At 64.2% G+C, this 55,622-nt stretch carries 52 protein-coding genes, 1 tRNA gene, 1 pseudogene and 1 riboswitch (2 of these 55 only partly in view); of the genes and pseudogenes, 29 read left to right on the forward strand and 25 right to left on the reverse strand.

Features of this window, described 5'->3' with window-relative positions:
* Positions 1–516: the 3' portion of a GNAT family N-acetyltransferase gene (locus tag AC0NIL_RS16690; RefSeq protein ID WP_473573174.1), read on the forward strand. 48 nt of this gene lie to the left of the window's left edge; the window shows 516 of its 564 coding nt (coding positions 49–564); the start codon falls outside the window, past its left edge; it ends in the stop codon at positions 514–516.
* Between the two features lie 4 nt (positions 517–520).
* Here the strand turns inward: AC0NIL_RS16690 and AC0NIL_RS16695 are convergent, their stop codons facing one another.
* Positions 521–1,396 (reverse strand): LysR family transcriptional regulator, encoded by an 876-nt coding sequence (locus AC0NIL_RS16695; protein WP_473573163.1) that lies wholly within the window; start codon positions 1,394–1,396, stop codon positions 521–523.
* Between the two features lie 121 nt (positions 1,397–1,517).
* Between AC0NIL_RS16695 and tmpA the strand changes: the two genes are divergently transcribed.
* Both tmpA and tmpB read left to right on the forward strand, forming a co-directional pair.
* On the forward strand, positions 1,518–2,669 hold the full coding sequence (tmpA, locus tag AC0NIL_RS16700) for a 2-trimethylaminoethylphosphonate dioxygenase (protein WP_337121751.1): 1,152 nt from the start codon (positions 1,518–1,520) through the stop codon (positions 2,667–2,669).
* A complete protein-coding gene (gene tmpB / locus AC0NIL_RS16705; RefSeq protein ID WP_063172442.1) occupies positions 2,666–3,256 on the forward strand; it encodes a (R)-1-hydroxy-2-trimethylaminoethylphosphonate oxygenase in 591 nt (196 codons plus the stop codon). Before tmpA ends, tmpB begins: the two co-directional genes overlap by 4 nt.
* A gap of 71 nt (positions 3,257–3,327) precedes the next feature.
* Here tmpB and AC0NIL_RS16710 read toward each other — a convergent pair whose 3' ends face one another.
* Positions 3,328–5,130, reverse strand: coding sequence for an NAD(P)/FAD-dependent oxidoreductase (locus AC0NIL_RS16710; RefSeq protein WP_063172441.1), 1,803 nt, complete (start codon positions 5,128–5,130; stop codon positions 3,328–3,330).
* Positions 5,131–5,550: 420 nt separating this feature from the next.
* Here AC0NIL_RS16710 and AC0NIL_RS16715 point away from each other — a divergent pair, with 420 nt between their 5' ends.
* From AC0NIL_RS16715 to AC0NIL_RS16760, 10 genes are all read left to right on the forward strand, one after another.
* The gene (locus AC0NIL_RS16715) at positions 5,551–6,705 is read left to right on the forward strand and encodes a DUF6600 domain-containing protein (protein WP_473573161.1); all 1,155 of its coding nucleotides are present in this window, start codon (positions 5,551–5,553) and stop codon (positions 6,703–6,705) included.
* 257 nt (positions 6,706–6,962) lie between these two features.
* The gene (locus AC0NIL_RS16720) at positions 6,963–8,744 is read left to right on the forward strand and encodes an acetolactate synthase 3 large subunit (protein ID WP_473573160.1); all 1,782 of its coding nucleotides are present in this window, start codon (positions 6,963–6,965) and stop codon (positions 8,742–8,744) included.
* An 85-nt stretch (positions 8,745–8,829) separates the two neighbouring features.
* Complete coding sequence (gene ilvN, locus AC0NIL_RS16725) at positions 8,830–9,402, forward strand: acetolactate synthase small subunit (protein WP_013531048.1); 573 nt, start codon at positions 8,830–8,832, stop codon at positions 9,400–9,402.
* A 132-nt stretch (positions 9,403–9,534) separates the two neighbouring features.
* The gene (locus tag AC0NIL_RS16730) at positions 9,535–10,131 is read left to right on the forward strand and encodes a LysE family translocator (protein WP_013531049.1); all 597 of its coding nucleotides are present in this window, start codon (positions 9,535–9,537) and stop codon (positions 10,129–10,131) included.
* A 247-nt stretch (positions 10,132–10,378) separates the two neighbouring features.
* Positions 10,379–11,653 (forward strand): efflux RND transporter periplasmic adaptor subunit, encoded by a 1,275-nt coding sequence (locus AC0NIL_RS16735; protein ID WP_473573158.1) that lies wholly within the window; start codon positions 10,379–10,381, stop codon positions 11,651–11,653.
* Complete coding sequence (locus AC0NIL_RS16740; protein ID WP_027160580.1) at positions 11,650–14,811, forward strand: efflux RND transporter permease subunit; 3,162 nt, start codon at positions 11,650–11,652, stop codon at positions 14,809–14,811. The genes AC0NIL_RS16735 and AC0NIL_RS16740 overlap by 4 nt, the downstream gene beginning before the upstream one ends.
* A 79-nt stretch (positions 14,812–14,890) precedes the next feature.
* A complete protein-coding gene (gene nthA, locus AC0NIL_RS16745; RefSeq protein ID WP_064993775.1) occupies positions 14,891–15,514 on the forward strand; it encodes a nitrile hydratase subunit alpha in 624 nt (207 codons plus the stop codon).
* Complete coding sequence (gene nthB, locus AC0NIL_RS16750) at positions 15,511–16,170, forward strand: nitrile hydratase subunit beta (protein ID WP_275952771.1); 660 nt, start codon at positions 15,511–15,513, stop codon at positions 16,168–16,170. Before nthA ends, nthB begins: the two co-directional genes overlap by 4 nt.
* A gap of 64 nt (positions 16,171–16,234) precedes the next feature.
* Positions 16,235–16,504, forward strand: coding sequence for a nitrile hydratase accessory protein (locus AC0NIL_RS16755; protein WP_474048790.1), 270 nt, complete (start codon positions 16,235–16,237; stop codon positions 16,502–16,504).
* 144 nt (positions 16,505–16,648) lie between these two features.
* Positions 16,649–17,776, forward strand: a complete 1,128-nt coding sequence (locus tag AC0NIL_RS16760; protein WP_063168263.1) for an ATP-dependent DNA helicase — start codon at positions 16,649–16,651, stop codon at positions 17,774–17,776.
* Here the strand turns inward: AC0NIL_RS16760 and AC0NIL_RS16765 are convergent.
* Entirely contained in the window at positions 17,769–18,191 is a 423-nt protein-coding gene (locus AC0NIL_RS16765) for a SpoIIAA family protein (protein WP_013531056.1), read from the reverse strand. The genes AC0NIL_RS16760 and AC0NIL_RS16765 overlap by 8 nt on opposite strands.
* Positions 18,192–18,325: 134 nt before the next feature.
* Between AC0NIL_RS16765 and AC0NIL_RS16770 the strand changes: the two genes are divergently transcribed.
* Together AC0NIL_RS16770 and AC0NIL_RS16775 are read left to right on the forward strand one after the other, a co-directional pair.
* Positions 18,326–19,066: a pyridoxine 5'-phosphate synthase gene (locus AC0NIL_RS16770; RefSeq protein ID WP_224621265.1), complete on the forward strand. Its 741-nt coding sequence runs from the start codon at positions 18,326–18,328 to the stop codon at positions 19,064–19,066.
* Between the two features lie 103 nt (positions 19,067–19,169).
* Positions 19,170–21,089: a potassium transporter Kup gene (locus AC0NIL_RS16775; protein WP_013531058.1), complete on the forward strand. Its 1,920-nt coding sequence runs from the start codon at positions 19,170–19,172 to the stop codon at positions 21,087–21,089.
* Between the two features lie 185 nt (positions 21,090–21,274).
* Here the strand turns inward: AC0NIL_RS16775 and AC0NIL_RS16780 are convergent, their stop codons facing one another.
* The gene (locus AC0NIL_RS16780) at positions 21,275–22,168 is read right to left on the reverse strand and encodes an SDR family oxidoreductase (RefSeq protein ID WP_275952773.1); all 894 of its coding nucleotides are present in this window, start codon (positions 22,166–22,168) and stop codon (positions 21,275–21,277) included.
* A gap of 135 nt (positions 22,169–22,303) precedes the next feature.
* Between AC0NIL_RS16780 and AC0NIL_RS16785 the strand changes: the two genes are divergently transcribed.
* Together AC0NIL_RS16785 and AC0NIL_RS16790 are read left to right on the forward strand one after the other, a co-directional pair.
* Positions 22,304–22,714, forward strand: coding sequence for a winged helix-turn-helix transcriptional regulator (locus AC0NIL_RS16785; RefSeq protein WP_013531060.1), 411 nt, complete (start codon positions 22,304–22,306; stop codon positions 22,712–22,714).
* A 76-nt stretch (positions 22,715–22,790) separates the two neighbouring features.
* Positions 22,791–23,514 (forward strand): annotated as a pseudogene (locus AC0NIL_RS16790) (FAD-dependent oxidoreductase); the annotation flags it as partial.
* Positions 23,515–23,938: 424 nt separating this feature from the next.
* On the opposite strand, the gene AC0NIL_RS16795 reads toward AC0NIL_RS16790, so the two are convergent.
* Positions 23,939–24,460, reverse strand: a complete 522-nt coding sequence (locus tag AC0NIL_RS16795) for a hypothetical protein (RefSeq protein WP_473573155.1) — start codon at positions 24,458–24,460, stop codon at positions 23,939–23,941.
* Positions 24,461–24,514: 54 nt separating this feature from the next.
* On the opposite strand from AC0NIL_RS16795, the gene AC0NIL_RS16800 reads away from it, so the two are divergent.
* Together AC0NIL_RS16800 and ilvC are read left to right on the forward strand one after the other, a co-directional pair.
* Positions 24,515–25,228 (forward strand): TetR/AcrR family transcriptional regulator, encoded by a 714-nt coding sequence (locus tag AC0NIL_RS16800; protein ID WP_244514306.1) that lies wholly within the window; start codon positions 24,515–24,517, stop codon positions 25,226–25,228.
* 100 nt (positions 25,229–25,328) lie between these two features.
* Positions 25,329–26,348 carry a ketol-acid reductoisomerase gene (gene ilvC / locus AC0NIL_RS16805; RefSeq protein WP_013531065.1) on the forward strand — a complete coding sequence of 340 codons (1,020 nt, stop codon included), beginning with the start codon at positions 25,329–25,331 and terminating at the stop codon, positions 26,346–26,348.
* Positions 26,349–26,455: 107 nt separating this feature from the next.
* On the opposite strand, the gene AC0NIL_RS16810 is transcribed toward ilvC, so the two are convergent.
* On the reverse strand, positions 26,456–27,022 hold the full coding sequence (locus AC0NIL_RS16810) for a BA14K family protein (protein ID WP_275952777.1): 567 nt from the start codon (positions 27,020–27,022) through the stop codon (positions 26,456–26,458).
* 189 nt (positions 27,023–27,211) lie between these two features.
* Between AC0NIL_RS16810 and AC0NIL_RS16815 the strand changes: the two genes are divergently transcribed.
* Together AC0NIL_RS16815 and AC0NIL_RS16820 are read left to right on the forward strand one after the other, a co-directional pair.
* Positions 27,212–28,324 carry an endonuclease/exonuclease/phosphatase family protein gene (locus tag AC0NIL_RS16815; protein WP_013531067.1) on the forward strand — a complete coding sequence of 371 codons (1,113 nt, stop codon included), beginning with the start codon at positions 27,212–27,214 and terminating at the stop codon, positions 28,322–28,324.
* Between the two features lie 3 nt (positions 28,325–28,327).
* Positions 28,328–29,044: a hypothetical protein gene (locus tag AC0NIL_RS16820; protein ID WP_013531068.1), complete on the forward strand. Its 717-nt coding sequence runs from the start codon at positions 28,328–28,330 to the stop codon at positions 29,042–29,044.
* Here the strand turns inward: AC0NIL_RS16820 and AC0NIL_RS16825 are convergent.
* From AC0NIL_RS16825 to AC0NIL_RS16840, 4 genes are all read right to left on the reverse strand, one after another.
* Positions 29,041–29,283, reverse strand: coding sequence for a hypothetical protein (locus AC0NIL_RS16825; RefSeq protein WP_127368756.1), 243 nt, complete (start codon positions 29,281–29,283; stop codon positions 29,041–29,043). The two genes, AC0NIL_RS16820 and AC0NIL_RS16825, sit on opposite strands and share 4 nt — an antisense overlap.
* Before the next feature lie 133 nt (positions 29,284–29,416).
* The gene (locus AC0NIL_RS16830) at positions 29,417–30,634 is read right to left on the reverse strand and encodes an ABC transporter permease (protein ID WP_063168255.1); all 1,218 of its coding nucleotides are present in this window, start codon (positions 30,632–30,634) and stop codon (positions 29,417–29,419) included.
* The gene (locus tag AC0NIL_RS16835; protein ID WP_013531071.1) at positions 30,631–31,344 is read right to left on the reverse strand and encodes an ABC transporter ATP-binding protein; all 714 of its coding nucleotides are present in this window, start codon (positions 31,342–31,344) and stop codon (positions 30,631–30,633) included. The genes AC0NIL_RS16830 and AC0NIL_RS16835 overlap by 4 nt, the downstream gene beginning before the upstream one ends.
* 4 nt (positions 31,345–31,348) lie before the next feature.
* Positions 31,349–32,641 carry an efflux RND transporter periplasmic adaptor subunit gene (locus AC0NIL_RS16840; RefSeq protein WP_275952778.1) on the reverse strand — a complete coding sequence of 431 codons (1,293 nt, stop codon included), beginning with the start codon at positions 32,639–32,641 and terminating at the stop codon, positions 31,349–31,351.
* 101 nt (positions 32,642–32,742) lie between these two features.
* Here AC0NIL_RS16840 and AC0NIL_RS16845 point away from each other — a divergent pair, with 101 nt between their 5' ends.
* Together AC0NIL_RS16845 and AC0NIL_RS16850 are read left to right on the forward strand one after the other, a co-directional pair.
* The gene (locus AC0NIL_RS16845) at positions 32,743–33,651 is read left to right on the forward strand and encodes a PhzF family phenazine biosynthesis protein (RefSeq protein WP_027160563.1); all 909 of its coding nucleotides are present in this window, start codon (positions 32,743–32,745) and stop codon (positions 33,649–33,651) included.
* Positions 33,652–33,757: 106 nt separating this feature from the next.
* Positions 33,758–33,833: transfer RNA gene (locus AC0NIL_RS16850), tRNA-Lys, on the forward strand.
* Positions 33,834–34,292: 459 nt separating this feature from the next.
* Here the strand turns inward: AC0NIL_RS16850 and cobT are convergent.
* Genes cobT through cbiE form a run of 7 tightly spaced genes read right to left on the reverse strand, consistent with a single transcriptional unit; the run spans position 34,293 to position 40,634 of the window.
* Positions 34,293–35,303 carry a nicotinate-nucleotide--dimethylbenzimidazole phosphoribosyltransferase gene (gene cobT / locus AC0NIL_RS16855; protein ID WP_473573152.1) on the reverse strand — a complete coding sequence of 337 codons (1,011 nt, stop codon included), beginning with the start codon at positions 35,301–35,303 and terminating at the stop codon, positions 34,293–34,295.
* Positions 35,304–35,355: 52 nt separating this feature from the next.
* Positions 35,356–36,132: an adenosylcobinamide-GDP ribazoletransferase gene (locus AC0NIL_RS16860; RefSeq protein WP_473573151.1), complete on the reverse strand. Its 777-nt coding sequence runs from the start codon at positions 36,130–36,132 to the stop codon at positions 35,356–35,358.
* Positions 36,133–36,135: 3 nt separating this feature from the next.
* The gene (locus AC0NIL_RS16865; RefSeq protein ID WP_063168248.1) at positions 36,136–37,449 is read right to left on the reverse strand and encodes a cobyrinate a,c-diamide synthase; all 1,314 of its coding nucleotides are present in this window, start codon (positions 37,447–37,449) and stop codon (positions 36,136–36,138) included.
* Complete coding sequence (gene cobA, locus AC0NIL_RS16870) at positions 37,446–38,264, reverse strand: uroporphyrinogen-III C-methyltransferase (protein WP_063168247.1); 819 nt, start codon at positions 38,262–38,264, stop codon at positions 37,446–37,448. The genes AC0NIL_RS16865 and cobA overlap by 4 nt, the downstream gene beginning before the upstream one ends.
* A complete protein-coding gene (gene cobM, locus AC0NIL_RS16875) occupies positions 38,261–39,025 on the reverse strand; it encodes a precorrin-4 C(11)-methyltransferase (protein ID WP_024501374.1) in 765 nt (254 codons plus the stop codon). Before cobM ends, cobA begins: the two co-directional genes overlap by 4 nt.
* Positions 39,022–39,408 (reverse strand): cobalamin biosynthesis protein, encoded by a 387-nt coding sequence (locus AC0NIL_RS16880; protein WP_473573150.1) that lies wholly within the window; start codon positions 39,406–39,408, stop codon positions 39,022–39,024. Before AC0NIL_RS16880 ends, cobM begins: the two co-directional genes overlap by 4 nt.
* Positions 39,405–40,634, reverse strand: a complete 1,230-nt coding sequence (gene cbiE, locus AC0NIL_RS16885; RefSeq protein ID WP_473573148.1) for a precorrin-6y C5,15-methyltransferase (decarboxylating) subunit CbiE — start codon at positions 40,632–40,634, stop codon at positions 39,405–39,407. The genes AC0NIL_RS16880 and cbiE overlap by 4 nt, the downstream gene beginning before the upstream one ends.
* Before the next feature lies 1 nt (position 40,635).
* On the opposite strand from cbiE, the gene AC0NIL_RS16890 reads away from it, so the two are divergent.
* Positions 40,636–41,412: a cobalt-precorrin-6A reductase gene (locus AC0NIL_RS16890; RefSeq protein ID WP_064993759.1), complete on the forward strand. Its 777-nt coding sequence runs from the start codon at positions 40,636–40,638 to the stop codon at positions 41,410–41,412.
* On the opposite strand, the gene AC0NIL_RS16895 is transcribed toward AC0NIL_RS16890, so the two are convergent.
* The 8 genes from AC0NIL_RS16895 to AC0NIL_RS16930 form a co-directional block, all read right to left on the reverse strand.
* Positions 41,376–42,140, reverse strand: a complete 765-nt coding sequence (locus AC0NIL_RS16895; protein ID WP_473573146.1) for a precorrin-3B C(17)-methyltransferase — start codon at positions 42,138–42,140, stop codon at positions 41,376–41,378. The two genes, AC0NIL_RS16890 and AC0NIL_RS16895, sit on opposite strands and share 37 nt — an antisense overlap.
* Entirely contained in the window at positions 42,137–42,895 is a 759-nt protein-coding gene (locus AC0NIL_RS16900; protein ID WP_473573144.1) for a precorrin-2 C(20)-methyltransferase, read from the reverse strand. The genes AC0NIL_RS16895 and AC0NIL_RS16900 overlap by 4 nt, the downstream gene beginning before the upstream one ends.
* Entirely contained in the window at positions 42,892–43,524 is a 633-nt protein-coding gene (locus AC0NIL_RS16905; RefSeq protein WP_024501368.1) for a precorrin-8X methylmutase, read from the reverse strand. Before AC0NIL_RS16905 ends, AC0NIL_RS16900 begins: the two co-directional genes overlap by 4 nt.
* Before the next feature lie 2 nt (positions 43,525–43,526).
* Complete coding sequence (gene cobG / locus AC0NIL_RS16910) at positions 43,527–45,020, reverse strand: precorrin-3B synthase (RefSeq protein ID WP_473573142.1); 1,494 nt, start codon at positions 45,018–45,020, stop codon at positions 43,527–43,529.
* Positions 45,017–48,379, reverse strand: a complete 3,363-nt coding sequence (cobN, locus tag AC0NIL_RS16915; protein WP_473573140.1) for a cobaltochelatase subunit CobN — start codon at positions 48,377–48,379, stop codon at positions 45,017–45,019. Before cobN ends, cobG begins: the two co-directional genes overlap by 4 nt.
* An 18-nt stretch (positions 48,380–48,397) precedes the next feature.
* Positions 48,398–49,450, reverse strand: coding sequence for a cobalamin biosynthesis protein CobW (gene cobW, locus AC0NIL_RS16920; RefSeq protein WP_473573138.1), 1,053 nt, complete (start codon positions 49,448–49,450; stop codon positions 48,398–48,400).
* Positions 49,451–49,452: 2 nt separating this feature from the next.
* Positions 49,453–49,881: a DUF1636 family protein gene (locus AC0NIL_RS16925; RefSeq protein WP_013531088.1), complete on the reverse strand. Its 429-nt coding sequence runs from the start codon at positions 49,879–49,881 to the stop codon at positions 49,453–49,455.
* Between the two features lie 39 nt (positions 49,882–49,920).
* Positions 49,921–50,124: riboswitch (cobalamin riboswitch) on the reverse strand.
* A 30-nt stretch (positions 50,125–50,154) separates the two neighbouring features.
* A complete protein-coding gene (locus tag AC0NIL_RS16930; RefSeq protein WP_275952788.1) occupies positions 50,155–51,354 on the reverse strand; it encodes a winged helix-turn-helix domain-containing protein in 1,200 nt (399 codons plus the stop codon).
* 331 nt (positions 51,355–51,685) lie between these two features.
* Here AC0NIL_RS16930 and AC0NIL_RS16935 point away from each other — a divergent pair, with 331 nt between their 5' ends.
* The 5 genes in view from AC0NIL_RS16935 to AC0NIL_RS16955 are tightly spaced (at most 4 nt apart) and all read left to right on the forward strand, a layout consistent with a single transcriptional unit that may run on beyond the window.
* Positions 51,686–52,051, forward strand: a complete 366-nt coding sequence (locus AC0NIL_RS16935; RefSeq protein WP_010910112.1) for an NADH-quinone oxidoreductase subunit A — start codon at positions 51,686–51,688, stop codon at positions 52,049–52,051.
* Positions 52,042–52,623, forward strand: a complete 582-nt coding sequence (locus tag AC0NIL_RS16940; protein WP_013531090.1) for a NuoB/complex I 20 kDa subunit family protein — start codon at positions 52,042–52,044, stop codon at positions 52,621–52,623. Before AC0NIL_RS16935 ends, AC0NIL_RS16940 begins: the two co-directional genes overlap by 10 nt.
* A gap of 4 nt (positions 52,624–52,627) precedes the next feature.
* The gene (locus AC0NIL_RS16945; protein ID WP_275952790.1) at positions 52,628–53,230 is read left to right on the forward strand and encodes an NADH-quinone oxidoreductase subunit C; all 603 of its coding nucleotides are present in this window, start codon (positions 52,628–52,630) and stop codon (positions 53,228–53,230) included.
* On the forward strand, positions 53,231–54,421 hold the full coding sequence (locus tag AC0NIL_RS16950) for an NADH-quinone oxidoreductase subunit D (protein WP_024501361.1): 1,191 nt from the start codon (positions 53,231–53,233) through the stop codon (positions 54,419–54,421).
* Positions 54,422–55,622, forward strand: the 5' portion of a protein-coding gene (locus AC0NIL_RS16955) for an NADH-quinone oxidoreductase subunit E (RefSeq protein WP_013531093.1). It continues 80 nt past the right edge of the window; 1,201 of the gene's 1,281 nt are visible here — the first part of the coding sequence; its start codon is at positions 54,422–54,424; the stop codon falls past the right edge of the window.

Below are 55,622 nucleotides of genomic sequence, written 5' to 3' on the forward strand. Positions count from 1 at the left end.
GACGGGCTGGCCGAATTGCTGGTCGCAACGGTGGCGGCAGGCGGTTCGGTCAGCTTCATGCATCCGTTGGCGCCGCAGGCGGCGAGGGGTTTCTGGGAGAAATCGCTGGCCGCGGCGGCAAGGGGTTTCTGGGAGAAATCGCTGGCCGCGGCGGCAAGGGGCGAAAGAGCGGTGCTTGGCGCCTGGGACGGCAAAAACCTGGTCGGCACCGTGACCTTGCTGCTCGACTGTCCGCCCAACCAGCCGCACCGGGCCGAGATCGCCAAGCTGATGACACGCACCGACTACCGGGGCAGGGGCGTGGGAACGCGCCTGATGCGGGCCGCCGAGAGGCTTGCGGTGGAGAAGGGCCGCACGCTGCTGGTTCTGGACACGGCAACCGAGGAGGGCGCCTCAGGCCTCTATGAGCGGTTGGGCTTCACGCTGGCCGGTGAGATACCGGACTATGCCCTGAAGCCGCATGGCGGGCTGACCGGCACGCTGATCTACTGGAAGCGAATCGGGCAAATCTCGTAACCGGTCAAGCCGGCGCGGAGAGGCGCGACAGCAACCACTGGCGGAAATCCTGCTCGGCGCCGGTCAGGCGCGCTGTCGACGCCTTGGTCAGAAAATGGCCCGATGTGCTGGAGAGTTCGAAGTCGGAAAGCCTGACCAGCGTCTTGCTGTCGAGCGCCGCATCGACCAGCGGCCGCGAGCCCAAAAGCACGCCGGCGCCGGCCTTGGCCGCTTCCATGGCGGCAACGAAGCTGTCGAAGCGGTGCGATCGCCTGGGATGGCCGGCCAGCCTGGCGGCAGCGAACCATTCCGCCCACATCTCGCGCGCGCCGGCAACCAGAAGCAGCGGCAAGGAGGTCCAGTCTGCGTCGCCCACCAGACCCGGAGCCGCCACCGGCACAAGCCGCTCGGCGGTCAGCCTGTCGGCTTCGCGGCCGGGGAAGGATCCGTTGCCGAAACGGATATCGAGCACCGAGCCCGGCAGGTCGTAATCGGTAGGGCGATGGATCGTCACCAGGTCGAGCTGGATGCGCGGCAGTGCCTTCGCGAGATCGGGCAGCGCCGGAACCAGCATCAGCAAGGCAAAGGAAATCGGCGCCCGGATGGTCACGGTCTGGACGGCGCGCGGCTCGAACAGTTCCGCGGTGCTGTTGCCGATGGCGGCGAAGGCCGACTGGATGTGGGGGAGGTAGGCTGCCCCCTCCGGCGACAGGGCGACGCCGCGCGCCAGCCGCGAAAACAAACGTGTCTTTAGCCGCTCCTCGAGAAAGCGGATGTGTTGGCTGACGGCCGCCTGGGTGAGGCCAAGCTCGGCTGCCGCCGCGGTGAAATTCGACAGCCGCGCCGCAGCCTCGAAACTGCGCAGCCAGTCGAGCGGCGGCAGGGGTGTGGTTCGAGACATTAGTATATCGTGGTCATTGGCCAAAAAAGGATAATTTGAATTATGCCTCTCGCGCGATCAACATGCAATCGAAACCCTGCGGATCAGCTGCGGGGGACGCAATGGACAGGAACGGATCTCCATGCTCACCCACGCGCTGATCGGCGACGAAGGCAGAACAATCGAACTTGGCTGGAAGGACGGGTCGCGCAGCCGCTTTCACGCCATGTGGCTGCGCGACAATGCGCTGGACGACAAGACGCGCAGCGCCGGCAATGGCCAACGGCTGATCACCATCCTCGACATTCCCGCCGACATCAGGATCGGCGCGGCATCGGTCAAGGGCGGTGCCTTGGAAGTCAGCTTCGTGCCGGAGCAGAAAACAGTGAGTTTCCCGGCGGCATGGCTGAGCGCCAATGCCTATGATCGTGACGCGGCCCGCCAGCCCGGCTGGACGGACGAGGCCACCGTGCGATGGACCAAGGCCTCGATGCAGAATTCGGTGCCGCGCGCCGGTTATTCTGCTGCCAGTGGCGACCAAGCCGTCTTGCGGCAATGGCTGTCGGCGGTGAAAGCCTATGGCTTCGCGGTGATGGACGATCTGCCGACCGAATCCGGAGCGCTGTGCAAGGTGTCCGATCTGTTCGGCTATATCAGGGAGACCAATTACGGGCGCTGGTTCGAAGTGCGCGCCGAGGTCAATCCGAGCAATCTCGCCTACACCAATCTCGGGCTCCAGGCGCATACCGACAATCCCTATCGCGACCCCGTGCCGACGCTGCAGATCCTGTCCTGCATCGAGAATACGGTTGAGGGCGGCGAATCCAGCGTCGTCGACGGGTTTGCCGTCGCGGCTGCGCTGCAGGCTGAGAACCCGGAAGGCTTCCGGCTGCTGAGCTCATGCCCGGCGCGCTTCGAATATGCCGGCTCTTCCGGTGTGCGGCTGCAGGCGAAGCGGCCGATGATCGAGCTCGGGCCCGATGGCGAGCTGATCTGCATCCGCTTCAACAACCGCTCGCTGGCGCCGACGGTCGACGTGCCCTTCGCCGACATGGAAGCGTACTACGCGGCCTACCGCCGGTTCGCCGAACTGATCGAGGATCCATCCTTCGAAGTGACGTTCAAGCTCGAAGCGGGGCAGGCTTTCATCGTCGACAACACGCGCGTCATGCACGCCCGCAAGGCGTTTTCCGGAACCGGCAAGCGCTGGCTGCAGGGCTGTTACGCCGACAAGGATGGCCTGCTGTCGACGCTCGCGTCGATAGAACACGGGTTCAAGGAGGCGGCGGAATGAGCAGCCAGGATTTGAACGCGGACAATATTGTCGAATTCATTGCCGACATCTTCGAGCGCCGGGGTGCGGAATCCTACCTCGGCGAACCCGTCACCATGTCGGAGCACATGCTGCAGGGCGCCTGGTTCGCCGAAAAGGACGGCGCGCCGGACGAGCTGGTGGCGGCGGCGCTGCTGCACGACATTGGCCATTACACCAGCGAGTTCGGCACCTATTCGCCCGAGGATGTCGAGGACAAGCATCATGACGAAGCCGGCGGCGAAGTGCTGGCGCCGTTCTTTCCACCTGTCATCGTCGAATGCGTCAGGCTGCATGTCGCCGCCAAGCGCTATCTCTGCGCCACCGATCCGACTTATTTCGGCAGGCTTTCGCCGGCCTCGGTGCATACGCTGTCGCTGCAGGGCGGGCCGATGAATGCCGAGGAGGTGGCCGAGTTCCGCAAGAACCCGTTCCATGAGGAAGCGGTCCGGGTCCGCATCTGGGACGAGAGCGGCAAGATTGCCAACATGAAGACGCGGACGTTTCGCGATTACGTGCCGCTGTTGCAGCGGGTGGTGACGCAATTCGCGGCGGGTAAGCCGGCGTAATTCCCTCAAAGGAAGGAGGCAGGGTGCAAGCCCTGCCTCCTTTCTTCCGGCTTCGCCGGAATCGCGCTCGCCTACCCCTTGTGATGCACCTGCTGCAGCCCGTAGACCGGCGTCGCCAAGCCGGCCTGCCTGGCCTTCAGCTGCAGCGCCAGGAATTGTGAATAGTGGCGTGACTGGTGCAGGTTGCCGCCGTGAAACCACAGCGCTTCCTGCTGTGTAGGCTTCCACATGTTGCGCAACTCGCCTTCCCAGGGGCCGGGATCCTTGGTGGTGTTCGAGCCGAGGCCCCAGCATTTGCCGACCTTGTCGGCGGTTTCGCGCGATATCAGATCGGCGGCCCAGCCGTTCATCGAGCCGTAGCCGGTGGCGTAGACGATGAGGTCCGCAGGCAGTTCCGACCCGTCGCTGAGCAGAACCGAGTGCTGCTTGATCTCTTCGACGTCGACGCCGCTCTTCAGCTTGATCGAACCATCGATGACCAACTGCGATGCGCCAACATCGATGTAATAGCCAGAGCCGCGCCTGAGGTACTTCATGAACAGGCCGGACTCGTCGTCGCCCCAGTCGAGCATGAAACCGGCCTTTTCCAGTCCCTTGTAGAATGCCGCATCGCGTTTCTTCATCTCGGCATAGGCCGGGATCTGGAACTCGTGCAGGATCTTGTAGGGCAGCGAAGCGAAGATGAGATCGGCCTTGGCGGTGGTGATGCCATTCTGCAGCGCCTGCTCCGAATAGAGCGAACCCAGTCCGATTTCCATCAACGTGTCGGACCTGGAGATATGGGTACTCGAGCGCTGCACCATGGTCACGTCGGCGCCGGCTTCCCAAAGTGCGGCAGCGATGTCATGGGCGGAATTGTTGGATCCGATGACAACGGCCTTTTTGCCGGCATAGGCGTCGGGACCCGGATGCTTCGACGAGTGGTGCTGATCGCCCTCGAAAGTCTCCATGCCCTTGAATTTCGGCAGATTGGCTTTGCCGGACTGTCCGGTCGCCAGCACCAGCTGCTTCGGCTTCAGCGTGATGTCCTTGCCGTCACGGTGGACGACAACGGTCCATTCCTTCGTCTTGTCGTCATAAGAGGCGCTTTTGGCCTCGGTCGAGGACCAGTAGTTCAGCTCCATTACCTTGGTGTACATTTCCAGCCAGTCGCCGATCTTGTCCTTGGGCGAGAAGACCGGCCAGTTCTTGGGGAAATCGATATAGGGCAGATGGTCGTACCAGACCGGGTCATGCAGGCAGAGCGACTTGTAGCGCTTGCGCCAGCTGTCGCCGGCACGCTCGTTCTTCTCGATGATGATGGTCGGCACGCCAAGCTGCCGCAGCCGCGCGCCGAGCGCGATACCGCCCTGGCCGCCACCGATGATCACCGTATAGGGCTGCGTCTTGAAGCCGAGCTCGGCGGCTTCCCTCTCGCGCTCTTCCTTCCATGTCGGACGGTTCTTGCCCGAGCCGTGCCTGGCGCCCATCGGCCGCGCGAAGCCTGCCGGCTCCTCGTGGCCTTTCAGTTCGGCCATGGTGGTCAGCAGCGTCCAGATCTTGCCGTTCTTCAGCCTGATATGGCCGAAGCCGCGTGCCGCCTCCGTCTCGAAGCTGATCCAGCCCTCGATCAGTTCGCCGCTCTCGGTCGCGTCCTCGCCCTTGGCGATGGCGAAGTGCGATGGCCTGGTGTTCGACAACTGGCTTTTCAGCATGTCGCGGACCTGGTCGCGGCCTTCCATGGTCTTGATGTTCCAGGTGAAGGTAACGAGGTCGCGCCAGTAGCAATCTTCTTGAAAGCAATCGACCGCCTTCTCGATGTCATTGGCAGCAAGCGCGGCGCCGAATTGGTCGAGTACGTCAGACAGTTTCTTGCTAGAGGGCTTGTCGAGCATCAGGTTTCCTCCCGTGAAATCCAGATCGTCATGGTGGTGGCTCCGACGGGCTTGCCGCCGGACGATCAAGTATCGTCAGAGATGGCGGCCCTCGTCACGCCCCACCATAGTTTCCAGCGGTTTCAATGGTTTATTCGCAAAATGGGATCACCCGGCGGTTTCGCAATCGCCCGGGCGCCGGAAACGACCGTCCCATTTGTGAATGCCGCGCCGGTCGCGCAAAGTTGATGGTCAAATGCCGCAATGCGGTCACCGGGGACGATGACAACCGATCGGTGAGAAGCCGGGAAGCGGTGGCGGGCAGCAGGGCGGTTCCTGGGATTTTCTGGATGCGGAACTCTGGAGCCCGTTATGATTATCATATCCTTTTTCCAAGCGTCTTCACGCCACTTTCTCGGCCGGCGTGGACGTGCTGCAGCAATGGCCGCGGTCATCGCCTTGAGTGCGACGCTGACCGGCCCGCTGGTGCTGCCCGGAACACAGGCGCATGCGGCGGAAATTTCCGTCACCGTCCGCGAAAGGCTTTCGAACTATGGCGGATGGCGAACCTCCAGCCGCTTCGGCGATGTCTGGGTTCCCTCGGTGCATACCCAATGGCGGCCCTACACCGAAGGCAGGTGGGTCTGGACTGACAATGGCTGGTACTGGCAGTCCACCGAGCCATTCGGCGATGTCGTCTATCACTATGGCCGCTGGGCGTATGATCCCGATTTCGGCTGGGTGTGGATCGCCGGCGATCAATGGGCGCCAGCCTGGGTGGTCTGGCGTCAGGGCGGCAATGATGTCGGCTGGGCTCCGGCGCCGCCCGACGTCGGTGCCGCCTTCGACGACGCCTGGTGGTGTTTCGTGCCGGTGGCGGCGATCGGCGCGGTGGATCTGGTCAGGGTGGTGCGGCCGGTTCAGGAGAACGTCGTCATCGTGCGCAACACGACATTCATCAACCAGACGGTCGCGGTCAACAATGCGCCACGCGTGCGGCTTGGCAACCAGGTGGTTGCGATCAATGCCGGACCCCGGCTGCAGCAACTCCCGAAGCCCGTCATGGAATCGATCAAGGCGGCAAAACTGGTTCCTCCGCCCCAAGGCGTGTTTGCCAGTGCACGTCTCGATGCTTCCAGGGGCGCCGAAATCAAGAGGCTTGCCGGCAATGCAATGGGGAACGGGCAAATCGTGGCGGGCCCCAAGACTGCGATCGGCGGCAAGGCCATTTCCCCGGGCGCGGTGGCTGCCAGCAATCCAGCCGTCGTGAAGCCTGGCAACACTGTGCGCAAGCGGATGGTCGCCGGCAACGGCGCGAAGGCCGATGCGCTCAAGCTGCATGCCGACAGGACCGCGGGCGATGGACGTATCGTTGTCAAATCGTCGGCCAAACCGGGGTCGGCCAAGCCGGTCTCGGGGCAGCGTCCTGCACGCGGTGCCGGGCAACAAAAGCCGCATCAGCAGGCGTTGGCAATGCACATGCCCCAGCACCATGGCCCGGCAAGGGTGGCACCTCACCATCCGCCAGCGAAGATGCAGGCGAGGAAGGTGTCCGACTGCGATCCGCGCGTTTCCCGCTGCAAGGCGCCGGGCTGATCGCCTCAATCGCGCCGGCACGCTGTGCGCGCCGGCGCGATTTTTCCCGTTGACAGGTCGCCTTGCCCGCCCTTAGTGTCCGCCACCATGAAAACAGCACTCATTCTCGTAGGAAAGCGCGTGGGCAAGGCGGTGTAACCGCCGGGCGAAAACCCCCCATGCGCAAGACACAGGCTCCCTCGGGGGCCTTTTTTATTGCCTGAAACACGACTAAACGACCAGCAAACGCCCAATGGCGACAGTACGGGACCAGACCGATGAGCAACGGACAGAACGAGCGGCGCGAGATGACGGGCGCCGAAATGGTGGTGCAGGCGCTGAAGGACAATGGCGTCAAGCATGTCTTCGGCTATCCCGGCGGCGCTGTCCTTCCGATCTATGACGAGATTTTTCAGCAAGACGAGGTCGAGCACATACTGGTGCGCCATGAGCAGGGCGCCGGCCATGCGGCGGAAGGCTATGCGCGTTCGACCGGTAAGGCCGGCGTGATGCTGGTGACCTCCGGCCCGGGCGCCACCAATGCGGTGACGCCGCTGCAGGACGCGTTGATGGATTCGATCCCGCTGGTCTGCCTGACCGGGCAGGTGCCGACCTCGCTGATCGGCTCGGACGCTTTTCAGGAATGCGATACGGTCGGCATCACGCGCCCCTGCACCAAGCACAACTGGCTGGTGAAGGACGTCAACGAGCTCGCCGCCACCATCCACGAGGCCTTTCATGTCGCGACCACCGGCCGTCCCGGTCCGGTCGTCGTCGACATCCCGAAGGATGTGCAGTTCGCCAGGGGATTCTATGTCCCGCCGCAGATCGCGCCACGCACCAGCTACCAGCCAAAGGTCCAGGGCGACCTGGAGAAGATCAAGGCGGCGGTCGAGTTGATGGCGGGCGCCAAGAAGCCGATCATCTACAGCGGCGGCGGCGTCATCAACTCCGGCCCGGAAGCGAGCCATCTGTTGCGCGAACTGGTCGATCTCACCGGTTTCCCGATCACCTCGACGCTGATGGGCCTCGGCGCCTATCCGGCATCGGGCAAGAACTGGATGGGCATGCTCGGCATGCACGGCACCTATGAAGCCAACATGGCCATGCATGATTGCGACGTGATGATCTGCATCGGCGCGCGCTTCGACGACCGCATCACCGGCCGGCTGACCGCCTTCTCGCCGAACTCGAAGAAGATCCACATCGACATCGATCCGTCGTCGATCAACAAGAACGTCCACACCGAGGTGCCGATCATCGGCGATGTCGGCCGGGTGCTGGAGGATATGGTGCGGCTGTGGCGGGCGAGCGCCAAGGCCGACAAGAAGGCGCTCTACCCCTGGTGGGAGCAGATCGCCAAATGGCGTGCGCGCGACTCGCTCGCCTACAAGATGAACAACGACGTGATCATGCCGCAATACGCCATCGAGCGGCTCTACGAACTGACCAAGGGCATGGACACCTACATCACCACCGAGGTCGGCCAGCACCAGATGTGGGCGGCGCAGCACTATCGTTTCGAGAAGCCGAACCGCTGGATGACGTCGGGCGGGCTGGGCACGATGGGTTATGGCCTGCCGGCAGCACTCGGCGTGCAGATCGCGCATCCCGACGCTTTGGTCATCGACATTGCCGGCGACGCCTCGGTGCAGATGACGATGCAGGAGATGAGCGCGGCGGTGCAGCACAATGCGCCGATCAAGATCTTCATCCTCAACAACCAGTATATGGGCATGGTGCGGCAGTGGCAGCAGTTGCTGCACGGCAACCGGCTGTCGCATTCCTATACCGAGGCGATGCCGGACTTCGTCAAGCTGGCCGAGGCCTATGGCGGCCACGGCATTCGCTGCGAAAAGCCGGACGAGCTGGACGACGCGATCAAGGAGATGATCTCGGTCAGGAAGCCGGTGCTGTTCGATTGCCGCGTGGCGACGCTCGCCAACTGCTTCCCGATGATCCCGTCGGGCAAGGCGCATAACGAGATGCTGTTGCCCGACGAGGCGACCGACGAGGCGGTGGCCAATGCCATCGACGCCAAGGGCAGGGAACTGGTGTAGCCGGCAGAACCAAGGCAGGGCTGTCGCGAGAAAGCCCTGCGCAAACAACGAATTAGCTCAAGAGCTTGAAATCGAGATTCATGTCATGAACGCACAGCTACAACCGACCGGTTCGGCCTATTTTATCGCCAAGGAAACGGAAAAGCCGGAAAACCACACGCTTTCCGTGCTGGTCGACAATGAGCCGGGCGTGCTTGCCCGGGTCATCGGCCTATTTTCCGGGCGCGGCTACAACATCGAGAGCCTGACCGTCTCCGAGACCGAGCATGAAAAACACCTGTCGCGCATCACCATCGTGACGCGCGGCACGCCGCATGTGCTGGAGCAGATCAAGCACCAGCTGGAGCGCATCGTGCCGGTGCACCGCGTCGTCGACCTGACCGTGCGTTCGCATGAATCCGGCCAGGAGCGGCCGCTGGAGCGCGAACTGGCGCTGGTCAAGGTCGCCGGCATCGGCGAGGCCCGGGTCGAGGCGCTGCGGCTGGCCGATGCGTTCCGCGCCAGCGTCATCGACGCCAACACCGAGCATTTCATCTTCGAGATCACCGGCAAGGGCTCCAAGATCGATCAGTTCATCGCCATCATGAAGCCGCTCGGCCTGGTCGAAATCTGCCGCACCGGCGTGGCGGCGTTGAACCGCGGCCCGCAGGCGATGTAGGCCTTCGGTGCTGGCGCCGGGCGCGCCAGCCAGCTTCCACAGTGAGGCTTCTGGCCCCGCTGTGGGCCGTCCGTGGGCCTTTGCGGGTTGCCTAGAAAAGACAACGATCCTGACTTGTCGGGGAGGATATCCATGTCGCTTGACGCTTTCCTTGCCCTGCTTGTCTACGCCTTGGTGACTTCGATCACGCCGGGGCCGAACAATCTCATGCTTCTGGCATCGGGCGTGAATTTCGGCATCGTCAGAACCGTTCCGCACATGCTTGGCATCAGCATGGGTTTCCTCGTGCTGCTGCTTGCCGTCGGTCTTGGCCTTGGCGCTGTGTTGACGGCGTTTCCGGCGCTGCATACCGCGCTCAAGATCGCCGGCGGCGCCTATCTTCTGTACCTCGCCTGGAAGATCGCCATGTCGCGCACGCTGACCGGCAAGGGCGAGACGAAGGCGCGGCCGATGCGCTTCATCGAGGCGGCTGCATTCCAGTGGGTCAATCCCAAGGCGTGGGTGATGGCGATCACCGCCATGGCCGTCTATGCCAATGCCGAGCACCCGTTCCTGTCGGTGGTGTTGATCGCTGTGGCCTTCACCGTCGTCAATTTGCCGAGCGTCTCGGTGTGGGCTGGGTTCGGCACCGCGCTGCGCGGTTTCCTGTCGGACCCGGTACGGCTGAAATGGTTCAACATCGCCATGGGGGTGCTGCTGGCGGCGACGCTTTGGCCGATGCTCAAATAGGTCGAGACGCGCACATTCTGGTCGTCTCAGGCCGGAAGGCGATGGCTCGCAAGCCGTCGGATGGGGATTCAGCCCGTGTTGCACATCCATTGTGCAGTGCACATTAAATCTTCGTAATGCCGTGTTTTGGCCCTTTTCCGACAAAGGCGCGTCCTATCTATTCGGCGAAATCGCGGCAACGGGCCGTGATTTGCGCTAGAGTAGAACCATCGGACCACGACGTGTCGGGTGGAGAGGGCCTTTGACCATGCGTGGAAAAGTCGTTCTTTCGTTGCTTGCCGTCGCCTGTGCGGGCGCGGCCTGGCTCTATGTGTCTCCGGACGCGCTGAGCAAGGCTCAGCAGCTCATCGGCGCAAAGCAGGTCGCTGCCGCGGACAAATCGGCAACCGGCAAGCCGGCAGCGGGCGACAAGGCGGCAGGTGGCGGCGGTGCCGCCCGCTCGGCTTCCATCCTCTCGGCCGTCGCCTCGACAGCCGATTTCCCGATCCGGCGTTATGCGATCGGCTTCGTCTCTTCTCCCGCCGTCGTCAACATCAACGCGCGGGTGTCCAGCCAGATCGTCTCGATCGACGTCAAGGATGGGCAGATGGTCAGGGTCGGCGACGTTCTGTTCTCGCTCGATGACCGGGCGCTGAAGGCGCAGCTGGCAAAGGATCAGGCTGCGCTCGCCAAGGACCAGGCGCTGCTTGCCAGTTCGAATTCCGATCTCCAGCGCGCCAAGGATCTGGTTGCCAAGCAGGCCGGCACGCAGCAGACCTACGACCAGGCCGTCGCCGCGCAGAAGGCTGCCGCTGCGACCGTTGACGCCGACAAGGCGACAATCGACGCCGACAATGTCCAGCTTGGCTTCGCCACGATCACGGCGCCGATTTCCGGCAGGTTGGGCGCGGTCAGCGTCGCCGTCGGCGATCTCGTCACCGTCAGCAATGGCAACAGCAGCACGGCGACCCCGCTGGTGACCATCACCCAGATGGACCCGCTGCAGGTCAACTTCAATCTGCCGGAAAGCAATCTCGCCCTGCTGCACAAGGCGCTTGCCAATCCGCAGCAGGGCGCGGTGACACTGACCAAGGATGGTGACGCGACGCCGATCGGCAAGGGCACGCTCGATTTCGTCGACTCCAGCGTCGACACCGCGTCGGGCACGATTGCGACGCGGGCAAGTATTCCCAATGCCGACCTTTCGCTATGGCCGGGCCAGTATGTGAATGTCGTGCTCGACGCCGGCATCATGCCGCAGATGACATCGGTTCCTACCGTCGCCGTGCAGCCAAGCCAGAAGGGCCCGTTCGTCTATGTGGTCAAGCCGGACAACACGGTCGAGATGCGGCCGGTGCAGGTGGCGCTGACCGAAGGCGACAACAGCGCCATCAGCCAGGGGCTGAAAAGCGGTGAGAAGGTTGTCACCGAGGGCCAGACACGGCTGAAGGACGGCGCCGCGGTGCATGAAGGCAAGACCACGGCGGGTGCCGCTGCGCCCAAGGTGGCCGAGGCGACCAGCGCCGGCGAGGCCGCCCAATGATTTCCGAATTCTGCATACGCCGGCCCGTCGCCACCCTTCTGATGTCGTTCGCTCTCGTGCTGGGCGGGCTGTTCGCCTACAAGTTCCTGCCGGTGGCGGCACTGCCCAGCGCCGAATTCCCGGTGGTCAACGTCTCGGCCTCGCTGCCCGGCGCCTCGCCGGAAACCATGGCGACATCGGTGGCGACGCCGCTGATCAAGCAGTTCGCCACCATCGCCGGCATCGATTCGATCTCGACCACCAACTCGCTTGGCCAGACCTCGATCGCCATCCAGTTCGTGCTCAACCGCGACATCGACGCGGCGGCGGCCGACGTGCAGGCGGCGATCGCGCGCACGCAGAAATCATTGCCGCCGCAGATGACGGCGCCGCCGAGCTATCGCAAGGTCAATCCGGCCGACGCGCCGATCCTTTTGATGTCGCTGGTCAGCGACACGGTTCCGCTGACCGACCTCGATGCGTTCGCGGAAAACGTCATCTCGCCGTCGCTGTCGACCATCGACGGCGTGGCGCAGGTCTCGATCTTCGGCCAGCAGAAATACGCGGTGCGCATCCAGATCGACCCGACCGCGCTTGCCGCACGCGGCATCTCGATCGATCAGCTGCAGGCGGCGGTTGCCTCGGCCAACAGCAACACGCCGCTCGGCGTGCTCCAGAACGACAAGCAGCAGCTCACCATCACCGCCAACACGCAGCTGACCGACGCCGCCGGTTTCTCCAACATCATCATCGCCACCAAAAACGGTCACCCGGTACGGCTGGGCGAGGTGACCCGCGTGGTCGATTCGGTGCAGACGACCACGACGGCGAGTTGGTACGATGGCACCCGCGCGATCATCATGGCCGTGCAGCGTCAGCCCGACGCCAACACTGTCGACGTCGTCGACAAGGTCAAGGCGATGCTGCCGTCCTTCAAGGACCAGATGCCGGCCGCCGCCGACATCAAGCTGCTTAACGACCGCTCCAGTTCGATCCGGCAGGCGGTCAGCGACGTGCAGTTCACGCTGCTGCTCACCATTGCCCTGGTCATCATGGTGATCTTCGTGTTCCTGCGCCGGGTGACGGCGACAATCATCCCGGCCGTGGCGGTGCCGATCTCGCTGATCGCCACGCTCGGCGCGATGTTCCTGTTCGGCTTTTCCATCGACAACATCTCGCTGATGGGCCTGACCCTGGCGGTCGGCCTCGTCGTCGACGACGCCATCGTGATGCTTGAAAACATCTTCCGCCACATGGAGGAGGACGGGCTGTCGGCCTTCGACGCCTCGCTGAAGGGCGCGCGCGAAATCGGCTTCACCATCATCTCGATCTCGATCTCGCTGGTGGCGGTTTTCATCCCCGTGCTGCTGATGGGCGGCGTCATCGGGCGCATCTTCAACGAGTTCGCCGTGGTGGTGACGGTCGCCATCCTGGCGTCGATGTTCGTGTCGCTGACGCTGACGCCGATGCTGTGCTCGCGGCTGCTGTCGGTGACCAAAGCCGACCGCGACAAGCATGGCCCCGGTCACAAGCAGGACCTCGTCACGCGCGGCTACGACAGGGTCTTGAGCTTCTGCCTGCGGCACACCTTCCTGGTGTTCCTCGTCTTCGTCGGCACCGCGGCAGCGTCGGTGTGGCTGATCCAGATCTCGCCGAAGGGCTTCTTCCCGCAAGAGGATATCGGCCAGATCTCGGTGACCACCATTGCCCGCCAGGACATCTCGTTCGACGCCATGTCCAGGCTGCAAGGGCAGGTCGCCAGCGTCTTCTCGCATTCGCCCTATGTCGACCATGTGGCGTGGTCGGCGGGCAGCGGCAACAACGCGCTCAACCAGGGGCAGCTCTTCGTCCAGCTCAAGGGCAAGGACCAGCGCCCCGATATCGAGAAGGTGCTTGCGGATCTGCGCAAGCAACTGGCCGGCGTGGCGGGCATCGAGACCTACATGCAGCCGGTGCAGAATTTGAGGCTGGGCTCGCGGTCGTCCGCAAGCGCCTACCAGCTCGTGGTTCAGGGCCTTGATACCGGCCTCACCGATATTTGGGCGCAGAAACTGAACGACGCGATGGCGGCCGACCATGCGAACTTCACCGACGTCACCAGCGACCTGCAGAACAATGCGCTGCAGGCGACGTTGGTGGTGGATCGCGACAAGGCCGCCCAACTCGGTATCGATACCGACACGTTGCGCTCCGCCCTCTATGGCGGGTTCGGCACCGACCAGGTTTCGACCATCTTCGGTTCGGCCGACAGCTATGAAGTCATCACCGAACTCGATCCCAAGATCGAGTGGTCGCCCGAGCGGATGCTGGCCATCCAGATGAGGACGGCGAGCGGCAGTCTTGTTCCGCTCGGCGCCTTCGCCCGCGTCGATCGCACGGCCGGCGCCCTGACCGTCAACCAGCTCGGCCAGCTTCCAGCCGTGACCATCTCCTACAATCTGCCGCAGGGCGTGGCGCTGGGCGACAGCGTGACGCGTATCAATGCGCTGAAAGAGCAGATCGGCATGCCGACGGTGATCTCGACGACCTTTGCCGGCACGGCCAAGACCTTCCAGGATTCGCTGGCCAACCAGGGTTTTCTGGTCGGCGGCGCAATCCTGACCATCTACATCGTGCTCGGCATCCTCTACGAAAGCTTCATCCACCCGCTGACCATCCTCACCGGCCTGCCGTCGGCCGTACTGGGAGCGGTCGTTGCGCTGCGCTTCGCCGGCATGGATCTGTCGGTCATCGCGGTGATCGGCATCCTGATGCTGATCGGCATCGTCAAGAAGAACGGCATCATGATGGTCGATGTCGCGCTCGAACTGCGACGAGAAGGCATGTCGGCGACCGAGTCGATCCACAAGGCCTGCCTGATGCGCTTCAGGCCGATCATGATGACGACGCTGGCGGCACTCATGGGCACGTTCCCGATTGCGCTCGGCACCGGCGCCAGCGCCGAACTGCGCCAGCCGCTGGGCGTTGCCGTTGTCGGCGGCCTGCTTGCCTCGCAGGCACTGACCCTGTTCGTGACGCCGGTGATCTATGTCTACATGGAGAATTTCTCGGGCTGGCTGGTCGGGCTTTGGTCGAAGCGCAAGGGCGAGCCGGGCTCGGTCGAAGCGGGGGATCAGCCCTCGCTGTTCAAGCCCAGGGAAGACATGCTGCCCGAGCCGCAGCGGGCGGCCGCCGAATAGGGGGTAGAGCTGGCGCCATGGTCCGCTGGCCCAAGCCGTCGCGCTTGCGGCGGCATCACTGCAAACGTAGTTTGTAGCCATGTCACACGATCATGACCACGACAACGAACTCGATCCGTTTGCCGCCCGCGTGCGTGCGCTGGAAACCATCCTGACCCAGAAGGGGCTGATTGATCCGGCCGCGATCGACGTCATCGTCGATACCTACGAGACCAAGATCGGTCCGCGCAACGGGGCCAGGGTGGTGGCGAAAGCCTGGAGCGATCCAGCCTTTGCCGACTGGCTGAAACGCGACGCGACGGCGGCGATCGCATCGCTGAGCTATACCGGCCGCCAGGGCGAGCACATGCAGGCGGTGTTCAACACGCAGGACACCCATAATCTCGTCGTCTGCACGCTGTGCTCCTGCTATCCATGGTCGGTGCTTGGCCTGCCGCCGGTCTGGTACAAGGCGCCGCCCTATCGTTCGCGCGCGGTGATCGATCCGCGCGGCGTGCTGGAAGAGTTCGGGCTGACGCTGCCGGCGGACAAGAAAATCCGCGTCTGGGATTCCACTGCCGAGCTGCGCTATCTCGTCGTGCCGATGCGGCCCGAGGGTACCGAGGGCTGGAGCGAGGAGCGGCTGGCGGAGCTGGTCAGCCGTGACGCGATGATCGGCACCGGCCTGGCCCAAAGACCTGGAATAGAGGGGCAGCCGGCATGAACGGGCCGCAAGATCTCGGCGGACAGATGGGGTTCGGCCCGGTCGCGCCGGAAAAGGACGAACCTTACTTCCATGCCGCCTGGGAAAGGCGGGCGCTCGGCGTGACGCTGACTGCCGGCGCCATGGGCGCCTGGAACATCGACGAGAGCCGGCATGCACGGGAATCGCTGCATCCGGCTGTCTACTATTCATCGAGCTACTACGAGATATGGATCAAGGCGCTGGAGGTGCTGTTGAAGCGCCATGGCTTCGTCAGCCAGCGCGATCTCGAAGCGGGCAAGGCAGTCGATCCAGCAGCGACTCCCAAGAGGGTGCTGAAGGCGGAAAACGTGCCCGCGGTGTTGGCCAAGGGCAGCCCTTGCGACCGGCCGGTGGCGCAAGCGGCGCGGTTCAAGGCGGGCGACGCCGTGCGGACCAAGAACTTCAACCCGACCGGCCACACGCGGCTGCCGCGCTACGCACGCGGCAAGCACGGCGTGATCGAGGCGGTGCACGACGGTTTTGTTTTTCCCGACAGCAACGCGCATGGACACGGCGAAAATCCGCAATGGGTCTACACCGTGGTTTTCGAAGGATCGGAGATCTGGGGCGAGGGGGCCGACCCGACGCTAAGCGTGTCGATAGACGCCTGGGAGAGCTATCTTGAGCCTGCGTGAAGAACTGCCGCCAGGTTTCGACGAGCCGGTGTTCGCCGAGCCGTGGCAGGCCGAGGCCTTCGCCATGACGGTGGCGCTGCACGACAAGGGCCTGTTTTCGTGGAGCGAGTGGGCGCAGGCGCTGTCGAGCGAAGTGAAAAGACCGGGCGCCGCAGCGGACGGCCATGATTATTACGAACATTGGCTGGCGGTACTGGAAAGCCTGCTTGCCTCGAAGGGACTGGCTGCCAAGTCGGATGTCGACGCGATGGCTGAGGCCTGGGAGCGCGCCGCGCATGCCACCCCGCACGGCAAGCCGATCCTGCTGGAGAACGATCCCCAGCGGATTCGATAAGGTCTGGGGTGAGCTTGTATGTTCCCTTTACGTTCTTGTCTGTGCCTGATAGCCTGACCCGTCGGCGGCACTGAAGCGTCCCGGCGCATCGATGATGATGGCGGCTGTCTTGTCTTTCCCTTGCGAATCCGGTCTCTCGCGCTGATGGAATTCTCTCCCCAACAGGACGAGGCGCTGCAAGCGGTCGCCCGCTGGCTGAAGATCGGCCAGCCACAGCTGTTCCGGCTGTTCGGCTATGCCGGCACCGGCAAGACGACGCTGGCGCGCTATTTCGCCGAGCATGTCGACGGCCAGGTGCAGTTCGCCGCCTTCACCGGCAAGGCGGCGCAGGTGCTGCGCTCCAAGGGCGCGGTCAACGCCCGCACCATCCATTCGCTGATCTATAGGCCGAAAGGCGAGGAATCGGTGTCGGACGAAATCACCGGCAAGACGTCGATGTCGCCGACTTTTTCGCTCAACCGGCAGAGCCCGATCTCGCGCGCCAAACTGGTCGTCATCGACGAATGTTCGATGGTCGACGAACAACTTGGCCGCGACCTGATGAGTTTCGGCACGCCGATCCTGGTGCTCGGCGACCCCGGCCAGCTGCCGCCGATCTCGGGCGGCGGCTTCTTCACCGACCACGAGCCGGATTTTCTGCTCACCGAAATCCACCGGCAGGCGCGCGACAACCCGATCCTGCGGCTGGCGCTCGATGTGCGCGAGGGCCGCGAGTTCATGCGTGGCGACTATGGCACGGCGCAGGTGATCGGCAAGGAAGACGTTACCCAGGAACTGGTGCTGAAGGCGGACCAGGTGCTGGTCGGCACCAATCGCACGCGGCGCCGCTACAATCAGCGGCTGCGCGAGCTCAAGGGCTTCAATGCCGATTATCCGCAAGCCGGCGACAAGCTGGTCTGCCTGCGCAACGATCCGGCAAAGGGCCTGCTCAACGGCTCGCTGTGGAAGGTGATGACATCGTCGCGCGAGACGGTGAAGCCCGGCATCAACCTTCTGGTGTCGCCGGAAGAGGACGATCCGGATCGCGGCGTCGCCAAGATCAAGCTGCTCAAGGCGGCGTTCGAGGATCCGGACGCCGATATCCCCTGGCAGCAGAAGAAGCGCTTCGACGATTTCGACTATGGCTACGCGCTGACCGTGCACAAGGCGCAGGGCTCGCAGTGGAACGAGATCGTGCTGTTCGATGAAAGCTGGGCCTTCAAGGAAACCCGCCAGCGCTGGCTCTACACCGCCATCACGCGGGCGGCCGAGCGGCTGACGATCGTCAGGTAGGGGCGCCGGATGCTGTTGCCCCGATAGGCTGTGCGGCAAGCCATTGCCAGGCGGCAGCCTCGTCCTCCGTCCTGAAATGCCTGATTTCGATGGGTGGTGAGGACGGCAGAAAGCGTTGTGCGTCCGCTATCCAGTCCGGTTCGCCGATCGTCGCGCAACGGTCGACATGTTCCAATGCATGAATGGCGCCCTGCTTCAGGGTCTCGTCAGCGATGTCGGCCCAGTCGACGCCGTCGTGGTCGACGAGGCGCACCAGCACATCGACGCGCGGATGCAGGGCGTAGGCTGCCTCCAGCAATCCGAAAAGATTTTCACCATCGGCCGCGGAAACATGCCCGACGACATCGATGGCGAAAAGGTCGTCACGGCTGGTCTCGATACGGCGGATTGCCGGCACCTCATCAAGAAAATTCATCGGCGCTACCTTTCCCCGCTGGTTCATCAGGCTTGGAACACCCGAAACCCCCAGTCTGTTCCCACCAAAGGCATTACTGTTCCCGTCAAAGGCATTATAGGTGGGCGCGTCTAACGATTTCCGAGGCCACCCGCATGCCTGCAAAGCTCTCCGTCAACCTCAATGCCATCGCCATGCTGCGCAACCGGCGCGACCTGCCGTGGCCCAGCGTCACCGGCATCGGCCGCATCGCGCTGGCGGCCGGAGCGCATGGGCTGACGGTGCATCCACGCCCCGACGAACGGCATACAAGACACTCCGATCTGCCCGAGATTCGCTCGCTGATCGACGACGAGTTTCCGCGCGCGGAATTCAACATCGAAGGCTATCCGACCGAGGATTTCCTGTTGCTTGTGGAAAAGCATCAGCCCGAACAGGTGACTTTGGTGCCGGACGATCCGGCTCAGGCGACATCGGACCATGGCTGGAACTTCGCTACCCAGGCCGCGTTCCTCACACCGATCGTCAAGCGTCTGAAAAAGGGGGGCTTTCGCGTGTCGCTGTTTTCCGATCCGGACCCCGATTGGGTGGCGGCCGCATGCGACACCGGCGCCGACCGCATCGAGCTCTATACGGGTCCATACGGCAGCTATCACACAGATTCCGCCAAAGCGGCCAAAGAGCTGGAAAGGCTGGGAAAAACAGCAGACGCCGCGCTTGCCGCCGGGCTTCAGGTCAATGCCGGGCACGATCTGGTGGTCAGCAATCTGCCGGCACTTGCCAGGCGCATTCCGGCATTGGCCGAAGTGTCGATCGGACATGGGTTGACAGCCGACGCGTTGGAGTATGGCATGGCCGGCACGGTGGGTCGGTTCCTCAAGGCCTGCGGGTGGTAGCAATGGCAGCCTCGCATGGCAGGCATGGCTGCCATTACGCGACGGCACTTGATATTGCATTGCAGCAAGCGTAGAGCACCGCGCGCTTATCGGAGTGTCGTCCATGGCCCTTACCAATAATGGTAGTGAGGCAGAACCCGTCGAACAATCGAGCCATTCGGAAGTCGAACAGCACAGCACCAAGGTTCTGATGCTGGGCGCGCTCGGTGTCGTCTATGGGGATATCGGCACCAGCCCGATCTACGCCTTTCGCGAGGCGCTGGTGGCATCTTCCGGCGGAGAAGTGGCCGACCGCGGTGACATCCTCGGCGTTTTGTCGCTGATCATCTGGTCGCTGACCATCATCGTCACCATCAAATACATCATGTTCGTGCTGCGGGCGAACAACCGCGGCGAGGGCGGCGTGCTGTCGCTGATGGCGCTGGCGCGCGGCAGTTTCCCCAAGCGCTCGGCGCTGATGCTCGGCATCGGCATCGTCGGGGCGTCGCTTTTCTTCGGCGACGCCGTCATCACGCCGGCGATTTCGGTGCTGTCGGCGGTCGAAGGCATGAACGTCGTCACGCCGACCTTCCAGCCTTATGTCGTGCCGCTGACACTGGTCATTCTCGCCATGGTGTTCGCGGTGCAACGTTTCGGCACGGGCGGCGTGGGATTGGTGTTCGGTCCCGTGACGGCGGTGTGGTTCCTGGCGATCGGCCTTTCCGGCCTCAACCACATCATCGCCGATCCGGAAATCCTGTGGGCGATCAGCCCGCACTACATCGTCGCCTTCCTGATCAATTCGCCCGATGTCGCTTTCGTCACCATCGGCGCCATCTTCCTCGCGGTCACCGGCGCGGAAGCGCTCTATGCCGATCTCGGCCATTTCGGCCGCAAGCCGATCGTGCTCGCCTGGCTGTGGGTCGTGTTTCCGTGCCTGCTGCTCAATTATGCCGGGCAGGGCGCTTTCGTGCTGGCCAAGAACGGCGTCGTCGGCCATCCGTTCTTCGAAATGAATGAAGGCTGGACGCTGATCCCGATGGTCGTGCTGGCGACCGCCGCCACGGTCATCGCCAGCCAGGCGGTGATCTCGGGCGCCTTCTCGTTGACCAGGCAGGCGGTGCAGCTCAACATGCTGCCGCGCCTGGAAATTCTACATACGTCGGAGAAACAGTCCGGCCAGATCTACATGCCGCGCGTCAACCTGCTGCTGGCGCTGGTGGTGATGATGCTGGTGGTGGGCTTCGGCGAGTCCAGCAGGCTGGCATCGGCCTACGGCATCTCGGTGACCGGCAACATGCTGGTGACCACGGTGCTGTTGTTTGTGGTCATGACGCGGATCTGGAAATGGAAGCTGTGGCTGGCGGTCTCGCTGACGGCGCTGTTCGGCTTCATCGACGTCGGTTTCTTTGCCTCCAACATCGTCAAGGTGTTTGAGGGCGGCTGGGCATCGCTGGCCGTTGCCTTCACCATCGTGCTGGCCATGTGGACCTGGGTGCGCGGCAGCCGCTATCTGTTCGACAAGACCCGCCGCAACGAGATCCCGCTCGATTTCCTCGCCGGCAATCTGTTGAAGAAGAAGCCGCAGCTGGTGTCAGGCACCGCCGTGTTCCTGACCAGCGATCCGCTCAGCGCGCCAACCGCACTGATGCACAGCCTGAAGCACTACAAGGTGCTGCATGAGCAGAACGTCATCCTTTCAGTGGTGACCGCGCCGCAGCCGGTGGTGCCCGACAGCGACCGGGTCAAAATGGAGACGGTCAACGAGCTGTTCATGCGGGTAACGCTGACCTTCGGCTACATGGAGCAGCCCAACATCCCGCGCGCGCTGGCGATCTGCCGCAAGCAGGGCTGGAAATTCGACATCATGACGACTTCGTTCTTCCTGTCGCGGCGTTCGCTCAAGGCCTCGCCCAATTCCGGCATGCCGGTGTGGCAGGACCGGCTGTTCATCGGCCTGGCGCGCACGGCGGCCGACGCGACGGAGTATTTCCAGATCCCGACCGGGCGCGTGGTGGAGATCGGCACTCAGGTGGCCATCTAGGACATGCCGATATTCAGGTGAGGCCGGCCTGCGAACGGCAGGTTCCTGCGCTTCCGGTACTCACGGACCAAGTGTCCGCTCCGTTCCGGTTCTCGGAACCCACATTCTCGGTCCAGCCTGACCTGAATCTCGACATGTCCTGGCGAATGAGCTGTGTCTTGCGGCACAGTCCATGTCACTCCGCTTCAACCGGCCAGCGCGGCCTTGTTCGCCTCGAGGAACTGCTTCAGCGTTCTTGGCTTGCGGCCGGAAAGCGTCTCGACCGAGTCCGTCACCATGGCGATGCGGCCGGAGCGCGTGTTGACGTCGAAGGACACGATGACTTCAGCAAAATCCTCGGGAACGCCTGATGCCTTTACCCCTTCGGTGAGCGCTTCATCCGGAACCTGCACGACATCGAGCGACTTGCCGGTGACCTCGCTTACCAAGGCGGCAATCTCTGCGGTGGTGTAGGCGTGCGGACCGGTCAAGGTGTAGGTCTTACTTTCGTTTGAAGCGCCAGCGAGGCTGGCGGCGATCGCCGCTGCCATGTCGTCGCGCGCACCGTGGGCAATGCGCCCGTCGCCGGCCGACGTGTACCATTTTCCCGAGGCGATCGCGTGCGGCAGGGCCATGAACAGGTTCTCCTGGTACCAGCCGTTGCGGAAGATCGTGTAGGGGATGCCGCTCGCCTTGATCGCCTGCTCGGTGCTGTAGTGGTCATCGGCAAACAGGACCGGCGATACCGGCTCCGGATTGGGCATCGAGGTGTAGAGCAGATGCGAAATGCCGGCATTTTTGGCCGCGGCGACGGCATTTTCGTGCTGCTTCAGGCGCCTGCCGCTTTTTAGATCGAGATCGCCGGTCGAAATGATCAGCACCTTGTCGGCGCCTTTGAATGCGGTTTCCAGCGACGCCGCGTCGTTGAAGTCGGCGGCCCTGACAACGACGCCGCGCAGCGCCAGATCGGCCACGCCTTCCGGATTGCGTGTGGCGGCGATGATGTTTGCCGGTGGAACTTTGTGCTTGTCCAGGAGATATTGGACGACACCGCGGCCGAGCTGGCCGGAAGCGCCGGTGACGAGAAGGGTTTCGGTCATGGAAGGTCCTGACATTGCGCCGCTAAGGCGGTTCGAGTGGCAGTCTCAAAAAGAGACCAGCACTAAAATAGGAATTGACCTGGTGCCGTAAAGAAGGCAGTTTTTCGGGAGGTAGGCACACGCAGGGAACCAGCCATGGACGGCAAGGTCATCAATCTGAAGTCGAAGTTGGAGGTCTACAAGGCCATCTCAGGCGGCGGCAATATTGCCAATTGTCCGGTTCGCGAGGTCATCCAGGGGGTGAGCGGCAAATGGAGGTCGCTGCTGATGATGGCGCTGGCTGAAAAACCCTATCGCTTCGGCGAGTTGCGGCGCCTTGTGCCCGACATTTCGCAGCGCATGCTGACCCAGACGCTGTACGATCTTCAGCGCGATGGCTATGTGCATCGTGAGGTGTTCCCGACCAAACCACCAAGCGTCGAATACAGCCTGACCGATCTCGGGCGCTCTATGTTCGGCGCCTTTCATCAATTGATTCTGTGGGCCGAACTCAACCATGATGCGGTGCGCGCAGCGCGCGCCGATTTTGATGCGTCCCAGGCTTGAACGGCCGCCAAGGCCCAGGCTTGAACGACCGCTAAAGCCCCAGGGTGCGGCTTGATTTCGCCGGGCTGCTGAAGGATTGTCCCGGCCAGTTCGGCTGTGGGGGCATTGGCATTTCCTACGACATCGCAATAGCAGGCGCCGGGCCGGCGGGACTGGCCATGGCGCTCTATCTCAAGCGCGCCGGGCATCGGGTCACGGTCTTCGAGCGCTTCGATGAGCCGAAGCCGGTCGGCTCCGGGCTGATCCTGCAGCCGACAGGGCTGACGGTGCTGGCCGATCTTGGCCTGCTCGACGACATGCTGGCGCTGGGCAGCCGCATCGACCGCCTGCATGGCGCCGATGCCACCACAGGCCGTACCGTGCTCGATGTCCGCTACGATGCGCAACGCGGTGGCCGCTTCGGGCTGGCGGTGCACCGGGCGGCCTTGTTCGGCGTGCTCTTCCGCGCCGCCCAACGCGAAGCGATCGCCATCGAAACCGGCGTCGAGATCGAGGCCTTGGAGACGGGCGAACGGACGACGCTGATCTGCGGCAACGGACGAAGGGCGGGGCCGTTCGACCTCGTAGTCGACGCCAGCGGTTCGCGCTCGAAACTGTGCCGCGCAAGCGCTGCAGGCGAGCCACGACCGCTCACCTATGGCGCGTTCTGGGCCTCGCTTGGCTGGCGCGGCGACGGTTTCGATGAGCGCGCGCTGCTGCAACGCTACGACAGAGCGAGCGTGATGATCGGCGTGCTGCCGATCGGCCGGCCGCAGCCGGGCTCTATACCTGCAACCTTATATGTAGGAGCTGTTGGCCCCTTATGTTGTGAATGGACCGCAGAACGCCAATTGTTCAAGTCTGCAGCAAGTGCATCACCTGACTTGGTGTTAGGATCTATCGTACCGAAATCTGATTGGCTCATGTGTGTTTGCTCCCGTAACCTTTGGCAACCCAGTCGATCGTTCGCTGGACTGCGGTGCCTACCGAATTGAAGAACTGGATCGTAAAGCCCGCCTCACTCTTAGCAGTGATAACCTTACGATCGCCTGTAGCCATATCCTGATCTGCTGTTGCAATTCCTGACAGTTCAAGGTTCCGGTCAGTGTGGCATAAGCACCAGACGGATTGACTAGAACAAATGCACCAGCACCAGCATTCGCAGCTGGATCATAGTTGATGATATATCGCACGCCATCCAAGATGTCGTTAGCAGCCAATGCAACATCCACAGCAGTGACAATCTTACGGATTGCCTTTGCGCCAATACCAGAGATGTTGATAGTTGCAAGCGCCAGTATTGTTAGCAGCGGCCTCAAACGAGTACGTATCCAGATCGTTGTACGCAGTTGATGCTGGAGACGGAGTCAGTACAAGAGCATTGGCAGTACCAGTTGCCAAGGGGTAGTTCAATTGGCTCGCAGAACTGATAGGATATGCCACATTGGTTGTAGCATTGATTGCCATCGTAGGAATCCAGTCAGCACCATCATAGCGCTTCAGGATCCAGGGAGTAGCCGAATCATCTACGGCCGTGGCCAGACCATCCGCATCGCGGCCAAGGGGCGAGACATACGCCGCCAGATGTGGGCTGTGTACGGACGCTCGATCGCCGAACTGGTTGGCGCCAAACTGTCGGCGGATGAGCTGACCATGGTCTCGGCACTGCTTGGACGGTTGCGCCATCCGCCAGCCAGCGATTAAGCGAGCCTGTCGCGCCAGCGCCTGTCCATTTTGCAGATATTTTGCTCTCGTCCTCTTGCGCACGGCCTCGGATCGCGCAATATGCCGAACCGTAACGTACGGTACGGCTTATCGGGAATGCCGACCTTTCGAGAGAAGAGCGTGTTGCACATCGTGCCTGACATCGACACCAGCGAAGCGCTGACAGAGCGGCAGAAGGCCGTGCTCGACGCGGCGTTGCGGCTGCTGGTCGAAGAGGGCGACCAGCTGACCATGACCGCCGTGGCGCGCCGCGCCAGCTGTTCCAAGGAAACGCTCTACAAATGGTTCGGTGACCGCGACGGGCTGCTGACGGCGACGGTGCAATGGCAGGCCTCTAAAGTGCGGGTGGCACCGGTCGACCGCAAGGGGCTCGATCTTGCCTCGCTGACCGCGAGCCTCGAGCGCTTCGCCTCGGATTGGCTCAAGGTGATTTCCAGCGACACGTCGATCGCGCTCAATCGGGTGGCGGTCAGCCATGCGGGCTCCGGCAAGGACAATCTCGGCGCCGTGGTGCTGGAGAACGGCCGCTTCGCATTGGCCAAGCGGCTGAAGCCGGTGCTCGAGGCCGGCCGACGGACCGGGCTTTTGGATTTCGCGGATGCCGAGACGGCGTTCCGCACCTTTTTCGGGCTGGTCGCCCGCGATGTGCAGATCCGTCTGCTGCTCGGCGACCGGCTGGAATTGACTGAGGCGGCGATCGGCGGCGATGCCGCGCGGGCGACGCAGCAGTTTCTCGCTCTTCATGGAGCAACAACCGGCCGCAAGGCCCTAGAGCCGGATGATTTCAGGTCAAGTCGACCTGAAATCTGAATCCGTCTCTAAATCAAGAAGATAGAGCATGATGTCGTCCGAAAACCGCTTCACACTTTTCGGCATCATGCTCTGATTTATAAACGGGAAGGAAGACAAAATGCGCGTCTATTACGATCGTGATGCCGATCTCAATCTGATCAAGGGCAAGAAGGTCGCCATCATCGGCTATGGCAGCCAGGGCAGGGCGCATGCGCTCAACCTCAAGGATTCCGGCGCCAAGGAGATCGCAATCGGCCTCAAGGCCGGCTCGGCAACCGCCAAGAAGGTCGAGGCCGACGGTCTCAAGGTGATGAGCGTGGCGGACGCGGCCAAATGGGCCGACCTGATGATGATGGCAACGCCGGACGAACTGCAGGCCGACATCTACAAGAACGAGATCGCGCCGAACATCCGCGATGGTGCCGCTATCGCCTTCGCGCACGGCCTCAACGTGCATTTCGGCCTGATCGAGCCGAAGTCGACGGTCGACGTCGTCATGATCGCGCCGAAGGGTCCCGGCCACACGGTGCGCGGCGAATACCAGAAGGGCGGCGGCGTGCCGTGCCTGGTCGCCGTCAACCAGGATGCCTCGGGCAATGCGCTCGACCTGGCACTGTCCTACGCCTGCGGCGTCGGCGGCGGCCGTTCGGGCATCATCGAGACCAATTTCCGCGAGGAATGCGAGACCGATCTGTTCGGCGAGCAGGTCGTGCTGTGCGGCGGCCTGGTCGAGCTGATCCGGGCCGGTTTCGAGACGCTGGTGGAAGCCGGCTACGCGCCTGAGATGGCCTATTTCGAGTGCCTGCACGAGGTCAAGCTGATCGTCGACCTGATCTATGAAGGCGGCATCGCCAACATGAACTACTCGATCTCGAACACCGCCGAATGGGGCGAATATGTCTCGGGTCCGCGCATCATCACCGCCGAGACCAAGGCCGAGATGAAGCGCGTGCTGAAGGACATCCAGACCGGAAAATTCACCTCGGAATGGATGCAGGAATACCGCGCCGGCATGTCCCGCTTCAAGGGCATCCGCCGCAACAATGACAGCCACCAGATCGAGGAAGTCGGCGCCAAGCTGCGCGCGATGATGCCGTGGATTTCCAAGAACAAGCTGGTCGACAAGGCGAAGAACTGAGCGAAATCCACAAGCGCTCGAAAATAGCAGCTTCCATGAACAAGAAACGGCGCCACGTGGCGCCGTTTTTTCATTCTGTCGGTCAGCTCAGCTACAGGGCCAGCCCATCAATAGGGTGAGTAGCACTGCTGGCGCGGGCCGTTGTAGGGCTGGAACGTGTTGTCGTAGGCCCGGTACGACCGGTAGCGGTTGTAGCACCATTGGACATGGGCGCTCGAAAGCCGTCCCGCGCGGTAGTAGCGGCGCGGCGCCGGCCGGTCATAGTAGTCGTAGTTGTTGTACATGCTGCCGAGGCCAAGCCCCAGGCCAAGGCCCAGGATCGCGGCACTCGCGCCATCATCGTAGTAACGGCCGCCGCGATAGTGATGGCGACCATGGCGCCAACGCCAGTTGTCTCCACCATTCCAGTGACCGCCGCCGCCGTGCCAGTGCCGACGGCCGCCGTCCCAATTGCCCGACCGGCGCCATCTCCAATTGTCGTTGTTGAACTGACGGTTGTTGTTGCCGCCCGCCCAGCTGTCGCGGACCGGCGTGACATTCGGCGCCGCGGTGCTGGTGGGAATCGACAGGTCCGGCTGCATGATCGGGCCGGCGGCGGACGGTGCGGTGACGCCGGAGAGGATACCCAGGGCTATCAGCCCCGATTTGACCGTGGAAGAAAAGAGCGAATTCATTGCACTCTCCAAGAGTTACAGGCCCCACGCCCACCCGAGGAATGGGGCAACAATGGATGTTTGCATCTGAACGGCGGATGAACGGAAAGGTTCCGTCAACCATGACGCGAACGCACCCAGGACCAATCGATCTCAGATGGTGGTCCTGCGCGCTTGTTTTCCGAAGCACTTGCGGGCAAAGGTCATGGCATGTCGCTGCGCCTTGCCACCTTCAATGTCGAGAACCTGATGAACAGGTTCGATTATTCCGGCTATCGCAACCAGCTCAACGAGGATCGAACGCTGGCGCTGTTCGATATCCAGAGCGAGGCGGAATACAGGATGCTGGAGCAGGCCCGCGCCATCGCCCAATCCGACGACACGCGCCAGCTGACGGCGCTGGCAATCGCTGCCACCCGGGCCGACATCATCTGCATGCAGGAGGTCGACAACATCGAGGCGCTGAAGGCCTTCGAATATGGCTATCTGTTCAAGATGGTGGGGCAGGGCTACCGGCAGAAATACACCACATCGGGCAATGATTCACGCGGCATCGACGTTGCCGTGATGATGCGCAATGAGACCGCCCAGGGCCAGCCGATCGAATTCGTGCGCATGACCAGCCACGCCTATGTCACCTACGAGCAGTTCGGGCTGCACACGCCGGAACTCGAGGCACTGGGCAATCAGGCCAATGAGCGCATTTTCCGGCGCGACTGCCTGGAGATCGACGTCACCGTGGGCGGCGTGCCGCTGACGCTCTATCTCGTGCATTTCAAGTCGATGGGTTCGCCGCGCAACGGGCTCGACGGGCGCGAGGCGACGATGCCGGTGCGCATCGCGGAGGCGCAGGCCGTGCGGCGCATCATCGAGGAGCGCTTCGGCAAGGACTATGCCGCCGACAAACGCTGGGCAATCTGCGGCGACATGAACGATTACCGCCAGCGTGTGAAGGTGGCCGGCGATGCGATCGACGGCTATCGCTTCGAGGTGGTCGACGAAGCCCTGTCCTGCATCAACGTGCTGACGGCCGGCGGCTTCTGCGAAAACGTCGTCGAGCGGCGGCCGGAGATGAACCGCTGGAGTTTCTACCACACGCGCGGACCGGAAGAGCGGCATCTGTGCCAGCTCGACTACATCCTGCTGTCGAAGGGGCTCGCCGCCAGCAACGCGACGGCTGTTCCCGACATCATCCGCAACGGCCAGCCCTGGCGCACCATTTTTCCGCCGGGGCAGGAGGTCGACCGCTTTCCGCGTGCCGGCTGGGACCGGCCGAAGGCGTCGGACCATTGCCCGGTGGCGATCACGCTGGACATGACCTGACGCATGAGTTTCGACCTGCCACGCAACGTCATCCTGCCGGTCGACGCCATCGACGTCCGGCTCGATCCCGGTCCGCACCCGTTCGCAAGGGACAATGCAGAGGCGATCGCCGAGAACTGGCAGCACGAAATCGCTGCCAATCCGGCGCTGTTCGACGGCATGGTGGTGCTGCTGTCGCAGCTTGCCTACCGCGACAACCGTCTCGCCGGCCGCTGCCATGCGGTCAACTATTCGACTTTCATGCTGTGGCGGAAGCGGCGCGAGAATTCGGGCGCCGAGCATGCCTATGCCCATGCCATGCTGGTGGCTGCCGACAATGCGCTGGTGGCGATCCGCATGGGTCCGCACACGGTCAACGCCGGCCGCGTCTATTTTGCCGCCGGCTCATTCGAGCCGGTGGATTTTCGCGATGGCCTGGTCGATGTCGATTTCAACATGATCCGCGAAGTGCGCGAGGAAACCGGCCTCGACCTGTCAGGGGCTCATCGCGGCAAGCGCTACCACGCCATGTCGACCAACAGCGGCACGGTGATCTTCCGCCGCTACCACGCGGCGGCGCCCGCCGACGAGATCGCCCAGCGCATCTCAGCCTTCGTCGCCACCGAAACCGAGCCGGAGATCGACGGGCCAGTGATCATCCGCCATGCCGCCGACCTGCCGGTCGGCCTGTCACCGCACATGAAGCCGCTGATCGAGTGGCATTTCGCAAACGGGAGTTAAGGGCGCGTCTTGTTCTGTGCCGCGTTGCGATCGTTGCGGGCGGCGACGAGGAACAGGATGAAGCCGATGCCCAGCAAACCGCCCATCGCCATTCCCATGGTCTGGCCGACGACTGCCTGAAAATCGGCTGTGACGCGATCGGGATTGGCCATGCCGAAGCGGGCGAGATACCACCAGATGCCTGCAAGGAAGGCCTCGATGATGACCATCGCCAGGATCAGTCGCGCCTTCTTGCTCATCGGCTATTCCTCCACCCAAGCGTGAATTGCCCTAGCATCATGAACGGCGCGACGACAGTGGCGGGGCTGGGTGGAAATGTCGAAGATTGTGCAAAAACCCGTCGGAGCGCCGGCCGCGTTTCGGCCGGTTGCCCTATTCGTGCCTAAGTGCGTCGATCGGGTCGAGCCTGGCGCCGCGCAGCGCCGGGAAGAAGCCGAACACCATGCCGATCAGGGCGGAAAAGCCGACGGCGAGCAGGATCACCGCCGGGCTCGGCGCAAACGGGATGGTCAGCGTCACCGCGGCGAGGCCGGCCAGCGCCAGCCCGATCAGGATGCCGATGATGCCGCCGAGCAGCGACAGCACCGTCGCCTCGACCAGGAACTGGATCAGGATGTGCTTTTCATGCGCGCCGATGGCGAGCCTGATGCCGATCTCGCGGGTGCGTTCGGTGACCGACACCAGCATGATGTTCATGATGCCGATGCCGCCGACCAGCAGGCTGACGCCGGCGACGGCGCCCAGCATGCCGGTCATGGTGGTTGTGGCGCTGGCCATGGCGTCGGCGATCTGGGTCATGTCGCGGATGGCGAAATCGCTTTCACGATCGGGCGTGATGCGTCTGGCGTCGCGCAGAATGTCCTCGACGCGCGGCTGCAGCTCGCTGGTCGGCGTGCGGTCATCGGCGGCGATGTAGATGTTGTCGATGTCGCGGTTGCCGGCGATGCGGCGCTGGTAGGCGTGCAGCGGCATCAGCACGACATTGTCCTGATCCTGACCGAAGCCGGTATAGCCCTTGGGCTCGAGCAGGCCGATGATCTTGCAGGAGGTGCGGTTGACGCGGATGATCTCGCCCTCGGGATCGCCAGCGCCGAAGAATTGTTGGCGCACCGTCTCGCCGATCAGGCACACGCCGGTGCCCGAGCGGGTTTCGGAATCGCTGAACGGGCGGCCCGACACCAGTTTCCAGTCGCGCGCATCGAGATAGGCGCTGTCGGTGCCGGTGACGCCCGAGGTCAGGCTCTCGGTGCCGAAGATGACCCGGACCTGCTTTTGCGAAGCCGGCGAAATGGCGCGGGCGCCAGTCAGATGCGCAACCAGCGCCGCCAGCTCCTTTTCGGCCAGCGGACGCACCACCTGGTCGAGCCCGCCCGGGCCACCGGGACCGGCCGGGCGACCGGAGCGGACGACCAGCAGATTGCTGCCGAGCTTGGAGATGTCGGCCTTGACCTTCTGCGTGGTGCCCGAGCCGATGGTGAGCATGGCAATGACGGCGGCAACGCCGATGACGATGCCGAGCAAGGTCAGGAACGAGCGCAGCACGTTGCGGCGGATCGAGCGCAGCGACAGGCGGACGGTTTCCCAGATCATGGTTGTGCGATCTCCAGCTTCCTGGAATCGGAGGCGACGTGGCCGTCGAGGAAGCGGATGGTGCGTTCGGCATAGTCGGCGACGTCGGCCTCGTGGGTGACCATGGCGATGGTTAGGCCAAGCTCCTTGTTGAGCCGCGTCAGCAACTCCATGATCTCGTGCGTGCGGGCGGTGTCGAGGTTGCCGGTCGGCTCGTCGGCGACGAGCAGCGTCGGGCGCGTGACGATGGCGCGCGCGATCGCCACGCGCTGCTGCTGGCCGCCGGACAGTTCGGCCGGCGTGTGGTGCTCGCGGCCGACAAGGCCGACCTCCGCCAGGGCCTGCATGGCAAGGTCGCGGCGCTCGCGGGCGGCCACGCCGCGATAGATCAGCGGCAGTTCGACATTTTCGGCCGCCGTGGTGCGGGCCAGCAGATTGTAACCCTGGAAGACGAAGCCGACATAGAGGTTGCGCAGCATGGCGCGGCGGTTGCGGTCGAGGCGGCCGGCGTCGATGCCCATGAAGGAATAGGTTCCGGCCGTCGGCGTGTCGAGGCAGCCGATGATGTTCATCGCCGTCGACTTGCCGGAACCGGACGGCCCCATGATGGCGACGAATTCGCCACGCCGGATGGCAAGATCGACGCCGGCCAGCGCATGCACCTTGGCCTCGCCCTGGCCATAGCTCTTCCAGACCTTGTCGAAGGTGATGAGGGCAGCACCGGCAGCCACGGTATCAGCTCCGCTGCTGCGACGCGGTGATGACCTGTGCGCCTTCGTCGAGGCCAGAAATGATCTCGGTCAGTTCGCCGTCGGTCGAGCCGATCTTGACGTTGACCGGGTGCGGACGCCCGTTCTCCAGCACATAGAGCGTGCGCGAGCCGTCGGTGGGCACTGTGGCGGCCTGGCGCTGGCGGTTGCCGCCGGGGCGGCCCATGCGGCCGGTGAACAGGTCGCTGAGGCTCCAGCCGCGTGCGGCCTGCTGGGCAGGACGATAGCGGAAGGCGGTGGCCGGTACGGTGAGCACGTCCTTGGCCTGCTTGGTGACGACCGAAACGGTGGCGGTCATGCCGGGCCGCAGCAGCAGCTCGTTGTTGTCGACCTCGAGCCGCGCATTGTAGGTGACGACGCCGTCGGTGGTGACCGAGGCATAGGAGATGTCGCGGATCTCGGCATCGAACGGCCGCTCGGGGAAGGCATCGACGGTGAAGCGGGCATGCTGGCCGGATTTGACCGCACCGATGTCGGCCTCGTCGACCGCCGCCACCAGTTCCATGTTCCTGAGATCGGCGGCGATGATGAACAGCACCGGCGCCTGCAGCGAGGAGGCGACCGTCTGGCCGGGATCGACCGAGCGCGTCAAAACGATGCCGTCGATCGGCGCATAGATTGTGCTCTTGGCAAGGTCGGTCTGCTGCGCCTTGAGGTCGGCCTGGGCGATGGCGAGGTTGGCCTGCGCACTGTCGAGAGCTGCCTTGGAACGGTCGCGCGTGGCGGTTGCTGCTTCAAGCGACTGGTCGGTCGCCATTCCGCGCTTGGTGAGCGCTGCGGCGCGGACAAGCGCCTTCTCGTTTTCGGCCAGCGTAACCGCGGCGTCCTCGACATTGGCGGCGGCGGCCTTGGCCGAAGCTTCGGCGCGCTCGATCTGGACTTCGAGTTTCACCGTGTCGAGTGTCGCCAGCACGTCACCCTTCTTGACCTGCTGGTTCTCCTCGGCCGAGACCGAGCGGATGATGCCGGACAGTTCGCTTGAAATATCGACTTGGGTGAGTGGTTGCAGCGTGCCGGTCGCCGACACCGCGACTGTGAGGTCGGCCTTGGCGGCAGGCACTGTGGTGTAGTCAATCCTGGCCGGCGAGCCGGCATACCATTGATAGACGCCAAGCGCGGCGACGAGCACGATCAGCGCCAGCAACGCATAGAGCCACCCACGACGGCGCGATCTGCGCCGGCCTGTCTGGTCGAGCCCAAGCGCCGTCTCGATGGCGGAATCCGATTCCGTCTTTGGCAGATTGACAATCTGGTCCACGCTGGACCCCTATAATGCGCAATGTCCCTATCTGTGCACAGATCAGGCTTACCGGTTCAAATATCAAATTAAATTTCGCCCATGTTGGGATTGAGGCAGGAATGAAAACCCGGAATTACTTGCTTTACGATGTGTTTACGACCGAGCGACTGGCCGGCAATCCTTTGGCCGTCGTGCTGGACAGCAAGGGATTGGACACGGCCGCGATGCAGGCCATCGCGCGCGAATTCAACCTGTCCGAATCGGTGTTCGTCCTGCCGCCGGACAATCCCAAGCACAAAAACCGCATCCGCATCTTCACGCCCGACTATGAAATGCCGTTCGCCGGCCATCCGACGGTCGGCGCCGCGATCGCGCTGGCCGAACTTGCGGAGGAGGGCGGCGCCGGCATCTTCGTGCTGGAGGAAAACATCGGTCCGGTGCGGTGCGCCGTCAGCAAGCATGACGGCAACACTTTTGCCGAGTTCGACCTGGCCAAGCTGCCGGAGCCGCTGAAGCTCGATGCCGATCCGGAGGCGATCGGTGCCGCGCTTGGGTTGACGCCGCATGAGATCGGCTTCGAGAATCACCGCGTCGCGTTCTGGTCGGCGGGCGTGCCCTACGTCACCATCCCGGTTGCCAATCTCGAGGCGGCGGGTCGCATCCGGCTGGACAACCAGGCATGGTCGGAACTGGCGCCGCGCAAGAGCGAGTGGGCCTTCGCCAGCCCCTATGTCTACTGCCGCGAAACGGTGAACCACGAAAGCGCCTTCCATGTGCGCATGATCGTGCCTGGCACGCCTTCCTATGAGGATCCGGCGACCGGCTCGGCGGCAGCCGCCTTTGCCGGCGCCATCATGCATTTCGACGCGCCGACCGATGGCATTTCACAGCTGTGGATCGAGCAGGGGCTGGAGATGGGCCGGCCATCGCGCATCCGCCTCGAACTGACCGTGCAAGGCGGAAAACTGGCCTCGGCGCGCATCGGCGGCAACGCAATCAAGGTGGCGGAGGGCAAGCTGTTCGTTTGATCGAACGCATGCTCGGTCGATTTGTCGGGAAATGATTCCGGCAGGGCTGGACAGGACCGATGGTGGCGGCTATATGCCCGCCAACGCCGGTTTTTGCCGGCCGAGTGGGTGCGTAGCTCAGTTGGTAGAGCAGCTGACTCTTAATCAGCGGGTCCACAGTTCAATCCTGTGCGCACCCACCAAATTCCTAGAAGAGTTGGTGGAAAGACCCTGAAAGCGAGACGCGTTTGGCGCATCTCGGGCAAGGCTGTCCGACCGTGATTCTTCAAACGCGCTATCCGGATCTTCTGGCGATTCAGCCGCGTTGGAAAATGCGGGTCAGAAACCGGCCGAATCGAAAAGCAAGGCTCCTTTCCCCGGCTGCAGCTTCGTTGGCGCCAGTTCCGTCTTTTCCCCCGGAGAAATCGCTGACGAGCCACCAGAAGAAGACCAGGAAGACAACGAAAATGCCGGTGTCGATCGGGCCATGACTTGAATAGCTGCTGTGACGGGACACAACAGCGACCGCCCCGGCGATAACACCGCAGCTGCGGCAGGATGAAATTCATCCACGAAAATCTGTTTGAGAATCGCCGTTGCGGTAAGATGCCCCCTTTGTCGTGACAACGGCATCTTTGTCGGCCGATACGGGGAATGAATAACTACTTCTCCGACACGCCAGCCTCTGCAAAACTCGCCATGCGGGCATGGCACTCCAGCGCCGAGCGGACGATGTTGACGGCGAGGCAGGCGCCGGAGCCTTCGCCGAGCCGCATGCCGAGATCGAGCAGCGGCGGCAGGCCGAGCGCTTCGAGCAGGCCGCGATGGCCTGACTCAGCGGAGACATGGGCTGCGATGGTGTGGGCGAGGCCGGTTGGATGCAGCTTTGCCAGCGGGGCTGCGGCGGCGGTGCAGACGAAGCCGTCGAGCAGCACGGGTATGCCCAGATGGCGGGCGGCGAGCGTCGCGCCGAAGATGGCGGCGAGTTCGCGGCCGCCGAGTGCGGCAGCAATGCCAAGCGGATCGGCGAGGGCTGCGGCGTGGCGCTTCAGGCCGGCTTCGATGGCGGCCACCTTGCGCTTCAAGCCGGCATCGTCGACGCCGGTGCCGCGTCCGGTCCATTTTTCCGCACCGCCACCGAACAGGGCTGCTGAAATGGCCGCTGCCGGCGTCGTGTTGCCGATACCCATTTCGCCGAAGCAGATAAGGTCCAGATCCTTCGTCACCGCATCATAGCCGGCCGAGACCGCCGCCAGAAAGGCCGCTTCGTCCATTGCCGGACCTTGGGTGAAGTCGCCGGTCGGATGGTCGAGATCGAGCGGAATGACGTCGAGTTCGGCGCCGGCCATGCGGGCAAGCTGGTTGATGGCGGCACCACCGCCGGCGAAGTTCGCCACCATCTGCACGGTGACTTCCGAGGGATAGGCCGACACGCCTTGCGCGGTGACGCCATGGTTGCCGGCGAAGACGAAAACCTTCACGTGGTCGAGTTTCGGCATGTCGCGGCCCTGCCAGCGCGCCAGCCACGCGGCGATGGTCTCGAGCCGGCCGAGGCTGCCTTGCGGCTTGGTCAGCGTGTCCTGGCGGCGTGCGACCGCATTGGCCGCGGCATCGCTGCCAGCCGGCAGGTCGAGGCAGGCGGCGCGCAATTCACTAAGGGACTTGAAGGACATGGGGGCAAAGTCTCCGAAAAGGAATCAGGCCATGGGGATCAGGCCAAAGGGATCAGGAAAGCGCTACGGAAGCGACGAGCAGCACCGCGATCTCGCTTGCCTGCTGCAAGGCGCCGATCGTGTCGCCGGTCTGGCCCTCGATCTGGTTGAAGCAAAGGGCGCGGAATGCGGCAAACAGCAGGCCAAGCAGGATCAGCGCGAAGACGGCGCCGCCCAGCCCGAGCAAGAGAAGCGGGATCGCGCCGAGCAAGGCGCCGGCTATGGCGGTTTCCTGCGAGACGGTGCCGGCGTCGACCGAGAGGCCGTCGACGCGCGCTGGAGGCAAGAGATGCATGAAGGCGCCAAGCAGGCCGCGCGAGGCCGCGTGTGCGGCCAGGAGGGCAAACAGGGCCTGTATGGGATCGACGAACTCCGACAGCGCGCTCCAGCGGACCAGCAGCGACAGAGCCAGCGCCGCCGCACCATAGGCGCCGATGAGGCTGTCGCGCATGATCTCAAGTTTGCGGCCGCGCGATTTGCCGCCGCCAAAACCGTCGGCGACGTCGGACAGGCCGTCCTCATGCAGGCAGCCGGTGGTGAGCAGGGTTGCCACAAAGGCAAGTGCGGCCGCCGGCCCCATGGCAAGGCCGAACCGTTCCGCCGTGGCAAAAACGATGGCGCCGATCAGGCCGACGACGAGACCGGCGATGGGGGCGGCCCAGATCGCCGCGGCAAGGCTGCGGCCGCGAAAATCGAAGACGGGCAGCGGCAGCCTGGTGAAGAAGACCAGGCAGAGCGCGATGTCGTCGACGGCCTGCCGTGGTGAAAGGGCCAGATTCCCGAATTTCATGCTCTAGCCCCTCGCGATCGCATGGAAGAAGGTGCCGCTGACATGGCCGCGCCGGTAGCCCGAGGCGCCGATCGGATTGCCCTGGCCGTCGGCAAGGTCGGCCAGCGGCTCGTCATTGCCGGTGGCCGTCATCTGCGCATAGTGGAATTCGTGGCCCCGGATCAGCGCGGCCTGTGCACCCAGCGGACAATCGGCACGCAGCCGCGCCTCGCGGTAGCCGAGGTTCATCTTGCGCCTGGCGAAGCTGGTGGCATGGCCGAGCAGGCCGAGCATCGCATGCGTTTCGCCCGACGCGTCCTCCAGGGCTTCGCCGAGCACCATGAAGCCACCGCACTCGCCATGGATGGGCTTCGTCGCGGCGAAACGCGCCATGCCGGCGCGGAAAGTCGCGGCGGCGGCGAGCTTGCCGGCGTGAAGCTCGGGATAGCCGCCCGGCAGCCAGCAAACGTCGCAGGTCCCGTCGGGCGCTTCGTCGACGAGCGGCGAGAACGGGACGATTTCCGCACCCGCCTTGCGCCAGTAGGCGGCGACATGCGGATAGAGGAAGGTGAAGGCGGCATCCTCGGCCAGCGCGATGCGTTGGCCCGGCGGCGCCAGCGCGTCGTCGAAACCGCCGGGCGCCGGGGTGAGGGGCGTCGCCAGGGCCATGATCGCATCGAGATCGAGCGACTTTTCCGCCATGTCGGCCAGCCGGTCGAGATGCGCCATCAGGTCGTCATATTCGCCAGCCTGGACAAGGCCGAGATGCCGCTCGGGCAGGTTCAGCGTGGGATCGCGCAGGATGGCGCCGACGACCGGCAGGCCGATCGCCTCGATGGCCTCGCTGCACAGCTTGCGGTGCCGCTCGCTGCCCAGCCGATTGAGCGCGACACCGGCCATGCGCACGTCAGGATCATAGGTGGCAAAACCCTTGGCGACAGCCGCCGCCGTAGTCGACTGGCCGGAGACGTCGAGCACAAGCAGCACCGGCAGGCCATAGAGCCGCGCCAGGTCGGCCGCCGAGCCGGTTCGGCCGGGAGCCGCGGGTATCCCGTCGAACAGGCCCATGGCGCTTTCCAGGATGACGAAATCGGTGTCATCGGCGGCTTGCGCGGCAAGCGCGTTGAGCAGCGATGGCGGCATCGCCCAGCTGTCCAGATTGACACCGGAGAGGCCCGTGGCGGCGGTGTGGAAGCCGGGGTCGATATAGTCGGGCCCGGATTTGGCGCCGCGCACCTTCAGCCCGCGCCGGGTCAGCGCCCGCAGGATGCCGATGGTGACGCTGGTCTTGCCGGAGCCGGAGCGCGGCGCGCCGATGATGATGGCGCGGGCCGTCATGCTTGCCCCGCCAGGGCCGCGCGCATGGCAACGATGCCGCCAACGACGATCAGCGCCGGCGAGGCCAGACCGGCGGCCGCAGCTTCCTCGGCAATGGTGGCGAGCGTGGCGACGACGGTCCGCTCCTGCGGCGTCGTCGCGGCGACGATCACAGCCGCCGGTGTCGACGGCGCCAGCCCGCCATCGAGAAGGGCGGCTGATATCAAGGGCAGATTGGCCATGCCCATATAGACGACGACAGGCTGGCCGGTGCGGGCGATCGCCGCCCAGTCGAGATCGTCATCGGTGCCGGCGGCGTGGCCGGTCGCCAGGATCACCGCCTTGTTGATGCCGCGCATAGTGGCGGGGATGCCGGTCGCGGCCAGCGCACTGAGGCCCGAGGTCAGGCCGGGCAGGACGCGGAACGGGATACTTTCCCGCGCCAGCGCCAGAGCTTCTTCGCCGCCACGGCCGAAAATATAGGGATCGCCGCCCTTCAGCCTGACGACGCGGCGGCCTTCGCGTGCGAGCCGGACCAGCAGGGCGGTGATGTCGTCCTGTTTCATCGACGGTTTGCCGCCGCGCTTGCCGGCAAAGAAAAGCTCGGCATTCTCCGCAACTGCGACAATGTCAGGGGACACCAGTGCGTCGTAGACCAGCGCATCCGCCTCGGCCAGCGCCGCCAGCACTTCCAGGGTCAGGCAGCCGGGGTCGCCGGGGCCGGCGCCGGCCAGCCAGACATGGCCCGGCTCCAGTTGGCGCGGCTTGAAGTTCAGCCGGGACAAGGCTTTTTCGAGCGTGGCGTTTTCGCCGGTGTTTTTGGTGCTGCCGCTCACAATCCGTCCCGTCCGCGAAAACGCCGCTGATAATGGGCGTCGTATAATGAACTCTCGCCAAAACCTCGCGCCGCCAGCGAGCGGCCGACGAAGATGATCGCCGTGCGCTCCATCGGATCGGCGGCGAGCTGTGCCTCGATGGTCGCCAGCGTGCCGGTCAGCACGCGCTCGTCCGGCCAGGAAGCGCGGAAGACGACCGCCACCGGGCAATCGCCGCCATAGTGCGGCGTCAGTTCGGCGACGACGCGATCGATGGCGTGGATGGCCAGATGAATAGCGAGCGTGGCGCCGGTGCGGCCGAAGCCGGCCAGCGTCTCGCCGGGCGGCATTTTTGAGGCGCGCCCGGAAATGCGGGTCAGCACAAGGCTTTGCGCCACTTCGGGAATGGTCAGCTCGCGGCGAAGTGCGGCGGCGGCGGCGGCGAAGGAGGGGACGCCCGGCGTCAGCGTATAAGGGATGCCGTGCTTTTCCAGCCGGCGGATCTGTTCGGCGACCGCGCTCCATACCGACAGGTCGCCGGAATGCAGGCGGGCGACATCCTGGCCTGATTTGTGCGCCTCGAGATAGGCGGCCTCGATCTCGTCGAGCGACATCGGCGCGGTGTCGACCAGCTTTGTCCCCGGCGCGCAGTGCTGCAGCAATTCGGGCGCGACGATCGAGCCGGCATGCAGGCAAACCGGGCAGTTTGCCAAAAGCCTTGCGCCGCGTAGCGTGATGAGGTCGGCCGCACCTGGACCGGCGCCGATGAAATGAACGGTCATGGCGCATCTCCGCTGATGGCGATGGCGCAGGTGACCGGGCCGAGCACGGTGCGGGGGCCAAGCAGTTTTGCGCCTGTGCCGGCCACGGCGAGGGCGGACGCCTCGGAGACCGATGGTGTGCCGGCAACATCCTGCGAGAGATCGGAATGGCTGAGCGTATCCGACGAGGCAGCTTGAAGTGCTGAGTCGTCGACGACGATGACGGGAAGACTCAGCGTGCGGCCAGCGGCGGCGATCGCTTCTTCATCCTTCTTGAACGCGGCAGTCGCCAGTGCCGACAGCGCCGTCATCGCCAACCCATGCGCCTCCAGCGCCGTTTCGATCGCCGCAAGCACGGCTTCGACGCCCACGCCCTTTCGGCAGCCTATGCCTGCGACCATCATGACTTCACCCAGCTCCATTGCGTCACTGGCATGGCCGGCCGCCAGGCCTGCATCGAGCCGACCGGCGAGGCCCGGGAGATATTTATACGCGTGAGATCGCCGCCGAGCTTCGTATGTTGGGCAAGAAGCAGGGCTTCCATCTCCAGCGTCACCGCGTTTGCCACGAGACGGCCGCCAGTGTGCAGGGCCTTGATGGCAGCGTTCAAGACACCGGCATCGCTGCCGCCACCGCCGATGAAGATCGCGTCTGGCGTGTCCAGTCTGGCAAGCGCCTTCGGCGCGCTGCCTTCGACCACGACAAGGCCGGGAACGCCACAAGCGGCGGCGTTGTGGCCAATACGGGCAGCGCGCACCGGATCGGCCTCGATGGCAAAAGTGCGCATGGAAGGGTGGGCCAGCATCCATTCGATGCCGATGGAACCGGAGCCGGCGCCGATGTCCCACAGCAACTCGCCGCGCCGCGGCGCCAGCGCCGACAGGGTGATCGCGCGGATTTCGCGCTTGGTGATCTGGCCGTCATGGTCGAACAGGTGATCGGCAAGGCCTGATGTGAGCGGCAGCACGCGCGCGTCCGGACCGGATTCAACTTCGACCGCCAGCACGTTGAGCGGATTGAGGTTTTCGAGGTCGAAGGCATCGGCGCGGACCGAGCGCTGGGTCTCGCTTGGCCCACCCAACGCCTCCAGGATTGTCAGCCGCGATGCGCCGAAGTCGAGTTCCGCGAGCAGGCGGGCAATCGCCGCGGGAGCCTCTGCATCCGAGGTCAGCGCCAGGATGCGCGCGCCTGGCTGCAGCAGTGGCCGGATCAGGTCGAGCGGCCGGCCGTGCAGCGAGACGGTTTCGATATCCTGCAGCGCCCAGCCGAGCCGGGCGGCCGCCAGTGAAACGGCTGAAGGCGCGGGGATAACGTGCATCTCCTGCGCCTTGACCTTGCGGGCGAGCGTGGCGCCGACGCCATGGAAGAACGGATCGCCGGACGCGAGCACACAGACGTTCCTGCCGGCAAGCGCCAGCACGTCAGCCATCTCGGCATCGAAGGGAACCGGCCATGGGCGCGGCTCGCCCTTGGCGAAGGAAGCGACAAGGGCGAGGTGCCGCTTGCCGCCGAAGATGATCTCAGCCTGGGCAATCCGCTGCTTGGCCTCGTCGCCGAGACCCGCTAAACCGTCCTCGCCGATGCCGACGACTGTCAGCCAGGCGGCTCGCGATTGACGCTCAGCAGGCATAATGACCCACCGTATCCTGATCCTCGGCGGCACCACCGAAGCGCGGCAACTGGCCGGAAAACTGGCGGCGCGTGCCTCGGTCACGCTGTCGCTGGCCGGCCGCACCGAAAGCCCGGTCGCGCAAGGCGTGCCGGTGCGAAGCGGAGGCTTTGGCGGCGCCGACGGGCTGGCCGCTTACCTCACGGAAACGGCCACCGATCTGCTGATCGACGCCACGCATCCCTATGCGGCGCAAATCTCCGCCAATGCCGCACAAGCCGCGCGCATGGCCGGCGTGCCGATCCTTGCCCTGCGGCGTCCCGGCTGGGAGCCTGCCGAAGGCGACCGCTGGACGTTGGTCGGTACGGTCGGCGATGCCGCGCAAGCGCTTGGACCGGCGCCGCGCCGCGTGTTTCTGGCACTGGGCCGGCAAGAGGTTGCGGCTTTCGAAGCAGCGCCCCAGCACCACTATCTCATTCGCAGTGTCGATCCGGTCGAGCCGAAGCTGGCCGTGCCCGACGCCGAATATCTGTTGGCCCGTGGCCCGTTTCGCGACGCGGAGGAACGCGCGTTGCTCGAAAGGCACCGCATCGATGTCGTGGTGTCCAAGAACAGCGGCGGCGAGGCGACCTTTGGCAAGATCGCCTCGGCGCGGGCGCTTGGCATCGAGGTGGTCATGATCCGCAGGCCTGATCTGCCGGACGTGCCCTCGGCTGAAACCGTCGAAGCGCTGGCCGCCATTGTCGATCGATTTGGGGTCGATCATTTTGTCCGTCCCGTGGACGAGCGCGGCGTGTAGACCAGCGCCGGCTTCTCCGTGCGCTTGATAATCCTGGTTTCCGGCGAGCCGATGATGATGCAGGTCGCCATGTCCGCCTTTTCAGCCTCGACATCGGCCAGCAGGTAGACCTCGATACGCTCGTCCGGGCGACCGGCGGCGCGGCCGAAGATTACCGGCGTGGTGCCCGGCAGGATGGCGGTCAGGCACTCGAAGGCGCGGCCGAGTTGCCAGGGGCGGGCCTTGCTGATCGGGTTGTAAAGCGCGATGACGAAGCCGGCACCGGCCGCCGCCAGCAGGCGCAGTTCGATCAATTCCCATGGCTTTAGATTGTCGGAGAGCGAGATGGCGCAGAAATCATGGCCGAGCGGCGCCCCGATGCGGGCGGCAACCGCCAGCATGGCGGTGATGCCGGGCACCACGGCGACATCGACCGCGCGCCATTCGACCGGACCGGCCTCGATCGCCTCGCAGACGGCCGCCGCCATGGCGAACACGCCGGGATCGCCACCGGAGACCACGGCGACCTCATGGCCCTCTGCGGCCTTGCTCAATGCGTCCTTGGAGCGGGCGAGTTCCTCGCGGTTGTCGGAAGCGACGCGGGTCTGGTCCGGGCGCAGGTCCAGCCGGTCGAGATAGGGTTTGTAGCCGTAAAAGAATTTCGCCTCGGCGACAGCGCGGCTGGCTTCCGGGGTGACCTGATCGGCGTTGCCGGGGCCAAGGCCGATGACGATGAGACGGCCACTCATACCTGCGCTCCCACGGCGCCGGGGCGGCCGGACCAGCCGGCGACCAGCACGATGGCGAAGTAGGGTGCCTTGTCGTCCTTTTTGTCGGCAAGCTTCATCGAGACGCTGCCGGCCATGGTGCCGCGCTCGACATAGACGGCGCGCGACAGCTTGGCCGTAGCCTCCAGCGCCCGCCTGATCTTGGGCAGGTTGCGGCCGACCTTCATGATCACGGCGGCATCGGTGTCGGCGAGCCGGCGGGTCAGTTCGAACTCGCTCAGCGTGCCCGGCAGCACGGTGAGCACGTCATCGCCCTGGACGATCGGAATACCGGTCTGCGACCAGCAGCCGGACATGGCGGTGACGCCGGGGATGACTTCGGTCGGAAAACGATGGGCGAGGCGCACATGCAGATGCATGTAAGAGCCGTAGAACAGCGGGTCGCCCTCCGACAGCACCGCAACCATTCTGCCGGCTTCGAGGTGCTCGGCGACCTTCTCGGCCGACTCCTCGTAGAAAGCCGTGATCTGCGAGCGGTAGTCGTCGTGATCCCTGGCGATTTCGGTTGTGACGGGATAGAGCAGCGGCAATTCCGTCATTTCGGGCCGGAACTGCGCTTCGACGATGGCACGGGCGTTGCTGTTGTTGCCGCGCTTGGCGAAATAGGCCACGACATCGGCCTCGGCCAGGATGCGGGCGGCTTTTAGGGTCAGCAGTTCGGGGTCGCCAGGACCGGTGCCGACGCCAACGAGGTGGCCTTTGAGAAAGGCGTTCACAGGCCAGGCCTCGCCAATGAATTGAGCGCGGCGGCGGTCATGGCACTGCCGCCAAGCCGGCCACGCACGATGGCGTAGGGAACGCCGTAGGAATTCTCGGCCAGCGCATCCTTGGATTCGGCCGCACCGACGAAGCCGACCGGCATGCCGATGATGGCCGCCGGCTTCGGTGCGCCATCGCGCAGTTTTTCCAGGAGATAGAATAGCGCGGTCGGCGCATTGCCGATGGCAACCACAGAGCCGGCCATGCGCTCGCCCCAGAGGTCGATGGCGGCGGCCGAGCGGGTGTTGCCGATCTCCCTGGCGATGTCGTGCGTACGCGGGTCGCGCAAGGTGCAGATCACCTCGTTGCCCGCCGGCAGCCTGGCGCGGGTGACGCCATGTGAGACCATTTCCGCGTCGCAGAAGATCGGCGCGCCGGCCGCCAAAGCGGTGCGGGCGGCGGCAACGAAATCGGTGGAGAACACAAAATGATTTGAAGCTTCGACCTGGCCGCAGGCATGGATCATGCGAATGGCGACATCGGCCTCAGCTTCGGAGAAGCGCGACAGATCGGCCTCGGCGCGGATGATGGCGAAGGAGCGCTCGTAGATCGCCGTGCCGTCATGGATGTAGTCGTAGGCGGCCATGCTCATTTCCGTTTTTCAGTTTGGGCCTGTCGGTAGGCCTCGGCGATACCGGCCGGCCCGAGCCTTGTCAGGCAAGCGGCGGCGGTTTCACCTTGATATCGTGTGCTGCGGATCATCGCCGCGACGCGGCCGATGCCGCGCGCGGCGTCATAGCCCGGCCTGTAGCCGGCAGGAAGGGCCTTTGCCGTCGCGTTCACGACAAGTCCGGCTCCATTTTCGCCGCCGACGATCGTCAGCGCTGCCGGACCGGGGTGGGCGCAGCCTTTGGCACAGCCGGAAATGTGAAGGGTGAAGTCGAGGATGTCGGCTGTTTCAGCGGCTATCGTCTCGGCGATGTCGCGTGTGGCGATGCGGCCGGAGGCGCAGGCCGGCATGCCCGGGCAAGCGGCAATGCGCGTGCGCGGGTCGGTGGGGGCGATGACGAAGCCGAGGGTGGCGGCTGTGTGCTGGAGGGGGCGGTTGGCGGCGGTTGGCTGACCGAGGAAGAGCAGGGCGCGACCGGGGGCGAGGCGGATTTCGGTTGTACCGAGGGTGAGGGCGTGTTGGGCGAGGGCGATGATGTTGTCCGCCGGCATGCTGCCGTAGGGCAGGGCGATGCCGAGGGCGGTGGCGTGGCCGGCTAAGGGGAAAAGGCCGATAGGTTTGCGCGAGGCGCCCCCCTTTGCCCTGCCGGACATCTCCCCCTCTAGGGGGGAGATTACGCCGTCACCGATGGTTTCGCCAATCTCCGGTGTTGTTAAGGAAAAGCCGGCGTCGAAGCTGCCAATCTCCCCCCCTGAGGGGGAGATGTCCGGCAGGACAGATCGGGGCGCCTCGCGCAAACTCGTCGAGCATAGCCAACCCGCCAGAGACACTAATTGCCTCTCCGATAAATCCCTTGCGTGAGCCTCGCGGCCTTTCTCTGCAACCATCCTTAGAGCTGCAACGGCAATATCGCGCGCCGCACCTTGATCGGCAAACGCCAGCGGCCTCGCATTCTGCCCGTCACCCGCGACAGACACCCGCCACCGAACTCCCGCATCGGTGCGCATTGCAGCAAGTCGCACATCTGCCGTCACTGCATCCAGCCCAAGCTGTCCGCCACCCTCAACAATCACCGAAACCTTCGGCCCCAGCCGTTGCGAGAGCCCAGCCTCTTCGACCGCCGCCCTGATCCGTTCAGCCAAAGGCCGCGGATCGGCGACCTCCTGCGGATCGATGCCTGCCAGCGGCCCGGTCTCGACCGAAACGCCGGTGCGCACCGCGATATCAAGCGCATCGACCTCCGCCGCCAGCAGCGCCGCGCTACCCGCCGTCAGGCCGCGTATCTGCAAACTGCCGCGCGCGGTGACTTCCATGATGCCATTGCCGTGCCGCAAAGCGGATTCGGCTAGTCCGATCAACGACTCTGGCGACATCCCCCCAGCGACCGGGTTGAGCCGCACCAGCAGGCCGTCGCCGGTTTGCATCGGCGCCGACAAAGCCGGACAGGCGCCGCGGCGCGAGAAGGCGTTCATGCCGCCACTCCAAGCGCTTCTGCCTCGGCAATCAGGGCTGCGAGATCGTCGTCGATGGAATTGCGCAAGGGGTGCCAGAGACTACGCCGGCGCGCCGACAGGAAGCGTTCGGCAATGATTTTTGCCGCGGCGGGGTTCTCGCGCAGGATGAAGGCGCGGACCATGGGATCGCCTAGATAGGCATCATGAACCGCCTCGATCAGCGTTCCCGAAATGGCGTGCGTGGTTTCGGCGAAGCCGACCAGCCGGTCGACGGTTTCGGCGAATTCGGAGGCACCGCGCGGGCCGTGCCGCATCTGGCCTGATATGAAGCGTGGATTGACGGCGCGGGCACGCACGACGCGCGCTACGGCCTCACTGATCGAGCGTGGCTTCGGCTTTTGCGGGTCCGTGGTGTCGAGCACGATGACGTCGGCATTCCTGCCGAGCGCCGCAAGTGCTGCGGAAAAGCCGCCGATGAAGGCCACATCGGCGGAGCCCTCGAGGATGTCGCGGCCGGGGTCGTCGCCGGTGTGGACGAGAAGATCGGCTTCGGCGATGCGGCCCTCGAAGGCGCCGGGCGCGGAGATGCCTTCGCCCCCGGCGCCGCCATAGGCGTGCGATGTAGCGTCGAGATAGGCGCGGCCGATTTCGTCGCGTGCCGCCCAGTCGCCGGAGGACATGAGATCCTCGACGCCGGTGCCATAGGTGCCCGGCGAGGTGCCGAAGATGCGCGGGCTGATCTTGCCGTCGGCGCGGGTTTTGGCCGCGAGCGGGTTTTCCGAATCGTCCTCGTCGCGCGCGGCAACCGCGTTGGCTGCGGCATCGATCAGCGCGATCTGGGTCGGGAACATGTCGCGGAACAGGCCCGATATGCGCCATGTGACATCGACGCGTGGCCTTCCGAGCGTGGCCGGCGGCAGCACTTCGATGCCGGTGATGCGGCCGGTGGCCAAATCCCATTGCGGCCGGCAGCCCATCAGCGCCAGGCCTTGAGCGATCTCCTCGCCGCCGGTGCGCAGCGATGCCGAGCCCCAGAGATCGATGACCAGCGAGCGTGGCCAGTCGCCATGCGACTGCATGTAGCCGCGCACGACTTCCTCCGCCGCGGCCTTGCCCAGATCATAGGCGGTCGGCGTCGGCATGGTGCGCGGGTCCGAGGTGAACAGATTGCGGCCGGTGGGCAAGACGTCCGAGCGGCCGCGCGCAGGCGCGCCCGCCGGACCGGCCTTGACGTGGCCGCCATCGAGCGCGGCAAGCAGCGCCGTCTTCTCGGCTTCAGCGCTTTGTCGCCGCATGGCGTCGGGCTCATCCTCCGGAGCGCGGCCATAGATATGCAGCCCGTCCTTGATGGCAAAATCCTTGAGATCGCAAAGCCAGGCGTCGATGCGGCGCAGCGCCTCGTCCGGTGCATCGGTTCTCGCGACGCCGGCTTCGGTGGCGAGGCCGGTTTTTTGCGCGGTGTCGACGATCAGTTTCGCCAGTCGGTCACGGCGGCGACGGTCGAGCCCGTCGGCCTGGGCATATTCATCGACCAGCCGCTCGAGCTTATGCTGGTTTTCGTCCAGCCCGGCGCCGGTCAGCGGTGGCGGCAAATGGCCAAGGGTGACGGCGGCAATGCGCCGCTTGGCCTGCGCCGCTTCGCCCGGGTTGGAGACGATGAAGGGATAGATGACGGGCAGGGGACCGGTGACGATCTCCGGAAAGCAGTTTTCCGACAGAGCAACGGTTTTGCCCGGCAGCCATTCAAGCGTGCCATGGGCGCCGACATGGACCAGCGCGTGGACGCCGAGCGACTTGCGCAGCCAGAGGCCGAAGGCGATCAGCGCATGGCGCGGGGGCAGCGTCGGGTCGTGGTAGTCGGCGCGGCGGTCGACGGAGCGGCCGCGGTCGGGGGCGAGGGCGATGGTGACGTTGCCGAAGGTGGCGGCGCGGAAGGGGAAGCTTCCGCGCAAACCTGTTTCGTCTTCCGCTTTGCCCCAAGCGGCTTCGACCGCAGTAATTGCCGCAGTCGGCAACTCCGTCGAGAAGGCAATGTAGTTATCTAAGGCCAATCCAGTATCGCTGGCTTCCAGCAAATCCAGCAACCCACGCGGCGTCTGCGGAATCCCCTCAATCACATAGCCCTGCTCCTTCAGGTCATGCAGCATGGCGAGCACGCTGGACGGCACGTCGAGGCCGACGGCATAGCCGGTTCGACCAGGAGCGCTAGGGTAATCCGGGATTAGGATGGCCAGCTTGCGCCCGGCGCGGGGTGTCTCCTGCAACTTGATGAAGGCCGCGACGCGGTCAGCGACCTGCGCCACGCGATCCGGTTCCGGCCGGTTGGCGAAGGCGCGGTGGCCGAGTGCGGGATCGGTCTCGGTCTCGCCCTTGAAGGAAATGGCGCCGGCGAGGACGCGGCCGTCGAGTTCGGGCAGCACGACATGCATGGCGAGGTCGGCGGGTGCCAGGCCACGCTGGTTGTTTTGCCAGATGTCGCGGCGGGTGGTGGCGACGATGACCTGGAAGACAGGCACGCCGGCGCGGTCGAATAGCGTTTCGATGCCGGGTTCGGCGCCTGAGGCGAAAGCGGTCGCGGTGATGATGGCGGCGGGCTTCAGCGCCGTCAGTGCTGTTTCCACGAAGGCGAGGGAGGTTGGGTCCTTGAGGCTGGAGACGAAGATCGGGACTGGGTCGATGCCGCGCTGCCGCAGCGCTTCAACAAGCGCATCGATGGGCGCGACATCGGCGGCCAGCAGCATCGAGCGATAGAACAGGATGGGGATGATAGGAGAGTTGACGTTGTAAGCGCCAGCATTCGATAAGTCCCGCTTCTCCACAACTCCACATCCGGGCACGTAAAAACCAGCTTTCGGCACCACCACCGGGCCGATAACTTCCGCATCCTGTCCCGCCAACCCCGCCAATTTCCGCACCAGTGCGCTCATATTCGCCGGGCCGCCCTCGCGGAAATAGTCGAGCAGGCCGTCCAACTCCTCGCGCGGCAGCGTCGAGGCTTCGATCAGGCGCAGATCCTCGTCGCGGCATTCGCCGGGCAGCAGCGCCAGTTTTATGCCGCGTTCGCGGGCGGTCGAGGCAAGCTGGTCGCAGCCGTAGCGCCACCAGTCGTAGCCGCCGAGGATGCGCACGAGGATGATCTTGGCATGGCGGGCGACGCTGTCGACCCAGAGGTCGACGGACATGGGATGGCGCAGGTCGCGCAGTGCGGCCAGCCGCATCGAGGGCAGGCGGTCGGCATCGGTCCTCCACGCCGCCGCCAGTCCGGCGAGGTCGCTGTCGGTGAAGGACAGGGCCACGATATCCGCCGGCGTCTGCCGCAGATCGACCGGCTCGGCGAGGTCGTCGAGCGAGGCGGATGTCGTGGTGAGGATGTGCATCGCGACCCGTGTCCGAAATCAGCCGGCGAGTATACGCTCGATCGCCGGGCGGTTCAGCCCTTTCAGGCCGATGACGACGAGACGCGAGCGGCGGTCATCCTCAGCGGTCCAGGCACGGTCATAGTAATGATTGACGCGCGGCCCGACGGCCTGCAGCAACAGCCGCATCGGCTTACCGCCGACCTCGACGAAGCCTTTTACACGCAGCACGTTCTCTTCTTCTGCGACCGTGGCGACGCGTTTTGCCAGTTCATCGGGATTGGCGACCGAGGCTATGTCGACAATGAAGGTGTCGAAGTCGTCATGCTCGTGGTCGAAGGCGCCGTCATGATGGGATTTGCGGTTCTCGATGTCGTCCTCGACGGCGAGACCGAGCCCGAGCAGCACGGAGGGATCGACCTTGCCATGCGACGTCGGCAAGATCTTCACTGCGCGGGCGGAGTGTTCGCCAATGATGGCATTGGCGCGGGCGGTGCCGGCGGCGTCCATCAGGTCGCTCTTCGACAGGATGATCAGGTCGGCGCAGGCGATCTGGTCCTCGAACACTTCTTCCACCGGATCGTCGTGGTCGAGCGTCTCGTCCCCGGCGCGCTGCGCCTGGAGGGCCTCCATGTCGTTGGCGACGCGGCCTTCGGCCAATGCCGGTCCGTCGACCACGGCGATGACGCCATCGACGGTCACCCGGCTTTTCACGCTCGGCCACTGAAAGGCCTGGACCAGCGGCTTGGGCAGTGCCAGGCCCGAGGTTTCGATCAGGATATGGTCGACCTTCGGCGTCAGCGACAGGATTTGGTCGAGCGCCGGGACGAAGTCGTCGGCAACGGTGCAGCAGATGCAGCCATTGGCCAGTTCGACGATGTTTTCCTCGGGGCAGGTGTCGATGCTGCATCCCTTGAGGATCTCGCCATCGATGCCGATGTCGCCGAATTCGTTGACGATGATGGCGATGCGCTTGCCGCCGGCGTTTTCCAGGAGATGGCGGACCAGCGTCGTCTTGCCGGCGCCGAGGAAGCCGGTGACGACGGTGCAGGGAACGCGGGAGAGGTTTGCAGACGAATCTGGGGCAGTCATGGTCAGTCCTTCAGCATGTCGATGGGTGGAATGCGGGCCACGAGGCCGCGCTTGAGGCTATCGGGGCGGCCACGCCACGGGATCAGGCCATCTTTCGAGGTGGCGAAGAGCTTTGCGCCTGTCACGAGGTCGGCGCCGCTTGTCGCGGTCAGGTCGCCGAAGACATAGCTCCAGCAGCCGTCGCGCAGGATCGCGGCGCTGAGGCGCCGCTTGCAATTGCCAAGGCATTCGACGCTGCGGATGCGGATATCGTCGCCAGCGGCGGCGCGGCGCGTGTCGTCCGTCAGCAACTCGCCGGCGCGGGGATGAGCGTCGGAGCCGGTCTCATTGCGGCAGGAGCCGCAGACGATGATGGTGACGCCGGCCAAGGCATCATCATGGCCGGACGAAATATCCGCTGTGCCAGCCGAAAAACTGCTGTCGTGGTCCAAAGATCGGGCTCCTTGCCCGGAAACCCGCCGGGCGATCGGATTCTACAGTCGCAGACGGCAGGTCTCCTGGCTCGCGCGTCATCGCCTTGGGTAGCCGCCTTCCCGGGAACTCCCAGTGGCTTTCGGCCTTGGCTCTTCGCTTACAGTTGCGGGGACAGCCGCGGATTTGGGATTTTGCCCCGCACCGCATTCCCTCTTAGCCCTTGCCGTTGCGGGCAAGGGACCATCTGGAACCGGATTTAGGCTTTTGCGGGCGGCGGTGTCAACGCGAGCTTACGACACGGCTATGTCGGCCAGCGCCGGCCCCAAATCCCCGGCAGGCGTCACTTCGATGCGTTCGAGCCCGAGCCAACCTTGCATCTGCTTCAATTCCTCGAACAGCTCCGCAGCAGTTTCAGGCGGCGCACCGGGCTCCGCATAGGCTGCATGGACGCGCAGTATGCTGGCCGGGCGATCTGCCTTGAGGTCGATGCGCGCCACGATCCGGTCGCCGAGCAGGAACGGCAGGACATAATAGCCATACTGCCGCTTGTCGGCCGGTGTGTAGATCTCGATGCGGTAGTGGAAATCGAACAGCCGCTCGGTGCGCGAGCGCTCGAAGACGACCGGATCGAAGGGTGCCAGCAAGGCGCGGGCCTCGACTTTGCGCGGCAGACGGGCGTCCCGGTGAAGATAGGCCGGCTTGTCCCAGCCTTCGACACGCACCGGCAGCAACTCGCCCGTTTCAACCAGTTCCTCCAACCGGCCTTTCATATCGGCCGGCGACAGGCGGAAATAGTCGCGCAAATCGCTTGAAGTCGCCACGCCGTGGGCGCGGGCGGAAATGCGCAGCAATTCGCGGTGCGCGTCCTCAGGCGTCGGCACCGGCAGATCGAGGATCGCCTGCGGCAGCACGCGCTCGGGCAGGTCATAGAAGCGCTCGAAACCGCGGCGGTGCGCCGTGGTGATGCGGCCGGCCCAGAACAGCCATTCGAAGGCGTGTTTGGCATGGCTCCAGCCCCACCAGCCGCCCGAACCTTTCTGGCCCTCCAGCGCGGAAGCGGCGATCGGGCCGCGCTCGGCGACCTCGCGGTAGATCTCTTCGATGTAGGCGGCGTGTTCGCGGCCCCATTTGGCGAGACCCAGATACATTTCCTCGCCCCGCTCGGCGCGCTGCATGCGCCAGCGCATCAGCGGGTATGTCTCGACCGGCAGGAAGGAGGCCTCGTGCGCCCAATATTCGAAAACCATGCGCTTGCGCGTCACGGCCGCGTTGTCGAGCAGAGCGAGCGGGTAGGGGCCAAGGCGCGAATAGAGCGGCATATAATGAGCGCGCACCACCGCGCTGACGGAATCGATCTGCAACAGGCCGGTGCGGGAGAGCGTGCGGGCAAAATGCCGGCGGTCGGGCGTGCCGGTCGGGCGAGGATCGAGGAACCCTTGGGCGGCAAGGGCGATGCGCCGGGCCATCGGGAGCGAGATCTTTTCCTTCATGCAGGTATCACTTTGAAGTGTTTTGACCGAGGGTCGAATGGCTGATTCCAACCCATGCTAGCAGGGTTTTGGCAGCATTCATGTCAGGAGAGAAAAGTGGAGTAAAAAGCGAAGGAAATCAAACAGGAGCGGATCGGACCAGTTTGCCGCGATATGCCGTCCAGGTCGATGTTTTGAACAAGGTTTGACTTGCTTCGCTGGAAGTGCTGCGCTAACCCTCGCCGCGTTGCAGCATAGGCCCTTAAAACGGTTCAGCGGTTAAACTGTCACGCTTCCGCATTAGGGTCCGGTGCTGTAATCAACGTGGATTGGCGCCAACGGAAAGCCGAGCATGAACGCACTCTTGAGCTCATACCTGCCCATCGTCCTGTTCATAGGCGTGGCGCTGGTTGTCGGCCTGGCGCTGCTGGCCGCGCCCTTCCTGGTGGCCTACCGCAATCCCGATCCCGAAAAGCTTTCCGCCTACGAGTGCGGTTTCAACTCGTTCGACGACGCCCGCATGAAGTTCGACATCCGTTTCTACCTGGTGTCGATCCTGTTCATCATCTTCGACCTGGAAGTAGCCTTCCTGTTTCCGTGGGCGGTGTCGTTTTCGAAGATCGGAATGCTCGGTTTCTGGTCGATGATGGTTTTTTTGGCGGTGCTGACCATCGGCTTTGCCTATGAATGGAAAAAAGGAGCGCTGGAATGGGATTGAACGACAGTTCAGGCACCCTCGTCGCGCCGAAGCCCAAGGGCATCATCGATCCCAACACCGGCAGGCCGGTGGGGGAGGACGATCCCTTCTTCCTCGAGATCAACAACGAGTTGGCCGACAAGGGCTTTCTGGTCACTTCGACCGAGGCGCTCATCACCTGGGCGCGCAGCGGGTCGCTGATGTTCATGACGTTCGGCCTCGCCTGCTGCGCGGTCGAGATGATCCACACCTCGATGCCGCGCTATGATTCGGAGCGGTTCGGTGTCGCGCCACGCGCGTCTCCGCGCCAGTCCGACATCATGATCGTCGCCGGCACGCTGACCAACAAGATGGCGCCGGCGCTGCGCAAGGTCTACGACCAGATGCCGGAGCCGCGCTACGTCATCTCGATGGGCTCCTGCGCCAATGGCGGCGGCTATTACCACTACTCCTATTCGGTGGTGCGCGGCTGCGACCGCATCGTGCCGGTCGACATCTATGTGCCCGGCTGCCCGCCGAGCGCCGAAGCGCTGCTCTACGGCATTCTTCTCTTGCAGAAGAAGATCCGCCGCACCGGCACGATCGAACGGTAAATCCATGACCGCATCCCTGAGCGAACTGTCGACCTATCTCGGCGAGAAGCTGATCGGCCGCGTGAACGAGGCTGATATCGCCTATGGCGAACTCACCGTCCATGTCGAGCCGCGCGATCTGGTCGAGGTGATGACCTTCCTGCGCGACGATGCGCGCTGCCAGTTCATCTCGATCATCGATGTCTGCGGCGCCGACTATCCGTCGCGGGCCAAGCGTTTCGACGTCGTCTATCACCTGTTGTCGCCGAAGCAGAATGTGCGCGTCCGCGTCAAGGTGCAGGCCGACGAGGAAACCATGGTGCCGTCGATCACCGGCGTCTATCCCGGCGCCGACTGGTTCGAGCGCGAGACCTACGATCTCTACGGCGTTTTGTTCTCCGGCCATCCCGACCTGCGCCGCCTGCTGACCGACTATGGCTTCGAAGGCCATCCCTTGCGCAAGGATTTCCCGCTGACCGGCTTCGTCGAGGTGCGCTACGACGACGAGGCCAAGCGCGTTATCTATGAGCCGGTCGAGCTCAAGCAGGAATTCCGCAATTTCGATTTTCTGTCCCCGTGGGAAGGTACGGATTACGTGCTGCCGGGTGACGAGAAGGCAAAGCAGTAAATGGCTGAAACCTCCGTCCGCAACTTCAACATCAATTTCGGCCCGCAACACCCCGCGGCGCACGGCGTTTTGCGCCTTGTGCTGGAGCTGGACGGCGAAGTCGTCGATCGCGTCGATCCGCATATCGGACTGCTGCATCGCGGTACCGAAAAGCTGATCGAAGCCAAAACCTATCTGCAGGCGGTACCCTATCTCGACCGGCTCGACTATTGCGCGCCGATGAACCAGGAACATGCCTTTGCGCTGGCCGCCGAGCGTCTGCTCGGCATCGAGGTGCCGAAGCGTGGCCAGGTGATCCGCGTTCTCTACAGCGAGATCGGCCGCATCATGTCGCACATCCTCAATGTGACGACGCAGGCGATGGACGTCGGTGCGCTGACGCCGCCGCTGTGGGGCTTCGTCGAACGCGAAAAGCTGATGGTGTTCTATGAGCGCGCCTCCGGTTCGCGCATGCATGCCGCTTATTTTCGGCCCGGCGGCGTCCATCAGGACCTGCCGCGTCAGCTGGTCGAGGACATCGGCAAGTGGATCGACCCGTTCCTGAAGTCGATCGACGACCTCGACCGGCTGCTGACCGGCAACCGCATCTTCAAGCAGCGCAATGTCGATATCGGCATCGTCTCGCTGGCGGATGCCTGGGCTTGGGGTTTTTCGGGCGTGATGGTGCGTGGCTCGGGTGCAGCCTGGGACCTGCGCAAGTCGCAACCCTATGAATGCTATTCGGAGATGGATTTCGATATTCCGATCGGCAAGAACGGCGACTGCTTCGACCGCTACCTCGTGCGCATGGAAGAAATGCGCCAGTCGGCGAAGATCATGCGCCAGTGCGTCGACCTTTTGCTCGGCAAGGAGAGCACCGGCCCGGTGTCGAACCTCGACGGCAAAGTGGTGCCGCCCAAGCGCCAGGCGATGAAGCGCTCGATGGAAGCGCTGATCCATCACTTCAAGCTCTACACCGAGGGTTATCGCGTGCCGGCCGGCGAGGTTTACGCCGCTGTCGAGGCGCCGAAGGGCGAATTCGGCGTCTATCTGGTTTCCGACGGCTCCAACAAGCCCTACCGCTGCAAGCTGCGCGCGCCGGGTTTCGCGCATCTGCAGGCGATGGATTTCCTCTGCCGCGGCCACATGCTGGCCGACGTCACCGCCGTTCTCGGCTCCCTCGACATCGTGTTTGGTGAGGTCGATCGCTAAATGTCAGTCCGCCGTCTCGCAGAAGCCAGCGTCCAGCCAGCATCCTTCGCCTTCAACCGGGCGAATGCCGCGGCTGCGAAGCAATGGATCAAGAAGTACCCGAAGGGCCGTGAACAGTCGGCCATCATCCCGCTTCTGATGATAGCACAGGAGCAGGAAGGCTGGGTGACGAAGGCGGCGATCGAGACGATCTCCGACATGCTCGGCATGCCCCGCATCCGCGGGCTGGAAGTCGCGACCTTCTACACGCAGTACCAGTTGAATCCGGTCGGCACGCGTGCGCACATCCAGGTCTGCGGCACCACGCCCTGCATGCTGCGCGGTTCGGAAGCGCTGATGGATGTCTGCCGCTCCAAAGTCCATCACGACCAGTTCCACACCAACGACAAGGGAACCTTGTCCTGGGAAGAGGTGGAATGCCTCGGTGCCTGCGTCAACGCACCGATGGTGATGATCTTCAAGGACACGTTCGAGGATCTGACGCCGGAACGCCTGGCTGAAATCATCGATCTCTATGACGCCGGCAAGGGTGCTGCGGTAGAACCGGGGCCGCAGAATGGCCGCACCGGCTCGGAGCCGGCCTCCGGCCTCACCACGCTGAAGAGCGAAAAGGCGATCCTCAAGTCGACCCGCGACAGGGAAGCCAGGGAGGCGGCCAAGGCCGCCAGGGCGGCACCCGACGCGATCGTCGCAGCGCCGGTGCCGGCGCCGGCCGCGGCCCCTGTCGCACCGTCCAACACCAGCAAGCCGAAGACCGACGCCCCTGAAACCAGCCCGGCGTTGAAGACGCCTTCAAAAACCAAGGTCGCGCCGGCGGTTGAAAAGGCGGCGAGTGTTGCCGCTCCACTGCATTCGGCCGCCAATGCCAACAAGGCAGACTCCAAAGTCGAGCAGGTTTCCAAGCAGCGCAGTGGCCCCATCACCAAGGCCGAGCCGGCCTCCGCCTTCAAGGCGCCAGAGGTCAAGGTACCGGCCGCCAAGCCGGCCAAACCGTCGCTCGGGGACAAGAACCGCCCGGCCGGCATCGACAGGCCGGCACAGGTCGATGACCTCAAACTGATCTCCGGCGTCGGCCCCAAGATCGAGGGCATCCTGCATACGCTGGGCATCTTTACCTTCGCGCAGGTCGCGTCGTGGAAGAAGGCCGAACGCGAGTGGGTGGATGGCTATCTCTCTTTCCAGGGCCGCATCGATCGCGACG

This window comes from Mesorhizobium sp. WSM1343 (genome assembly GCF_055901535.1).

Excerpts from the sequence above, each read along its gene's own strand:
- AC0NIL_RS16695 (WP_473573163.1), bottom strand. The coding sequence starts at position 1,396 with ATGTCTCGAACCACACCCCTGCCGCCGCTCGACTGGCTGCGCAGTTTC.
- tmpA (WP_337121751.1), top strand. The coding sequence starts at position 1,518 with ATGCTCACCCACGCGCTGATCGGCGACGAAGGCAGAACAATCGAACTT.
- tmpB (WP_063172442.1), top strand. The coding sequence starts at position 2,666 with ATGAGCAGCCAGGATTTGAACGCGGACAATATTGTCGAATTCATTGCC.
- AC0NIL_RS16710 (WP_063172441.1), bottom strand. The coding sequence starts at position 5,130 with ATGCTCGACAAGCCCTCTAGCAAGAAACTGTCTGACGTACTCGACCAA.
- AC0NIL_RS16715 (WP_473573161.1), top strand. The coding sequence starts at position 5,551 with ATGGCCGCGGTCATCGCCTTGAGTGCGACGCTGACCGGCCCGCTGGTG.
- AC0NIL_RS16720 (WP_473573160.1), top strand. The coding sequence starts at position 6,963 with ATGAGCAACGGACAGAACGAGCGGCGCGAGATGACGGGCGCCGAAATG.
- ilvN (WP_013531048.1), top strand. The coding sequence starts at position 8,830 with ATGAACGCACAGCTACAACCGACCGGTTCGGCCTATTTTATCGCCAAG.
- AC0NIL_RS16730 (WP_013531049.1), top strand. The coding sequence starts at position 9,535 with ATGTCGCTTGACGCTTTCCTTGCCCTGCTTGTCTACGCCTTGGTGACT.
- AC0NIL_RS16735 (WP_473573158.1), top strand. The coding sequence starts at position 10,379 with ATGCGTGGAAAAGTCGTTCTTTCGTTGCTTGCCGTCGCCTGTGCGGGC.
- AC0NIL_RS16740 (WP_027160580.1), top strand. The coding sequence starts at position 11,650 with ATGATTTCCGAATTCTGCATACGCCGGCCCGTCGCCACCCTTCTGATG.
- nthA (WP_064993775.1), top strand. The coding sequence starts at position 14,891 with ATGTCACACGATCATGACCACGACAACGAACTCGATCCGTTTGCCGCC.
- nthB (WP_275952771.1), top strand. The coding sequence starts at position 15,511 with ATGAACGGGCCGCAAGATCTCGGCGGACAGATGGGGTTCGGCCCGGTC.
- AC0NIL_RS16755 (WP_474048790.1), top strand. The coding sequence starts at position 16,235 with ATGACGGTGGCGCTGCACGACAAGGGCCTGTTTTCGTGGAGCGAGTGG.
- AC0NIL_RS16760 (WP_063168263.1), top strand. The coding sequence starts at position 16,649 with ATGGAATTCTCTCCCCAACAGGACGAGGCGCTGCAAGCGGTCGCCCGC.
- AC0NIL_RS16765 (WP_013531056.1), bottom strand. The coding sequence starts at position 18,191 with ATGAATTTTCTTGATGAGGTGCCGGCAATCCGCCGTATCGAGACCAGC.
- AC0NIL_RS16770 (WP_224621265.1), top strand. The coding sequence starts at position 18,326 with ATGCCTGCAAAGCTCTCCGTCAACCTCAATGCCATCGCCATGCTGCGC.
- AC0NIL_RS16775 (WP_013531058.1), top strand. The coding sequence starts at position 19,170 with ATGGCCCTTACCAATAATGGTAGTGAGGCAGAACCCGTCGAACAATCG.
- AC0NIL_RS16780 (WP_275952773.1), bottom strand. The coding sequence starts at position 22,168 with ATGACCGAAACCCTTCTCGTCACCGGCGCTTCCGGCCAGCTCGGCCGC.
- AC0NIL_RS16785 (WP_013531060.1), top strand. The coding sequence starts at position 22,304 with ATGGACGGCAAGGTCATCAATCTGAAGTCGAAGTTGGAGGTCTACAAG.
- AC0NIL_RS16800 (WP_244514306.1), top strand. The coding sequence starts at position 24,515 with ATGCCGACCTTTCGAGAGAAGAGCGTGTTGCACATCGTGCCTGACATC.
- ilvC (WP_013531065.1), top strand. The coding sequence starts at position 25,329 with ATGCGCGTCTATTACGATCGTGATGCCGATCTCAATCTGATCAAGGGC.
- AC0NIL_RS16810 (WP_275952777.1), bottom strand. The coding sequence starts at position 27,022 with ATGAATTCGCTCTTTTCTTCCACGGTCAAATCGGGGCTGATAGCCCTG.
- AC0NIL_RS16815 (WP_013531067.1), top strand. The coding sequence starts at position 27,212 with ATGTCGCTGCGCCTTGCCACCTTCAATGTCGAGAACCTGATGAACAGG.
- AC0NIL_RS16820 (WP_013531068.1), top strand. The coding sequence starts at position 28,328 with ATGAGTTTCGACCTGCCACGCAACGTCATCCTGCCGGTCGACGCCATC.
- AC0NIL_RS16825 (WP_127368756.1), bottom strand. The coding sequence starts at position 29,283 with ATGAGCAAGAAGGCGCGACTGATCCTGGCGATGGTCATCATCGAGGCC.
- AC0NIL_RS16830 (WP_063168255.1), bottom strand. The coding sequence starts at position 30,634 with ATGATCTGGGAAACCGTCCGCCTGTCGCTGCGCTCGATCCGCCGCAAC.
- AC0NIL_RS16845 (WP_027160563.1), top strand. The coding sequence starts at position 32,743 with ATGAAAACCCGGAATTACTTGCTTTACGATGTGTTTACGACCGAGCGA.
- cobT (WP_473573152.1), bottom strand. The coding sequence starts at position 35,303 with ATGTCCTTCAAGTCCCTTAGTGAATTGCGCGCCGCCTGCCTCGACCTG.
- AC0NIL_RS16860 (WP_473573151.1), bottom strand. The coding sequence starts at position 36,132 with ATGAAATTCGGGAATCTGGCCCTTTCACCACGGCAGGCCGTCGACGAC.
- AC0NIL_RS16865 (WP_063168248.1), bottom strand. The coding sequence starts at position 37,449 with ATGACGGCCCGCGCCATCATCATCGGCGCGCCGCGCTCCGGCTCCGGC.
- cobM (WP_024501374.1), bottom strand. The coding sequence starts at position 39,025 with ATGACCGTTCATTTCATCGGCGCCGGTCCAGGTGCGGCCGACCTCATC.
- AC0NIL_RS16880 (WP_473573150.1), bottom strand. The coding sequence starts at position 39,408 with ATGATGGTCGCAGGCATAGGCTGCCGAAAGGGCGTGGGCGTCGAAGCC.
- cbiE (WP_473573148.1), bottom strand. The coding sequence starts at position 40,634 with ATGCCTGCTGAGCGTCAATCGCGAGCCGCCTGGCTGACAGTCGTCGGC.
- AC0NIL_RS16890 (WP_064993759.1), top strand. The coding sequence starts at position 40,636 with ATGACCCACCGTATCCTGATCCTCGGCGGCACCACCGAAGCGCGGCAA.
- AC0NIL_RS16895 (WP_473573146.1), bottom strand. The coding sequence starts at position 42,140 with ATGAGTGGCCGTCTCATCGTCATCGGCCTTGGCCCCGGCAACGCCGAT.
- AC0NIL_RS16905 (WP_024501368.1), bottom strand. The coding sequence starts at position 43,524 with ATGGCCGCCTACGACTACATCCATGACGGCACGGCGATCTACGAGCGC.
- cobG (WP_473573142.1), bottom strand. The coding sequence starts at position 45,020 with ATGAACGCCTTCTCGCGCCGCGGCGCCTGTCCGGCTTTGTCGGCGCCG.
- cobN (WP_473573140.1), bottom strand. The coding sequence starts at position 48,379 with ATGCACATCCTCACCACGACATCCGCCTCGCTCGACGACCTCGCCGAG.
- cobW (WP_473573138.1), bottom strand. The coding sequence starts at position 49,450 with ATGACTGCCCCAGATTCGTCTGCAAACCTCTCCCGCGTTCCCTGCACC.
- AC0NIL_RS16930 (WP_275952788.1), bottom strand. The coding sequence starts at position 51,354 with ATGAAGGAAAAGATCTCGCTCCCGATGGCCCGGCGCATCGCCCTTGCC.
- AC0NIL_RS16935 (WP_010910112.1), top strand. The coding sequence starts at position 51,686 with ATGAACGCACTCTTGAGCTCATACCTGCCCATCGTCCTGTTCATAGGC.
- AC0NIL_RS16940 (WP_013531090.1), top strand. The coding sequence starts at position 52,042 with ATGGGATTGAACGACAGTTCAGGCACCCTCGTCGCGCCGAAGCCCAAG.
- AC0NIL_RS16945 (WP_275952790.1), top strand. The coding sequence starts at position 52,628 with ATGACCGCATCCCTGAGCGAACTGTCGACCTATCTCGGCGAGAAGCTG.
- AC0NIL_RS16950 (WP_024501361.1), top strand. The coding sequence starts at position 53,231 with ATGGCTGAAACCTCCGTCCGCAACTTCAACATCAATTTCGGCCCGCAA.